This is a genomic window from Cyclobacterium plantarum, from assembly GCF_011290685.1.
Taxonomy (GTDB): domain Bacteria; phylum Bacteroidota; class Bacteroidia; order Cytophagales; family Cyclobacteriaceae; genus Cyclobacterium; species Cyclobacterium plantarum.
On sequence record NZ_JAANYN010000006.1, the window covers coordinates 1 to 57,671 of the forward strand.

The 57,671-nt window shown below is 45.0% G+C and carries 40 protein-coding genes (1 of these 40 running past the window's edge); 5 read left to right on the top strand and 35 right to left on the bottom strand.

Annotated features, from left to right (window positions below):
- Nucleotides 1-460 precede the first annotated feature (460 nt).
- Nucleotides 461-1,072 carry a Uma2 family endonuclease gene (locus G9Q97_RS14660; protein ID WP_166148118.1) on the top strand — a complete coding sequence of 204 codons (612 nt, stop codon included), beginning with the start codon at nucleotides 461-463 and terminating at the stop codon, nucleotides 1,070-1,072.
- Nucleotides 1,073-1,258: 186 nt separating this feature from the next.
- On the opposite strand, the gene G9Q97_RS14665 is transcribed toward G9Q97_RS14660, so the two are convergent.
- The 8 genes from G9Q97_RS14665 to G9Q97_RS14700 form a co-directional block, all read right to left on the bottom strand.
- Nucleotides 1,259-1,447 (bottom strand): Uma2 family endonuclease, encoded by a 189-nt coding sequence (locus tag G9Q97_RS14665; RefSeq protein WP_317168766.1) that lies wholly within the window; start codon nucleotides 1,445-1,447, stop codon nucleotides 1,259-1,261.
- Nucleotides 1,448-1,461: 14 nt separating this feature from the next.
- Complete coding sequence (locus G9Q97_RS14670; protein ID WP_394352997.1) at nucleotides 1,462-1,986, bottom strand: sulfatase/phosphatase domain-containing protein; 525 nt, start codon at nucleotides 1,984-1,986, stop codon at nucleotides 1,462-1,464.
- 172 nt (nucleotides 1,987-2,158) lie between these two features.
- Nucleotides 2,159-2,830: a DUF502 domain-containing protein gene (locus tag G9Q97_RS14675; RefSeq protein WP_166148122.1), complete on the bottom strand. Its 672-nt coding sequence runs from the start codon at nucleotides 2,828-2,830 to the stop codon at nucleotides 2,159-2,161.
- Nucleotides 2,831-3,257: 427 nt separating this feature from the next.
- Nucleotides 3,258-4,571 (bottom strand): peptidoglycan DD-metalloendopeptidase family protein, encoded by a 1,314-nt coding sequence (locus G9Q97_RS14680; RefSeq protein ID WP_166148124.1) that lies wholly within the window; start codon nucleotides 4,569-4,571, stop codon nucleotides 3,258-3,260.
- 73 nt (nucleotides 4,572-4,644) lie between these two features.
- On the bottom strand, nucleotides 4,645-5,205 hold the full coding sequence (locus G9Q97_RS14685) for a type 1 glutamine amidotransferase domain-containing protein (protein WP_166148125.1): 561 nt from the start codon (nucleotides 5,203-5,205) through the stop codon (nucleotides 4,645-4,647).
- A 229-nt stretch (nucleotides 5,206-5,434) separates the two neighbouring features.
- Nucleotides 5,435-8,644 carry an error-prone DNA polymerase gene (locus tag G9Q97_RS14690; protein WP_166148127.1) on the bottom strand — a complete coding sequence of 1,070 codons (3,210 nt, stop codon included), beginning with the start codon at nucleotides 8,642-8,644 and terminating at the stop codon, nucleotides 5,435-5,437.
- Nucleotides 8,645-8,683: 39 nt separating this feature from the next.
- Complete coding sequence (locus G9Q97_RS14695) at nucleotides 8,684-10,174, bottom strand: Y-family DNA polymerase (RefSeq protein ID WP_166148129.1); 1,491 nt, start codon at nucleotides 10,172-10,174, stop codon at nucleotides 8,684-8,686.
- Entirely contained in the window at nucleotides 10,167-10,913 is a 747-nt protein-coding gene (locus G9Q97_RS14700; protein ID WP_166148131.1) for an ImuA family protein, read from the bottom strand. The genes G9Q97_RS14695 and G9Q97_RS14700 overlap by 8 nt, the downstream gene beginning before the upstream one ends.
- Before the next feature lie 70 nt (nucleotides 10,914-10,983).
- Between G9Q97_RS14700 and G9Q97_RS14705 the strand changes: the two genes are divergently transcribed.
- Nucleotides 10,984-11,796, top strand: coding sequence for an XRE family transcriptional regulator (locus tag G9Q97_RS14705; RefSeq protein ID WP_166148133.1), 813 nt, complete (start codon nucleotides 10,984-10,986; stop codon nucleotides 11,794-11,796).
- Between the two features lie 447 nt (nucleotides 11,797-12,243).
- Nucleotides 12,244-12,450 (top strand): hypothetical protein, encoded by a 207-nt coding sequence (locus G9Q97_RS14710; protein ID WP_166148113.1) that lies wholly within the window; start codon nucleotides 12,244-12,246, stop codon nucleotides 12,448-12,450.
- Between the two features lie 644 nt (nucleotides 12,451-13,094).
- Here the strand turns inward: G9Q97_RS14710 and G9Q97_RS14715 are convergent.
- From G9Q97_RS14715 to G9Q97_RS14730, 4 genes are read right to left on the bottom strand one after another with little or no spacing between them, the layout of a single operon-like run.
- Nucleotides 13,095-14,678 (bottom strand): family 16 glycoside hydrolase, encoded by a 1,584-nt coding sequence (locus G9Q97_RS14715; RefSeq protein WP_166148134.1) that lies wholly within the window; start codon nucleotides 14,676-14,678, stop codon nucleotides 13,095-13,097.
- Between the two features lie 44 nt (nucleotides 14,679-14,722).
- Nucleotides 14,723-16,915, bottom strand: a complete 2,193-nt coding sequence (locus tag G9Q97_RS14720; protein WP_166148136.1) for an outer membrane protein assembly factor BamB family protein — start codon at nucleotides 16,913-16,915, stop codon at nucleotides 14,723-14,725.
- Between the two features lie 20 nt (nucleotides 16,916-16,935).
- On the bottom strand, nucleotides 16,936-17,544 hold the full coding sequence (locus G9Q97_RS14725) for a Uma2 family endonuclease (protein ID WP_166148138.1): 609 nt from the start codon (nucleotides 17,542-17,544) through the stop codon (nucleotides 16,936-16,938).
- Nucleotides 17,545-17,569: 25 nt separating this feature from the next.
- Nucleotides 17,570-18,001, bottom strand: coding sequence for a hypothetical protein (locus G9Q97_RS14730; protein WP_166148139.1), 432 nt, complete (start codon nucleotides 17,999-18,001; stop codon nucleotides 17,570-17,572).
- A gap of 497 nt (nucleotides 18,002-18,498) precedes the next feature.
- On the opposite strand from G9Q97_RS14730, the gene G9Q97_RS14740 reads away from it, so the two are divergent.
- A complete protein-coding gene (locus tag G9Q97_RS14740; RefSeq protein ID WP_166148141.1) occupies nucleotides 18,499-19,089 on the top strand; it encodes a hypothetical protein in 591 nt (196 codons plus the stop codon).
- A 215-nt stretch (nucleotides 19,090-19,304) separates the two neighbouring features.
- Here the strand turns inward: G9Q97_RS14740 and G9Q97_RS14745 are convergent, their stop codons facing one another.
- The 20 genes from G9Q97_RS14745 to G9Q97_RS14840 all read right to left on the bottom strand — a co-directional run bounded on the left by G9Q97_RS14745 (nucleotide 19,305) and on the right by G9Q97_RS14840 (nucleotide 53,793).
- The gene (locus G9Q97_RS14745; RefSeq protein WP_166148142.1) at nucleotides 19,305-19,538 is read right to left on the bottom strand and encodes an antitoxin; all 234 of its coding nucleotides are present in this window, start codon (nucleotides 19,536-19,538) and stop codon (nucleotides 19,305-19,307) included.
- Between the two features lie 152 nt (nucleotides 19,539-19,690).
- A complete protein-coding gene (locus tag G9Q97_RS14750; RefSeq protein WP_166148143.1) occupies nucleotides 19,691-20,299 on the bottom strand; it encodes a Uma2 family endonuclease in 609 nt (202 codons plus the stop codon).
- Nucleotides 20,300-20,337: 38 nt separating this feature from the next.
- Complete coding sequence (locus G9Q97_RS14755) at nucleotides 20,338-22,263, bottom strand: sulfatase family protein (RefSeq protein ID WP_166148144.1); 1,926 nt, start codon at nucleotides 22,261-22,263, stop codon at nucleotides 20,338-20,340.
- Nucleotides 22,260-23,894: a sulfatase family protein gene (locus G9Q97_RS14760; protein ID WP_166148145.1), complete on the bottom strand. Its 1,635-nt coding sequence runs from the start codon at nucleotides 23,892-23,894 to the stop codon at nucleotides 22,260-22,262. The genes G9Q97_RS14755 and G9Q97_RS14760 overlap by 4 nt, the downstream gene beginning before the upstream one ends.
- 100 nt (nucleotides 23,895-23,994) lie before the next feature.
- Entirely contained in the window at nucleotides 23,995-25,704 is a 1,710-nt protein-coding gene (locus G9Q97_RS14765; protein WP_166148146.1) for a RagB/SusD family nutrient uptake outer membrane protein, read from the bottom strand.
- 16 nt (nucleotides 25,705-25,720) lie between these two features.
- A complete protein-coding gene (locus tag G9Q97_RS14770; protein ID WP_246255697.1) occupies nucleotides 25,721-29,035 on the bottom strand; it encodes a SusC/RagA family TonB-linked outer membrane protein in 3,315 nt (1,104 codons plus the stop codon).
- A 147-nt stretch (nucleotides 29,036-29,182) separates the two neighbouring features.
- Nucleotides 29,183-30,217, bottom strand: coding sequence for a FecR family protein (locus G9Q97_RS14775; RefSeq protein ID WP_166148147.1), 1,035 nt, complete (start codon nucleotides 30,215-30,217; stop codon nucleotides 29,183-29,185).
- Between the two features lie 36 nt (nucleotides 30,218-30,253).
- Nucleotides 30,254-30,889, bottom strand: a complete 636-nt coding sequence (locus G9Q97_RS14780) for an RNA polymerase sigma factor (protein WP_166148148.1) — start codon at nucleotides 30,887-30,889, stop codon at nucleotides 30,254-30,256.
- 289 nt (nucleotides 30,890-31,178) lie between these two features.
- Complete coding sequence (locus G9Q97_RS14785; RefSeq protein ID WP_262889477.1) at nucleotides 31,179-31,751, bottom strand: sulfatase-like hydrolase/transferase; 573 nt, start codon at nucleotides 31,749-31,751, stop codon at nucleotides 31,179-31,181.
- A gap of 133 nt (nucleotides 31,752-31,884) precedes the next feature.
- Entirely contained in the window at nucleotides 31,885-33,519 is a 1,635-nt protein-coding gene (locus tag G9Q97_RS14790) for a sulfatase family protein (RefSeq protein WP_166148149.1), read from the bottom strand.
- A 133-nt stretch (nucleotides 33,520-33,652) separates the two neighbouring features.
- Complete coding sequence (locus G9Q97_RS14795) at nucleotides 33,653-35,098, bottom strand: RagB/SusD family nutrient uptake outer membrane protein (protein ID WP_166148150.1); 1,446 nt, start codon at nucleotides 35,096-35,098, stop codon at nucleotides 33,653-33,655.
- A gap of 4 nt (nucleotides 35,099-35,102) precedes the next feature.
- Nucleotides 35,103-38,222 carry a SusC/RagA family TonB-linked outer membrane protein gene (locus G9Q97_RS14800; protein WP_166148152.1) on the bottom strand — a complete coding sequence of 1,040 codons (3,120 nt, stop codon included), beginning with the start codon at nucleotides 38,220-38,222 and terminating at the stop codon, nucleotides 35,103-35,105.
- Nucleotides 38,223-38,844: 622 nt separating this feature from the next.
- Nucleotides 38,845-40,200 carry a Gfo/Idh/MocA family protein gene (locus G9Q97_RS14805; RefSeq protein ID WP_166148154.1) on the bottom strand — a complete coding sequence of 452 codons (1,356 nt, stop codon included), beginning with the start codon at nucleotides 40,198-40,200 and terminating at the stop codon, nucleotides 38,845-38,847.
- Between the two features lie 639 nt (nucleotides 40,201-40,839).
- Nucleotides 40,840-42,252 (bottom strand): sulfatase, encoded by a 1,413-nt coding sequence (locus G9Q97_RS14810; RefSeq protein ID WP_166148156.1) that lies wholly within the window; start codon nucleotides 42,250-42,252, stop codon nucleotides 40,840-40,842.
- A gap of 52 nt (nucleotides 42,253-42,304) precedes the next feature.
- Nucleotides 42,305-44,953, bottom strand: coding sequence for a DUF4962 domain-containing protein (locus G9Q97_RS14815; RefSeq protein WP_166148157.1), 2,649 nt, complete (start codon nucleotides 44,951-44,953; stop codon nucleotides 42,305-42,307).
- On the bottom strand, nucleotides 44,950-45,672 hold the full coding sequence (locus G9Q97_RS14820) for a DUF1961 family protein (protein WP_166148159.1): 723 nt from the start codon (nucleotides 45,670-45,672) through the stop codon (nucleotides 44,950-44,952). The genes G9Q97_RS14815 and G9Q97_RS14820 overlap by 4 nt, the downstream gene beginning before the upstream one ends.
- 263 nt (nucleotides 45,673-45,935) lie before the next feature.
- A complete protein-coding gene (locus G9Q97_RS14825; RefSeq protein ID WP_166148161.1) occupies nucleotides 45,936-47,738 on the bottom strand; it encodes a RagB/SusD family nutrient uptake outer membrane protein in 1,803 nt (600 codons plus the stop codon).
- Between the two features lie 32 nt (nucleotides 47,739-47,770).
- Entirely contained in the window at nucleotides 47,771-51,061 is a 3,291-nt protein-coding gene (locus G9Q97_RS14830) for a SusC/RagA family TonB-linked outer membrane protein (RefSeq protein WP_166148163.1), read from the bottom strand.
- A gap of 179 nt (nucleotides 51,062-51,240) precedes the next feature.
- The gene (locus G9Q97_RS14835; protein ID WP_166148165.1) at nucleotides 51,241-52,335 is read right to left on the bottom strand and encodes a FecR family protein; all 1,095 of its coding nucleotides are present in this window, start codon (nucleotides 52,333-52,335) and stop codon (nucleotides 51,241-51,243) included.
- Between the two features lie 858 nt (nucleotides 52,336-53,193).
- Entirely contained in the window at nucleotides 53,194-53,793 is a 600-nt protein-coding gene (locus G9Q97_RS14840; RefSeq protein WP_166148167.1) for an RNA polymerase sigma factor, read from the bottom strand.
- Nucleotides 53,794-54,180: 387 nt separating this feature from the next.
- On the opposite strand from G9Q97_RS14840, the gene G9Q97_RS14845 reads away from it, so the two are divergent.
- Entirely contained in the window at nucleotides 54,181-55,335 is a 1,155-nt protein-coding gene (locus G9Q97_RS14845; protein WP_166148169.1) for an amidohydrolase family protein, read from the top strand.
- 92 nt (nucleotides 55,336-55,427) lie between these two features.
- Here the strand turns inward: G9Q97_RS14845 and G9Q97_RS14850 are convergent, their stop codons facing one another.
- The 3 genes from G9Q97_RS14850 to parS all read right to left on the bottom strand — a co-directional run.
- Nucleotides 55,428-56,474, bottom strand: coding sequence for a ThuA domain-containing protein (locus G9Q97_RS14850; protein ID WP_166148171.1), 1,047 nt, complete (start codon nucleotides 56,472-56,474; stop codon nucleotides 55,428-55,430).
- Nucleotides 56,475-56,859: 385 nt separating this feature from the next.
- Entirely contained in the window at nucleotides 56,860-57,303 is a 444-nt protein-coding gene (locus G9Q97_RS14855; protein WP_166148172.1) for an RES family NAD+ phosphorylase, read from the bottom strand.
- 3 nt (nucleotides 57,304-57,306) lie between these two features.
- Nucleotides 57,307-57,671, bottom strand: partial view of a type II RES/Xre toxin-antitoxin system antitoxin gene (gene parS / locus G9Q97_RS14860; RefSeq protein ID WP_166148174.1) — the 3' portion only. The gene runs 19 nt beyond the window's last position; only the last 365 of its 384 coding nucleotides appear in the window; its start codon lies beyond the right edge, outside the window — the gene reads right to left on this strand; its stop codon occupies nucleotides 57,307-57,309.

Consider the following 57,671-nt stretch of genomic DNA (forward strand, 5'->3'; position numbering starts at 1 on the left):
ACCGCTTTTCCATAACTTTCTGCTTACGCTGTCAATATACCTGCTTTTTAGTTATTGAAAAAGTGCCTTGTTCAATAGAATTAAATACCGTTTCATATCATTTTCATTCTTCATCATAAAGAAAGTATCTTTCCAACCTTATTCCCCACAGTAAAAACAGGGCAATCTTCCCCCTAATAAAAAAGGTCTTGAAATGGCCCTTGATAAAAGCTCAATCGAAGCCAATAAAGCAGGATATAATCTTCACCAATAAGGGAAATACAGCATGCTTGCATGTTTGCATGCTTTCCTGCTTCCCCTCATTTGAACAGATTTCATACAATTCATGGACAGTTTATGGTCCATCCGATTGCGGAAATTAAAAATACAAATAATTATTTAAAACATTTAGACCTGCAAATGTAGGCGGGAATTTTTTGATCAAAGGAAAAAAATTCCTTCCAAATTGTTAAATTCAGGTATGGAAAAAGAAAAGGCCAAACCTTCCGTAAAAGAACCCGATTTAAGTTATGGGCGGTACACTTATGCGGATTACCTGTCCTGGGATATAGAAGAGATGGTCGAACTGATCAAGGGCAAAGTTTTCAAAAAAGCTGCCGCAGCTCCAAACAGGATTCATCAACGACTAGCGGGAGACCTTCTTACTGAGCTCAACATGTTCCTGAAAGGCAAAACATGCCAGGCCTATATTGCCCCTTTTGATGTACGGCTTCCTGTCCAATCCAAAAAAGACGATAAAATATTTACTGTCGTACAACCGGATATCTGCGTGGTCTGTGACCTCGACAAATTGGACGACAGGGGCTGCATCGGAGCACCTGATCTGGTGGTGGAGGTACTCTCCCCGGGCAACAAACAACTTGAACTCCAGCATAAATACGAGGTGTACGAAGAATCCGGGGTAAAAGAATACTGGCTGATGGATGCAGCCGGACAGACACTATTGATTTACACCCTGGTGCAAGGCAAGTACAAGAGTTCCCGCCTGATGACTTCCGGGGATAGGGCAAGGTCTTCAGCTGTTCTGGGATTTGAACTGGACCTGGAAGCATTTTTTGCGGAAATCAAATAAGATGCATTGGCCAATATCGTGGCTTCCGGATAAAACCTCAGCAATGAAAGAACAGGTTTTACAAATCGTATTCAAAGAAACTTTTCTAAAGTTATTCGATTATTATAATTTTTCCCGATGGTCAGGAACCAACTTTGGAAAAGTTACTGATCCTAATGTAACAAGATAAGGAATTGAATATTTCTATTATTCAATAACTCCAAAAAACCCCTCCAAATCCAGGGTCAACCCTTCGATCACATTTGACTCCACTACATTTCTGGAGATAAATAGCGGTGTGGGAACGTATTTCCCATTTTTAAGACTATAGACAAGCAAATCCCGGGTTCCATCATGAATGATCCAATATTCCCGAACTCCAATGGACGCATACACCTCAAACTTGTGCTTTAATTTTTTTGGTTCAAATACCGATCTGTAAATTGCTGGTTAAGTTTATCGGAGTCACCATACAGGATACGCAGGGCTTCTAGCCGATCGTGCAACTCATTTAGTACCTCTTGGTAGGCAGGATCATCATAGAGATTTTTCATCCCATTGGGGTCTTCCTGCAGATCGTATAATTCCCATTCGTCGATGTTATAGTAAAAATGCATCAATTTGTAGCGGTCTGTCGCCACCCCATAGTGGCGCTTCACCATGTGCACGGAAGGGTGCTCATAATAAGTATAATAAACAGCATCCCGCCAATCTTTACGTTCACCATTCAGCAAGCCCCTAAAGGACTCCCATTGCATGTCCTCCGGAACCGCCACCCCCGTATAGTCTAGAAAGGTAGGCGCAAAATCCAGGTTCTTAACCAGGGCATCTATGACCGTTCCAGGCTCAATTTCCGGTGGATAACGCACCATCAGCGGCATGCGTAGGGACTCTTCGTACATTAAGCGCTTGTCAAACCAGCCGTGTTCACCCAGATAAAAACGCTAAAATGAAAAAAGGCAAAAAAGTAGAAGAAATTCAAAAAAATACCTGTAAACCAAGCGCCTAAAAAATACCCAAGGCCAAGGCATCTACAATTTATGAAGAGAAAAAAAGTCTTTAGATAATTTGCCCTTGATTTAAAATAGCTTTCGAAAAATTAAAATCTTAATCCACAGATGCATCTTGCTTAAGTCCGTCTTTTGTAACAAACAATATGGAAGAACCTGTGCCCATACCAACAATTGAACGCATTGCTTTTTCAGGTTCTATGTCTAAAAATTTTAATTGACAGGCCGGTACATGGTAAATATTTCCATTCATTGGATTTGGTGCAGTAGGTACAAAAATGGTGTACATATCATCTGAGACGGCTTCCGTGACAAAGCCCGTCAGCAGTACCCCTGTGTTGAAGGCATCTACCAACACGACCTGGCTAAATGGCATTTTTTTGAGACCTGTAAACTGGGCAATGGTTTCCTGTATGGTAGAATACAAAGGTATTTGTAATAAATACCTGTATTCAAAAACCTTAAAAATTCGTTTACTTCTGCCGTTGGTGAGTATTAAACCAATTACGAAAATAATTCCAATGAGAATAAGTAATGCAAGCACATTGACAAATAGGGCAGGTGATTCGGAATTATTGTCCAATAATGCACTAATTGGCGAAACCAAATTAAATACGAACTTAAAAATTATGGACAGTAAAAATAAAATAATGATCATGGGTAAAATCAGGAATAAACCATTCAACAAAGTTTTAATAAAGAATGATTTAGTCCAGAAACTTTCTTTAGGAAACTTTTCCCTGCCTGGCAATGGTGCTGAGTTTTTCATTAATCACTAGGGTTTAAATATCAATCGAGTTAGACTACCAAAAAAAATCCAAATTTCACCTTACATCACTTCATCAAAATTTCAATCAGATTCTTAATCTTTTAGAATGGTGGTCCTGCGATTGAAGTATCATCATTCTCAATTGGCAATATTCATGCCTTTTCATTATCCTTAGCCTAATTATTTACACCTAATTTCTTAAAATTAATCAAAACAAATTTTAACTCAGTGTAAGTAAAAGGCGTAATATAGAAACTGAATGAAAGCCTATCTGCTTCGAAGGAATACTGTTCCATTATAAAACGGTGCTTTTTCCCCAGTTAAAAAAACCTATTCCCTTTGTTACACAGGGTGCATGGGCGTTAAAGTCATAAGAAAAATTTCTGTAAAAAACAGGAAAATCTCTTTATCTCAAAAACATAACCTGTCAGACAGGGCTGTCCTGTTTTTTAACCCAAAGGTGGATACCATTTGCCGCAGCCACCAGATCAAACTGCCCAAAGCTACCCAACACTTCTGCCTTCCCGGAAAAGGATGAGTGCTGAAATACAGGAGACCACCAGTTTACCTTTAAAAAATCCGAAGGTTGAATGGTCCTTTGTTCCAGGGGAGTTTCAACAAGCTCTACAAGGTTTTCTGCCAGAAAACCTTGTCTCTCGTCTGGCAATCTGATTCTCAACCAGCCCTGGGTTTTTCCCATTATTCTAAAAACTGCCTGCTTTTCCAATTTGTCCAAAATCATACTACGGGTGCTGGGACCCTGCCGCAAATTAACCAGGGCAGGCTTTACTCTTGCCCAATTGCTGAACAATACCGAATCAGCCATGGAAGATCCTGGTAGTTCCGGTGCCTTCTGAAAGAAACCAAGCGGATCTACGCTTTTCCAACCCGTTGCATAAATTCCAAAATGCAGGTGAGGTGCCGTGGTGCGTGCGTTGCCGGTATTGCCCACCGTACCCAGGGTATCACCAGGTTTTACCTTAGTGCCTACAGCCACCAGCTGGCTATCAAGGTGGGCATAATAAAAGAAATACCTTCCTGATGAAATCCTTACGATCTTTCCCCCCAGGCGATTATTGCCTACACGAGAAACCCTTCCCTCTCTGACCGCCAGTACTGGTGTGCCTCTTGCAGCGAATATATCCACGCCCTCATGTTGCCTCCTTCCGCCTGCTCTTGGATCCCCGAAAAAACTGGCAATATTCAAATAACTCTTTTCCAGTAGGGGAAAACTCAGGGAAGGGGTATAGCTAATGGACAATTCCACCAAACCTCCTCTGAGCAATTCTGGTTGAAGTCGAAGCAAAAATTTATCTCCTGACTTCACTGGGTACTTGCTGGTATATTTTTCCCCTTCTATTTTCAATTCTTCCAGCTCCCCACCTTCTTTTACTTCAAAAAGGTCTATAAACCAGGTTGCACTTGTATCCGAAAGCAGTTTTAAATCAACGGTAATTTTCTGCCCTTCACTGGCCGAAAATAAAAATGAGGCGGCTTCCGGCTCTGCCGGGTCAAACCGGGTCAGCTCCTTATAAGGCAATTCCACCTGATTGCTATCAGCCAGAACCCTTTTTCCAGCCTCTTCCCACTCCCTGACCATGGAATAGTTTTTTAGGTCAGAAGCCTTAAGCCCCTGCAAGTATCTGCCATAGGGACTTGAAGGACGAAGCAATTGCTCTATTTTTGTTCCCTGACAGGACAGGCACAAAATTACCAGCACATATAGGGATATATTTTTCATATTTCATTTAAAAAGCAAAGAGCCTGCCGTTTTAATAGGACAGGCTCTCAGAATTTAAAAATCCAATTGATAACTACAGGGTTTTCTGCTCTTCGTGTACCCCCTCCCGAATTTCTTCGATGAGTTTCTTATTAAAAGCAGGAAGGTCATCGGGTTTACGGGCAGTCACCAGGGCTGAATCGCAAACACACTCGCTGTCGGTCCATGCTACTCCGGCATTGATCAGGTCAGTTTTAATCGAAGGCCAGGAAGTCATTTCCCTGCCTTCCAGAGCACCTGTTTCGATCAATACTTGCGGACCATGACAGATGGCCGCCACCGGTTTACCTTTGGCAAAGAAAGCTTTGATAAATTCAATGGCTTCTTTACTGGTTCTCAATTTATCGGGGTTGATCACACCACCCGGGAGTACCAAGGCGTTGTAATCATCAGGGTTGGCATCACTCAATGGTTGGTCTATTTTGACCTCTCCGGACCAGTTGCCATCTTTCCAGCCTTTGATCGAACTGGCGGGAGAAATGACATGAACAGTTGCTCCCGCCTCCTCCAGGGCCTGCTTGGGGCTTTTCAATTCACTTTCTTCAAATCCTGTTTCAGTTAAAATAGCTACCGTTTTATCTTTTAGCGTTGGCATGTTAGAAAATAGTTTGGTTTAACAATCTTTTCTATCCCCAACCTGATTGACCAAGCCAAACAGGCAGGGCTTTCATAGATTCAACTTCCATGCCATTAACCAGCTTTATCAAAAAAAACATAACAGAACCAATTTTTAAAATGACAAAAACAATTCAATATTAATACTATTTCCTTTTTATTGGATTTTTTTCAATTTAGTTGTTTAAAACGAATAAATCAGTCTGTACTTATTTGAAATCCCGGGAGGGAAACAATTCCCCCTGTTGCCCCTTTTCTACAGTAGAGGTCTGGGGAATTTTTCTCTCTTCGCCTCTTTTTCTGTCCGAGAGGTGGCTTTGTTCCCGAGGATTGGATTGTAGCAGCTTGTTCAGGTTATGACAGGACCGCACCACCACATGGATTACCTCCCCTTCTACCTGCAGTTTCCCGGAAACCATCAGCAGTTTGGACTGCAGGATGACGGATCGGTATTTCTCAAAGGTCTTGGCCCATACCACCAGATTGGCAAAACCGGTCTCGTCTTCAATGGTAATGAAAAGCACCCCCTTGGCCGTACCCGGACGTTGCCTGACCGTAATCAGGCCACAAACCTTGACGAAAGCCCCGTCTTTCATTTTTCCCAAATGGGCTGTGGGGCTTACCCGCAATTGATCCAGCTGATCGCGCAAATGGCTCAGGGGATGGGATTTCAGGGAAAGGGTGGTGGCAGCATAATCCCGGAGTACCTGCTCCATGGGAGGAATGGCTGGCAGGGACACCTCCTTTTCACGGGGCGTCTCCTGCACCTGCCCTGTAAACACACCGATGGGCCTGCCCTGAAGGGCCAATACTTCCCAAAGGGCTTGCCTTCGGTCCAGGCCCAGGGATCGAAAGGCATCCGCATCGGCCAGGCGCTCCAGGGCAGACTTGGGTACCCCGGCATTGATCAGGTCGGTGATATGGACATAGGGTTTTTTCCGCTGCTCCACCAGCAGCTGCATGTCCGACTGATTCAATCCCTTCACCTGCCGGAACCCCAGCCGAATCGATAGGTACTGACCGGATTTTTCCTCAAACACATGGTCCCAGAAGGAGCGGTTTATATCCACCGGCCTTACTTCTACCCCGTGCTTACGGGCATCGCTGACGATCTGTGCCGGTCGGTAAAAACCCATGGGCTGGCTATTGAGCAGGGCCGTAGCAAAAACATCCGGATAGTGGTACTTCAGCCAACAGGAAACGTAGACCAGCAAGGCAAAACTGGCTGCATGGCTTTCGGGAAAACCGTAGCTGCCAAATCCCTCCAGCTGTCGGAACACCCGTTTTGCAAAGTCTTCCTTGTAACCCCGGGCCACCATTCCCCCTACCAACTTTTTCTCGTACTGACTCACCAGCCCATGCGCCTTGAAGGTCGCCATGCTTCGCCGCAGTCCATCTGCTTCCGCCGGGGTAAATCCTGCCGCCACGATGGCAATCTCCATGGCCTGCTCCTGAAACAGGGGCACCCCCAGGGTGCGGCCAAGGATCTCTTCCAGTTCCCGGGAGGGGTATTCCACCGGCTCTTCTCCCCTGCGCCGTTTGAGGTAGGGATGCACCATGTCTCCCTGTATCGGTCCGGGTCGGACAATCGCCACCTCGATCACCAGGTCGTAAAAGGTCCTGGGCTTCAGACGGGGCAACATGGACATTTGGGCGCGGCTTTCTATCTGAAATACTCCCAAGGTGTCTGCATGGCTGATCATCTCGTAGACCCGGGGGTCGTCCTGTGGAATATTGGCCAGGGTAAGCTGCGGGCCGTAATGGGACCGGACCAGGTCAAACGCCTTTCGTATACAGGTCAGCATGCCCAAGGCCAGCACGTCTACTTTCAGAAAACCCAGCGCATCGATATCGTCTTTGTCCCATTCGATGCAGGTCCGGTTTTCCATCCGCGCATGCAGTACCGGACAGAGGTTGGAGAGCTGGTCCCGGGTAATCACAAAGCCCCCGGTATGCTGGCCCAACTGCCGGGGAAACCCCATATACTGCCAGGTAAGCAGCAATGTCTTTCGCAAATGGGAATCCCGGGGATCAAATCCCTGAGAAGACACTTTCTCTCCTCGCAGCCATTCTTTGGTCAGTTCGTGTCCTGACTTGGCAAGCCGGTCCACCGCATCCAATGACAAGCCCATGGCTTTGCCCACGTCCCGTACCGCTCCCTTCCAATGCAGCCGGGTGACAGTGGCCACAATGCCCGCCCGGTCCCGTCCGTACTTTTCGTAAATGTACTGCATCACTTCCTCCCTGCGCTCGTGCTCAAAATCCACGTCGATATCCGGGGGCTCGTTGCGGGCATCGGACATAAAGCGGGCAAACAGCAGCTTGAACTTGGAGGGGTCCACGGAGGTAATGCCCAGGCAATAGCAAACCACCGAATTGGCCGCCGAACCCCGCCCCTGACAGAGAATGCCCCGCTTCCGGGCAAAGCGAACCAAATCGTAAACCGTCAAAAAATAGGATGCATATTCTTTTCGAGCAATGAATTCCAGCTCGAGCTGTATCGTATCCCGAATTCCTTGAGGAGGTTCCCCGCCAAAGCTTTCCCTGGCCCCTTTCCAGGTCAACAACTCCAGCTCCTCCTGCGGACTGCGACCCTCGGTAGTGATTTCCTCCGGGTATTGATAGGTCAACTGGTCCAGGGAAAACCGACAGGATTCGGCGAGTTCCCCTGCACTGCGAAGGGCAGCAGGGTACTCCCGAAACAGGCGGTACATTTCTTCACGGGATTTCAGGTACCGCTCGGCATTGGGATGCAGGCGAAACCCGGCATTTTGAATGGTACATTTTTCCCGGATGCAGGTCAATACGTCCTGCAGGGCCCTTCTTCCCGACGCGTGGTAATGCACATCATTGACCGCCACCAGGGGAATTCCCAGGCTTTGCTCCAGCTGCGCCATCCGAAACAGCCGCTTCTGATCGCTGCCATTGTAGGTAAAAGCGACGGCCAGGTAAAGGCTGTCGCCCAGGGCCTCCCGGTATTCTTCCAGGGAGGAATAAAAGTCCGGCTCAAAATCCAGGTGGGCATTCAGGCTAGTTGGAGGGACTGCGATAAATACGCTACCCCGGGCATGGGCGTATACATCCGCTTTGTACAGGTGACAGATCCCCTTCTCGGCCCGAAGATTGCCCAGGGTAAGCAGGGAAGATAGCCGCCCGTACGCATCCCGGTCTTTGGGATAGGCCAACAGGCTGGGACCATCCAGCAAATCCAGACGGCAGGCCGGAATAAAGCGAAGGCCGGATTCCCTGGCTGCCGCATGTGCCCGGACAATTCCCGCCAGGGTATTTCGGTCGGTCAGGGCCAGGGCTTCGTAGCCCAGCTGAATGGCTCGCTGCACCAATTCTTCCGGGTGCGAACCTCCCCGCAGAAAGGAGAAGTTGGAGGTCACTTGCAATTCGCTATAGGGGGTTGCTTGCATGATTTGTCTGTATAAATAGGTTCAATAAATACCCCTGGGTCAGGAAAAATAGCCGTGCAAAAACCATTGGGGTTCCCCTTTTCCGTATAGTCCCAGCCGGAAAAGCCAGTACCTGCCCCCCTCCGTATCTTCCACACAGTAATAATCCCGGGGCGGCCCGGTTTGCAGCCACCATTCCTGCTCGATGCGCTCCGGTCCATCGGCACGTGCCACCCGAACCAGCTTTCCCTTATGTTTAAAATGTACCGGAGGGTAATCGGGCAGGGGTACCATGACCGTAATGGGTTCCGGTACAGGCAGCAGGTGCAGGGGACGCACCGAATCGGGCCAATCCGTATCGGGCTTTTCGTCCAAGGAGCGTGAAGGCCGCACCGAATGTTCCGGCCAATGTCGCTCCTGAGGCAGGAAACGGTGCATACGGCCCGAACCCAGTTTGGCCCCTATCCGGTCCAGCAGTTCGGCCACCGCAGCCGGATCCCCGGATCGGTGCCAGAGTTGCTCCTGTGGCAGTTGTACCTTTTCCACCAGCAATCCTTCCAGGCTAAATAACTCTATTCCCAAGGCTGGCTCCAGCAAGGGTATTTTCAGGGCAAAGAGCCGGAAAAGGTGCGCCGGATTGTGGGAAGCGCGGCCGGTGCCAATGGTGATTTCCACCGTTTTTCCGTCTACCCGCAGGCCTTTGAATACCGCCTTGCGCAGCCCCTTACCTTCCCTGCTCAGGCGCTGACAGAGGGCGTCCAGCAACTTTTGGAGAGCGATTTCGATGCCTTTGGCCGTGCGAATGGGCTCCAGGCAGGGCAACTGCTCTTCGTAAGGAACCCGGGGCTGTACCGGTTGAAAGGCTTCCTCTTCCCTACCCAGGGCCTGCCCCAACCGAAGCAGCAACCCCTCCCCAAATCGCCTGCGCAAGGTAGCCGCCGGCAGGTCGATAAACTGCTGGATTTGCCGGAAACCCAGTTTTTCCAGCCCCTCCAGCGTCCGCGATTCCAGGCGAAGCGCAGCCGGAGGCATGGGCAGCAAGGCTTCCTGCTGCCCTCCCACTCCGGCGATGCTGCCCTGTTCCCCGTACCGGGCCAGTGCCCAGGCTGCCCCAATGGTATCGGCGATGGCCGCCCGTACCCGGTAGCCTTTGCCTTCCAGGGCAGATACCAGGTCCTTCATGTAGGCCGATTCACCTCCCCAAAGATGTGGACAACCCGAAATATCCAGCATCAGTCCGGAAGGAGGATCGGCAGCGGAGACTGGGGTGTACCGCAGGCACCACTCGGCCAGCCGGCAGAGGAGCCGCTTTCCCCAACCGGGCCTGTCGGGAAAGATCAGTAAATCCGGAAAAATGGCCCTGGCATCTGCCACGGCCCTTCCCGGACGAATGCCCCTTGCAAAAGCCTCCCGGCTGCTAGCCTGCACAATGGCCCGACCCCGTTCGTTGCCGGCCAATACGAAGGGCTTTCCCCGGAGTTCCGGCTGTCGAATGGCCATCCGGTCCGTGGTCAGGTGACAAAACCAGAGGGATAGAAAACGCTTAGGCATAATTCCTCCTGTTTTGGGTAATTGCCTGCCTCTTCTCCTCTCGGAAAACTTCCTGAAAACCCTGTCCGTCCCATTGCAGCTGCCAGTCGCCCGGTCTTCCATTTCGGACCTTAATCAAGCCTACCCTCCAGACAGGAAAGCCCAGTCCCGGCATGCACGTCGACATGGGTGTCGGACCTGGGGCCACCTTCCAGCGGGTAGCACAGGCCAGGGCATGCAGGCTACGGGGCTGATGGCGGTGCACGAAGCCGGTGACACGGCTCCGCTCTACTGCCAATTGCAGGCGCTGGGATTCGGAGAAACCCAACTCCCTGATTTCCCCGACCACCGCTACCAGGGCTTCGCAACTGAGGGCCTGCTCCAGTGACCACAGCAGGTCTTTTTCCCTGGGTACGTTCACAAACACCACCCGTTCTGGTGCTACTCCGAAACGCTTCAAGGCAGGAGGAAATACCTGGGGCCGGACCCCCAACCAAAGGCAAAATCCGCCTTTTTGCAGCAGCATGCCCAGAAGCACGGCCAAAAAGCCCTGGGTGGAAGCCGCCTCGGATGGGGTATGGCTGATAAATTCGTGGTTGGCGGCCAGGGGAAATGCCCCGCCCGAGAAGGCCGCATGCAAGGGACCCAGCTGCAGCCTGGAATCCGGTTGCTGCCCTTTTTGGGGAAGGTATCCTTCCAGGGCCATGATTTCCTGCTTTAACTGCCGCAGCCGGTCCATTTTATCACTATTTCCTTTCATCGTTTTCACAGAATGCCTATATTTGACACGATTCGTATCAAATCGTTGACTCTAATACTACCAAACTTCGATGAAAAAGTCAAAAAACTTTTTTCCAGGTAATCTGAAATTTCTCCGGGAGCGGAAGGGCTTGACCCAGCAAGGACTGGCGGCCGACCTGGAACTAACCCGGTCCAAACTCAATGCCCTGGAATCCGGGCAGACCAAGGCGCCCTCCCCGGAGGATTTTCTGGGCATCTCCAGTTATTTCGGGATCAGCATTGACAGCCTGATACGGGTAGACCTGCGTACGCTGGGGGAGTTGAAATTGCGGGATCTGGAAGCTGGAAACGACGTGTACATGCGGGGCGGCAACCTGCGGGTTTTGGCCATCAGCGTGGACAAGGGCAACCAGGAAAACGTGGAATACGTGCCCATAAAAGCCAAAGCGGGCTACCTTTCGGGTTACAACGATCCCGAGTTTATCGCCTCCCTGCCCCGGTTTTCCCTACCCAACCTTCCCCGGCAGGGTACCTACCGGATATTCCCCACCGTGGGGGATTCCATGTTGCCCATTCCGGGGGGAAGCGACATCATCACGAGGTACCAGGACGACTGGACGGCCCTGAAGCCGGATAGCCCCTGCGTGGTGATACTGAGTGGGCAGCAGGATTTTGTATTTAAGTTGGTGACCGTACAGGCCGCAGGGCAGCTGCTGCTTCGCTCCCTGAACCCGATCTTTGAACCCTATACCGTGCCTGTAGGCGAGGTAGCGGAGATCTGGAAATTTCATGCCTACACGAGCAACGAAATCCCTGAACCCGAAACCGACCTGCAGCAACTGGTCCGGGCGGTTCGAGAAATGCAGCAGGAGATTAAGGGAATTCATGGAAAAGGAAATTAGCCTGGTGAATAAAGGTAAAACCAAGGGGATACACCGAAAAATGAACACCTTTCGGAGTGAGGAGTGAGTATGGATTGAAATTTTACATAAGAAAATCAATATATAATGCCTACAGCTGAAGCAGTAGGCAATTGATTATAAGGAGCCTGGTTCTAAATGAATATTTCCTCATTAGGAATGTGGCTTTAGACCATCCTTTGAAAAACTATACAAATGTTTGCAGACTTCTGGAATAATAATTCGGTTCAACTTAGAACCAACATTCAGTTTAGCGGGCCCATTTGTATGCAGAATTGGAGGTTGACTTCTTTGCGATTGGTTAGTAGATATAATATGTAATTGGACCTGGATGTTGCAACTAATCGATCAAAAGAATGAAAGATTCCTTCCAAATAATCCACACTTGGAAGGAAGCCCCGTGCAGCGTTTAGCTAGCCCACTTAAATCATGAATAACACACTCAAAAACGGAAAACTAAAAAATAGATTTATAATCGGGAGTGTTGGCATGGCCATTTTATTTATGGCATTTGGATCCTACGGGTCTTTTAATCCATTTGAGATCGGATTTTACACCTCCATAGGGGCTGGAATAGGATGGTTCTATATAAGCTATTATGGCTTTAAATGGTTGCTGGGGAATAATAAATCCTAAACAATTGGTTTATTTATATTGTATCTAATAAATTTTTATTAATAGCAGGTCCAAAAATTTGGACCTGCTATTTTTTTTTGGCTCTAAAACAAACAACCTGATGGTGTTTAACCAAAACTTTAGAATTTATTATTACCACAAAGTTAGTGCACAAGCCTGATTTAACTTTGCTGCCTTTTCCTGTTTACCAAAATAAACCAGTAAATCAAGGTACCTATAAAAACAAAGGCACTAAATAAAATTCCCCAACCGTACAGATAATGTTCAGAGAGGACTTTTAATGCAGCAAAAACAATAACTCCCAGCGCGGATAATCCCAAAGTACCTAATAACCTATTCATCATTTATTTGCTTATTTCTTAAATGGCACACCCTAATACAGCTCCAACTACACAAAAGGGACTTAATACCCAACACCCTATTCAAGGTAAAATGATCAAACCTTGATGTAGATCAACCAAAAAGCGATCGTGGCATGAAATAGTAGCTATGGCATTAGGCACCCTTCAGCGTTCGAATTTCATCCGCCAAAACAGGAATATTCTTATGAATCAACTTGACCATCTGATCAAAGATACATCAAAATTTCAATAATCCCTTGGCCTAAATTATAACATCCGTATACAGGCAATTTGTCCACCCATTCAATTTCCTCCAAAAAAATCCTTCCAGGCCTCCGCCTTTAGGGCCTTGTCTTCGGTGCCGGTATAGATCAGCAGGCGGTAGCGGATGGTTTCTGACTCACCGGCAGCCAGGCCCCAGTCACCCAGTATTTGCCGGGAAGGGCCCAGGCCCATTTGGCTGTCTACCCGCCAGGGGGTAGGGAAAGCCGCATTGTCCGGATGATCCAGAATGGCAATACGGGCAAAGTCATCCCGCCCGTCCAGCTGTATCCCGATATCGCTCCAGATGGCCCGCTGTCCCTCCAGCTCCATGCCCCGGTGTCCGGAGGCACTTACGATCTCTCCCACCGTCTCCGGTATCCAGGGCATGCGTACAAAAAGGCCTCCCACATAGAATTTTCCCATCACCACATCCTTTTTGGCCTCCCCCTGCCATTCCAGGTCCAGCACATAGCGGTCGGCATAAGCCTGAAGGGACCAGTTTTGGGTTTCTACCAAAATGACCTCGCCCTCTTCGTCCAGCATCTCGTACACGGTCTGCCAACGAACCCTTTCCCCATCGTCCTTAAGAACGTCTGCCGATACCCGTCGCCAATAATCCCGGTTCCAGTTCATAAAGAAATCACGTTCGTTTACCCGCTTTAAGCCCCAGTAGATCCCGGTTTGATGAGGATGATGGTCAGGGCGGTATTCGGTCAACTCTCCCCTGCCGTCCGGAGCCAGTATTGGATGCAGGTAGGGCCTTTCGTCCGGTTTTGCACTTTGGGTCAGGATGGGTGCTGTTTTGTCTCCCGCATGGACGACGATACGACCTGCTTGCCGATCCTGATCGATGCGAAGTGAAAGGGGGTTCACGGCCCGGGGAGCCTCGGAGGAAGGCAGCAAACTGACCACCGGCACCTGCTCTTCCATTGGGGTGAGCTCCAGACTTCCCTTTTGGATTCGGATATTGCGAAACCGGATGGAAAAACTTCCCTGCGGATCGTTTTCATTGTTGGCATGCAGCTGCAGACCGATAAAACCCTGGAGGTAGCGGTCGTCTTCCAGATGGGCAACGGGTACTCCGTTTACCCAGGTCCGGATCATCGGACCTACCGCTTCTATGCGGTAATGGTTCCATTGGTAACCGTCTTCATTATCCCGTTTGAAAGCTGCTTTTGCTTCCGGACCCATTTTTTCGGGTGGGTAGATCCAGCCCCGATCGGCTCCTTCTTCATAAATGGCGCCGCTCCACTGCTGAGGCTTGGGATCGACTTCCATCTGATAGCCGTGCACCCGGCCGTTTTTATATGCTGAGTAGCTTTGTGAACGAAATTGGATACCCGAATTGTTCATCAGCGTATCCACCGATACCTCCAGCTCCAGCACAAAATCACCAAATTGCTGTTCGGTACACAAAAATCCGTTGGGTTGACCCGGAACGGTGCTCCCAACGATCATCCCGTCCTTTACCTCCCATTTATGGGCTCCGTTCAATTCCTTCCAGCCGCTAAGATCCTTGCCGTTGAAAAGGGATTGCCAGGTCTGTTCCTGAGCCAGGAGAGAGAATGGAGCCAGGATGGTTGCGAACGAGAGCAGTAAGAAGAGTGGGTTGCGAGGTATCATGATCATTTTTTGGGTTCATTGTCGTTTTAAAAAAGATTGATTTATCATTCAGGCAGGGCAAAGGCAATGACCGAATCTCCGTGTGGGGTGCCGTTTTTCCCTCCCCCGCCGGCAGTAATGACCAGGAATTGTTTTCCATCTATCTGGTAAACGCTGGGGGTGGCGTAGCCGCCTGCCGGGAGTTGGTATTCCCACAGTACCTGCCCGGAAAAGGTATCAAAGGCCCGGATCTTTTCATCGGGAGTTCCTGCAATAAATACCAGGTTTCCGGCAGTTGCCACCGGACCACCGAAACTTTTGGCACCGGTGTTTCGAATGCCTTTGGCCACCAATTCGGGGTATTCACCCAGCGGGACCTTCCACAGGATTTCACCCTTATCCAGGTCTACGGCGTTAAGGGTTCCCCAGGGAGGTGCGATGGCAGGATAGCCATTCTGATCCACAAAGAAGGGGGCTACGTTGGCGTAGCGAGGTGCTTTGGTCGGGTTGGAACCGGAGTCAGCGGGCTTGTCTTCCTCCCGCTGCCCGGGGCTGCTTTCCAGGTAAACCAGCAAATCATCCAGCTGCCTATCTGTAAACTGGGCAAAAGCTGGCATCATGCCCCGGCCATAGCTCAGTACGGATTTGATGGAATCCCCGCTGATCTGCAGGTTTTGAAGGGGTGGGTACAGGGGAGGATTGCCCACTTTGTTGATCCCATGACAGGCGGTGCAGGCAGTGTTGTACAGTGCTTTTCCCCGTTGAAGCGGGGAGGCCGATGCGGTATCCAGATCTGCATCCACCGGCACCAGGCTATGGATAGTGGGTGCCTCGTTAATATTCACGTAAAGGACATTGGTGGCCGGATCAAAAGCCGCACCGCCCCATTCGGCACCGCCCTGATGCCCGGGCATGGTGATCACCCCTGCCCGGGATGCCGGGGTATACAAAGGGCCGGTTTCATGCTGTCGAAAGATATTTAAAACATATTCCCGGGTTTCAGGAGTTATGTTACTCAGGTCCGCTTCACGAAGGCTGGTGCGGTTGAGTGGGGGTGGTTTTAAGGGAAAGGGTTGGGTGGGCCAGGCTTCTTCTCCCGGCACCTTCGAGGGAGGAACGGGCAGATCAACTACCGGAAATACCGGTTCGCCAGTTTCCCTATCCAGAACAAAGGTAAATCCCTGTTTGGTCAGTTGCACCACGATATCCCGGGACGTACCGTCTGCCGTAACGGTGGCCAAGATGGGAGCCGGAGGCAAGTCGTAATCCCAGATGTCGTGACGCAGGGTTTGGTAATGCCAGATGCGCTTGCCGGTGCTGGCATCGAGTGCTATCACGCAATTGGCAAAGAGATTTTCTCCCTTGCGCATGCCGCCATAGATAAAATCCGGCGCGGGGGAACCGGTGGCCAGGAAAACCCAACCTCTTTCCTCGTCCACGGTCAATCCACCCCAGGGATTGGTACCGCCATAACTCACCCCTTCCTCAAATTCCCAGGTATCGTAGCCCAATTCCCCCGGTTGGGGAATGGTATTAAATATCCATCTAAATTCTCCGGTAAGGGCATCGTAACCCCGCACGTCTCCGGGGGTGGAAGGCGCTCCTTCGGGCGTTCTTCCCCCGATGATGAGCATGTCTTTATACACCATGCCCTGGGTGGTGGCCTCAAAGTCAACTTCTTCAGGATCCTGGGGCAGGTTTTTGCGTAAATCGATCCAGCCGTTTTCACCAAAGGTAGTGATCAGGGTACCGGTACGGGCATCTATGGCATAGACCCGGTCCTTTACGAAGTTCAGGATGCGTTTATTTTCTCCATTTTTATCTTCCCAGTAGGTAAGTCCGCGGTTTCTGCCCCGAAAGGGGCGTTCGTCGTTTCGGTAGCTATTCGGGCGAAACACCCACACTTCCTCCCCGGTGGTGGCATCCAGTGCGACGGCATTCACTTCCGGCGTGGTGAAATAAAGCAGACCGTCTATGATAATGGGATTGGCATACATGCCCGGTCCCACGGGATTGCCGTGCTGGTATTCCCAGACTTTTTCCAGTTGCTGCACATTTCCGGCATGGATTTGATCCAGCTCGGAATATTGGATACCAGAAGAGTGGCCCCGATAAATCCCCCAGTCCATATGGTTGTTGAGGCGGCTTTGGTAGGCTGGCTCCTGAGATTGATCCCTGGATTCGGGATTACAAGCGGAAAAAAGCACGGAGTAAAGTAGAAAAGGTAAGTAATGGCTTTTTGGGTTCGTTTTTCTCATTTAGGTCATTGATTTAAAAGCTATTCGATATCCCCAAAAAACTCCTCCAAATCCAGTTCAAACCCCTTGATCACCTTGGATTCGACCAAATGCCCTGAAGTAAACAAAATTGAAGGGAGATATTTTCCATCGATAAGGCTATAGATGAGCAAATCCTGCGTTTCGGAATGGATGATCCAGTATTCCCTGACTCCGTTGGACTCGTAGAGATTAAATTTATATTTCAGTTCGACTTTACTATTACCGGGAGATAGAATTTCCACGATCAGGTCTGGTGCTCCGATGCAACCTCGCTCATCCAATTTCTCCGGATTACAAATTACACAAATATCCGGCTGTACCACATCATGTATTTTCTTATCTTCTTTGGATGACGTTGGAAAGCGCACATCGAAGGGCGCAGAATAAACCTGGCATTTTTTTCCTCTCAGAAAATTGCCTAACCTTAAAAATAACTCCCCCGAAACTTTTTGGTGAATCCTTTTCGGAGCAGCCGCAGCTTTCTTAAAAATCTTCCCTTTGATCAGCTCGACCACTTCCTCCATCTGCCAGGTCAGGTAATCGGCGTAGGAATGGTTGGTGTATTCCAGATCCGGTTCTTTGACGGTATCGTCCTTTTTGGCATTCATGGAATAAATATAATAAATTCAGCCATTATTTGCCATCCTCAACCCACCTTTCGCCGCTTAGGAAATAGGGCAATGGCATCATCGATGATGCGCTGGGGATAGCCCAATCCAGCACCGGAATCAGTCCCACATCTCGGGTCTCCAAGATCCAGCGATCCAGTTCTTCAGACAGGCTTCTTACCCTGGCTTTGGAGGCTGGCTGTTCGACAAGGTTATCTACCTGCCAGGGGTCTGCTTCTGTATCAAAGAATTGTTCCAGGGGTTTGGGTTGGTAAAATTGGGATTGAATTTCATTGGTATTCCCAGCCTCATAAGCCGCTTCATAGGCCCGCCAATTGGCTTGCACCTGGTAGCTGTACCGGGAATCCCTGCCCCTGGGTCTGTGGGGCATAAAGTATCGGATATAATTGTACTTTCCATCGGTCACTGCCCTGGAGAAATCATAGCGTTCGGTCATTCTATCCCTGAAAAAATGAACGAAATCAGGGGATTCAGTGGATTCCTTCCCAAAAAGGACCGTCCCTGCATGATAGCAAAATTGTACAACCGGCCTAATAGCCTGTCTTCATTAATATTTGGGAATGCGATGCAGAATGACGTTCAAGACCGGAAAAAGCCTTTTTCCTGGAGCGTTCTATATCCCAATACTCCTCCGACTCCATTAAATATAGGATACTTTTTCACGTGGTAAACGACATGCCTTCATCACTGGTTCCGGTCAGACCCAGATCGGTGGCCCTACGATCACTTTCCCCTATGAAGATATCGCCATTGTTTGTGGTCACCATTAGGTCGAACTGATAGGATTTTTTGGCATAATATGGACTCCAGTCTACCCCCAAAACCCAATATTCCTGAATTTTCCATGTATTTTTGCAAAGAAGTTTTGTCCAAACAGATAATCGTTAAATAGCTGGATTATGTTATGACCCAGCCAATAAAACTATAACCGAAATGTCACGGTCAAAAAAGTGTATTCTCTTCGCTTTAATGGGCTTTTTGATGATTGCCCAGAATAAGTTGAGTGCTCAATCTGAGCCGGAGACCGAGGCCGATATTTTCACGGCGAAAAACTCCGTACATGCCGAATTACTGGGGAACTCTGGTGGCTATGCGCTTAATTATGGACGTATCCTTCACCAAAAAAACAGGATGAAACTTTGGGGAAGTGCGGGCTTTTCTTTGCGTCGTCGTGGAAGTAGTGAGCCCATATTTTCAGCCCATTGGATACCTTACTTTCCAGCAGAGATTACAGTTTTTTTGGGAAAGTCCAAGCATAATTTGGAATTAGGAGCCGGGTTCTATACCCTACGTAACAGATCCTATACCGTTGAAGAAAGTTTGCCGAATTTTATAAGAGAAGAAATACATTGGGACCAGTTTATTCTGGCCAGGATAGGTTACCGGTATCAAAAACCTGAAGGAGGCTTCTTTTTCAGGGCTGCCTACACTCCGGGGATTCAATTTTTCAATTCCGAAACTTGGGGGAAGGAAGTGTTCTATAGTCCATTCCTGATTGGAATCAGTTTAGGACATAGTTTTTAAAAGATGCCACTAGCCAAAAAAATATATTCTGCGCTCTCTTTTCTATCCTGAAAAGGTCTTGGCGGACAAACTATATGCCACCCCATAATACGGTTCGGCAATTGTGATTGTAGAAACCCTAAACATTGAAATGGGAAAGGACCTGAACTTCTTCAGACCGATTTCAGGCCGGTTCTTGATAAGGTAAATACAAATATTCGTATCCAAAAGGTATTTCAAAACGTTTCTCTTTGCTGGAGGGGAGGTTGGTTTCGTCCTTCTTCGAAATAATCATCCGAAAATGAGGTAAGACTCTGCGTTACCATTTCCCATGAACTGGCTTTAGGGCTGAAAAGTAGCGAGGATCCTATCCTGCGGATGTAGAATTGCTTTTCATCCGTATTGAATTCCTTTGGCAATCTGAGGGCCTGACTATTTCCACTCTTAAATACTTTAGCTGTCTTTTCCATAATCAATTCCGAAGGTTTTGTATATACGCATTAGTATACAAAGATATACTAAATGAAACGAATCCAGTTGTTTGTAAATCAACGATTTTCTTGAAAATTCTCAGCCGGTAAAAAATATTTTTTTCGGTAGGACACAGGTAATTTTCAGATCCCTACTCGATATCTTCAAAAAACTCCTCCAAATCAAGTGTAAACCCTTCGATCACTTTTGACTCCACCGCATCTCCTGAAGTAAAAAGCCTCGAGGGAACATATTTTCCATTGAAAAGGCTATAAATAAGCAAATCCTGCGTTTCTGCATGGATGATCCAATATTCCCTGACCCCGTTAGATTCATAAAGCTCAAACTTATGCTTCAATTCTGTTTTGCTATTGCTGGGGGAAAGAATCTCAACAATCAGGTCTGGGGCTCCGATGCAGCCCCGCTCATCCAATTTTTCGGTATCACAAATCACACAGATGTCGGGCTGTACTACGTCATGGATTTCATGATCTGCTTTGGATAATTTCGGGAACCGCACATCGAAAGGTGCCTCGTAGACCTGGCAGGGTTTGTCTTCCAGGAAGTTATAGAGCTTAGCAGCTAACTTTATTGAAATCCGCTGATGGATGCGTCTGGGAGCAGCAGCAGCTTTTTTAAAGATTTTCCCTTTGATCAGCTCTACCACTTCCTCCATCTGCCAGGTCAGGTAATCGGCATAGGAATGGTTGGTGTATTCCAGATCCGGTTCTTTGACGGTATCGTCCTTTTTGGAATTCATTTAATAAATATAGTGAATTCAGTCATTATTTGCCACCATCAATCCACCTTTCGCCGCTCAGGAAATAGGGCAATGGCATCATCGATGATTCGCTGGGGATAGCCCAATCCAGCTCCGGGATCATTGGCTACAAATTCCTTTTCCTTAAAGGTTTGCCAATCTTCCAGGCTTAGCCTGTCGTCCGTATGGCTGTATTGAAAGGCATTGAGGGCTTGTAGCAATACATAGCCATGGGGGGTTGCTAGTGCTTCCTTCATAATGGCCTCAAAGCCGGTATCCGCATCTCCACACAGGGAAAGCGCCTGGGCAGCCATGATTCTATTGGCTGCGGATTCATCCTCCCGGATCATGGCCCTTAAACTATTTTGAATCCTGTCGCTTTGATCCGGGTGAAGAAAAATCCCATAGGCTCCCCAATACCGGATGATCGGATTTTTATTCTTTAGGTACTTAAATAAATTATCAGCATTACCAGCCGTTGCGGCTTTGGCTACGTTCAGTATTTTCCGGATGGTGTAATCTTCGCTTTGTGCAAATTCATAAAGGGTGGCATGTTTTTTACCTGTTCCTGCCAGTTCATGAAACATGGGCTCCGGAATCAATCCCACATCCCTGATCTCCACCATCCAGCGATCCAGTTCTTTAGACAGGCTTCTTACCCTGGCTTTGGAGGCAGGCTGTTCGAAAAGGTTATCTACCTGCCAGGGGTCTGCTTCTGTATCAAAGAATTGTTCCTGGGGTTTGGGTTGGTAAAATTGAGATTGAATTTCATTGGTATTCCCTGCTTCATAAGCCGCTTCATAGGCGCGCCAATTGGCTTGTACCTGGTAGCCGTACCTTGAATCCCTGCCCCTGGGTCTGTGGGGCATAAAATTTCGGATATAATAGTATTTTCCATCCGTCACTGCCCTGGATAAATCGTAGCGTTCTGCCATTCTATCCCTGAAAAAATGGACATATTCAGGCGATTTTTCGGAATCCTTTCCCAGAAATGATTTTCCCTGCATGATGGCAGGAATTTCAGTTCCCGTGATGGAAAGTATAGTGGGTGCCAAATCCACGAAACTGACCAACGACTTGTCCACCTCTCCTGCTGACACGGATGACAAGTGTTTCCATTTGTCGGGAAGGTGTACCATCAAGGGCACCTGGGTGCCCACATTGTAGATATACCGCTTGGACCGGGACAATTGCCCGCCATGATCTGAATAGAAAAATACAATGGTATTTTCAGCAAGACCAGCATTCTCCAGTTCCTGTAACAATTCCCCTACCTGAGCATCCATCAAGGTGATCAGGTCATGGAAACGGGCCCAATCCTCCCTGACTTCGGGTAGATCAGGGTGGTAAGGGGGCAGTTCGATATCCGACGGATCAATGCGGGGTTCTCCCGGGATCAAACCATTTTCAACATAGTATTGTATCCTTTCCTCGCTAAGCTGACTTTCGTGGGTAACGGTAAGGTTGAACACAGCAAAAAAGGGCTGATCCTCTGCCCTGTTTTTATAATGCGCTTGATTGCTGGATTCGTCCCATAGATCGGGGTCATTGATAAAATTGGAATTGTAATCTTTCTTGCTATTATTGGTGCAATGATAGCCTGCCTCCCTTAATATTTTAGGGTAAGCAGGGATTTGCTCAGGCAACTGCACCAGGGTACGCATTTGATGGGTACCTGTGGTGGAAGCGTACATTCCAGACAGGATTGTGGCCCTTGCTACTGCACATACAGGGGCATTTGCATAAGCATTACTGAATTGGATAGCCCTTTTTGCCAGCTTATCCAAATTTGGTGTGTGCGCCTGTGCAAAGCCATAGCTTCCCAGGTATGGGCTGATGTCCTCACAGGTGATCCAAAGTACGTTGGGTCGGTCGGGGGACATTTCCCGGGCCAGAATCCTTCCGCTTAGCATTAAAAAGAACAGAACCAGTGACGCCCTTACCAGCAGGTGTAAATTTCTCATTTTAATGTACTTCCTTCGATGGGTTTTGGAAATTCCCTCATGGGGCTGTAGCGCAGGTAGGAATCAAAAACTTCCGGATCAGGGCCTACCACCCGCGGATCCCCTGTTTCCCGTAGCTCAGCCAGAAGGGCCTGGCGCAATTCTTCTTTGATTTCGGCATAATCAGGATCATCTGCCAGGTTATTCATGCAATCGGGATCCGATTGTATATCATAAAGTTGCACTTCCGGATTTTTTTCGAAAGCGGCTTCAAAAAATGGTCGGACGGCTTCATCATCCCGGTTTTCTACCAGATAGGATTTTGTAGGAGCCGCATCTACATCCGTAAAGGCCCAGTCGGAATGGTGCTCACCATCTTCACCCATTCCATAAAGGGGAAGTAGCTCGTCCTCGTTGTCAGGATTGATGCGTTGAGGGGCACCTGCCGGCCAGCGGTCGGGTTTGATGTTCCAGATCAGCAGGTGGTCCTGACTGCGGATCACCCGTTGGGGGTATCCCCAATTTTGGTAGCGCGACGAAGAATGGCGTTCGCGGCCGGAAAACACGTATTTCCTGGAGGGGTCTATGTCCCCATGCTCCTCTGATTCCAGTAAATGCCGGAGACTTTTTCCGGTGATGGGCAACATACCATCATCACTGGTTTCAGTCAGATCCAGAATAGTAGGCGCTAAATCGATAAAATTAACGGGATCATTTACCATTCTGTCTCCTGGAAATGCCTTGGGATACCTGACAGCTAAGGGGACATGGATACCGTAGTCATAACCATTGGCTTTTGCTCTCGGGAAAGCCATGCCATTATCTGAAGTGACGATAATAATGGTATTGTCCAGCTCTCCTGTTTCCTCCAGGTATTCCAGCATGTACTGCAAATGCTGGTCAAACCATTCGATTTCCACAGCATAATCGAGGAGATCCCCCCTTACAGTCGGGTGATCGGGTAGAAAGCCGGGAACTTCCGCATCCGAAAGTTTTTTATCGGTGCGTTTCCAGGAATCCTGCTCAAAGGCCCGGTGGGGTTCGGTGGCTCCATACCAAAAGAAGAAAGGATCATCGGCCTCCCTTACATTTTCCATGAAATATTTGAAATTTTCAAAATAATTCAGGGAATTGATTTGAGCGGCGGGCCGTTTATCGTCTTCCGTACCAGTTTCGTACCGGATATTGCTATGTGCTATGCCAGCGGCATCTGTCTCCCTCCAAAGGGAATCATTTTCATCCCGGGCATAGCGAAAGGGGGATACTCCCTTTCCGGTACGGCCCGTGATATAGCCATTCTGATCCAGCAAATCCACAAAAGGCACATGCTTCTTTAGCCAGGGAGCGGCATGTTGCCCCGATTGCTCGTTTTGCCAGTGATGACGGCCGGTAATGATGCTGCTTCTGGAAGGTGCGCACCCGGGTGAACCGGCGATACAATTGGTAAAGTAAACTCCTTCCCTGGCCACCCGGTCAAAGGCCGGGGTATTTACAAATTTACTTCCGGCAAAGCTGGTGTGATAATAGGACTGATCGTCACTGATCACAAATAGGATATTGGGAGATCGTTTCTCTGATTCCTCCACGCTGGTCGAACAGCCAAAAATCAAAAAAACAGCAAAAACGACAATTATTTTCAGCACATTTTTCATGTAACAGATGCTTGGTTTCGGATTTGAAATTTGTTAATCGGGCATAATATAATCAAAGATCGGGTTATTTCCTGATTTTAAAGAACAAAGAAGCCCTGACCTATTCGGTAGCATAACCTGGATTTTGCGCCAGTTGGCTGCCGGTATTTCGTTCGATCTCAGAGAAGGGAATGGGCCACAGGTTATGGTAAGGCTGTACATCCACACCGAAATTGGTTACATCGGGCCTGCCTTCGCAATACCGGTTTGTACGCTCGTAAAGGAGACCCAGCCGATTTAGGGTAAGGCGCCTTTTTTCTTCTACTCCGAGTTCGCGCATACGTTCATCCAGGATAAAATCGATATCCACCTCTCCCGGACTCACCGGCCTGGCATTGGCCCTATCCCTGACCACATTGATATCGGTGGCTGCTTCTGCGGGTTGATTGTTGCCTAAGTAGGCTTCAGCACGGAGAAGGTAAGTTTCGGCCAGGCGGATATGGTATTGATCGCTGTAGGTAGTTCCAGCAGTGGAAGAATTTAGCAATTTTAATTCTGCATCCACATAGAGCTCAGGCGGATGTTGGCCAGGGGTGGTAACTTTGGATTGGTAAGGATAGAAATACCTGATGGTATCATCCAGGGATTGCCTGAACAATGGCATGTGATCAGAAATGTTTTGTCCATACCATTCCGATTCCGGATTGTTAAAAGCCACATCGCGTATAAAATTATGCTCAGAATTCCGCATATCTTCCCAGTCGTAATGCCAAATCCCATAGTTAAAGTGGTTGGTACCCCTGAAACGACCAATACCCCTTCCTCCGGTATAATCCGAGACCCCCTGTGGCAGGAAAGGGGCAACACCAGAAGGATCTCGCACAATAAAACTCCAGGGCCTTGGCGCATGATCGCGTTCCAGTTGTGGACCTTCTTTACTTGAAGAGGAGATTACACCTCCCTGAATATCTACCTCGTATTGCCATACCCAGATTCCCTCGGTATTTCCCACTCCTCTGTTTTGATTGTATCTCCTGAACAGGTCCCAGTACACATCTCCCGGCTCACTGGCAAGTGAGCCAAAGCGTTCGGTCATCAAAGCCGTATTGGGGTCATCGATCACCATGCTGGCTGCTGTAATGGCATCCGTCCACCTTTCCAAGGACACATACACCTCTGCCAGGATATGATATGCGGCCAAATTATTGACTTCCCCATCCCGAACAGCTGTGATTTCGGGAAGATTGGCAGCGGCAAACTCCAAATCTTCGGCGGCCTGCAAGTAAACTTCCTCCCGGCTTGCGCGAACGTAATCGGTTTTGGGAGAACTCACTTCCTCCAGCTCCAGCGGTACCCCACCGTAGAGGTGAGCCAAATTCCGGTAAGCAAAACCCCTGAACAATTTTGCCTGGGCTTCAATTAATGTTTTTTCCTGTTCGCTCATGGCTGAATTCTCCATTCGGTTCAATATGATGTTTGCGCCGGAAATCACCCGGTAATATTGCCGCCAATGAAACTCTACCAGTCCACTCGTAGGCAATAGCGTAGCGAGGTAGGAGCCAAACCTCACGTTGAGTTGGTTGGCACCGTTGTATCCCAGATCAGTGCCATAGATATAATCCAGTGGCCTGTGCTCTCCGTCGGATAAGATGACTCTGGATTGGTCATAAAGTGCGTATACAGCCGCATTGAAATCAGAGAAAGTAATGTAGGAGTTTTCCGGGCTTGCAAAATCCAGGGGTACTTCTTCCAAAATTGAAGATTCGTCGCAAGCTGAGGTACCAATCGCCAGTAGACTTGCACACAATATGATATAGTTATATATTTTCATGATTCTTTTTTTTTAATTAAAAACTGACATCCAAACCAGCTGAAAAGCCTTTCATCACTGGCAATCCAGATGGATCAAAACCACTTCCTGTTTCAGGGTCCCAGCCTTCCCAATTGGTCCAGGTGGCCAGATTTTTTCCACTCACAAATAGCTTCAAACCCTGTATTCCAAATTTCTGAACGAGATCTTGATTAAACCTGTATGCCAGGGAAACGTCTTGAAGCCTTACGAAACTACGGCTATCGTAATACCGGTAATCAATACCCGCCACCTGATCCTGGGCCCTGTACTTGGCATCTGGATTGGAAGGCGTCCAGTAATCTACATCAACAAATAAGTTGGATCTTCGTGCATTGTCAGATTGTGCCAAATTTGGATTATTTGCTCCCAAATAACCATTCTTACCTCCCTGGATAGAATTGATAAAAACCCTGAAGGTGAAATTTCTATAGTTGAATTCATTCATCAGCCCGAATCTAAAGGCCGGTTCATTTCTGCCAATGATCACCCGGTCATTGGCATCCACTACACCATCGTTATTTTGATCAATGATCTCATGGGTGCCGACAAAAAACCCAGGAGGCGGTTCCTCACCCAATTGGATGATTCCTGCCGATTCATAATCATAAATGGAATTGATGGATTCACCGATAAACAAACCGCTTCCAATCAGGTCGTCCTCTACCCCATCACCATCAGCATCCAATCCAAGCAAGGAAACAATTCTGTTTCGGTTGGAGGCAATATTAAAATTGGCATTCCAGTTAAATACCCCTGAATTCATTACATCACCTTTCAAAATAAATTCCACTCCCCTGTTGGCAATCTCACCTACATTGGTGGAGATACTATTAAAACCCGTAATTTCAGGGATATTAATGCTATACAACAGATCGTTGGTAGTATTTTGATAATAGTCTAAGGTTCCACTAAGGCGGCTATCGAACAAGGAAAAGTCAAATCCAAAATTGTATCCTGTAGTGGTTTCCCAGGACAGATCAGCATTGGAAAGGGTGGTTACACGTTGTCCAAAAATGGTGGATCCGCCTTCCCCAAATACATAAGCGGGGTATAGGGAAACCCTTGCCAGAGAGGAATACCGGCTAGTCAGGTTGCCATTGGTTCCATAAGAGCCCCTGAATTTAAGGTGGCTAAACGGAGATTGTTCCATAAAACCTTCCTCACTGAGTACCCAACCTACACCCAAAGATGGAAAGATCCCGAACTTATTGTTTTCAGCAAATCCGGAAAAACCATCCCTCCGGACCGTGGCGGTAATCAGGTATTTTTCACTAAAATCATAATTGATTCTAGCTGTCTGGTACAAATAACTTTCGTCCCAGGCACTGGACTGGATCAACTGCAGCTGTCCCAGGCTGAGATCATTGTACCCCAAACCCAAATTGCTGTAATTGGTACCATTTGCCTGGGTACTCTCATTCTTCAATTCCCTTCTTCCTGCCACAAGGGTCAGGTTTATGTTATGGTCATTGTTTATTGTTCTTCGGTAAGTCAAAATATTGTCCAGCGTCCAGTCATAGGCATGATAATTACGCTTAAAAGCCAATCCAGCAGCCCCGGCACCATATTCATTGCTTCTGTAATGCCTCCTCCAGGTATAATTATTTCCGAAATTCACCCTGAAATTTAATCCTTCGATATATGGAATCTCAATATCCATATAGACATTTGCGAATAAATTGTTCCTTTTGTCAAAGTCATTGGACAACGGACTCAGGAAGGGGTTTGCCCGTATGGCACCGTCCGGGTTGAGGATGACATTGCCGGCTTCATCCCAGGGAACCACCAGGGGAGGCATGGAAGTAATGTTCCCCATTGCCGGAATTTCGCCGGAATTGTCCGCAAAAGAACCAAAAGTTTGCACACCAAAGCGAAAGCCCTCTAAAATTTGGTGATCCAGATTTATTCTTGCTGTGATTCGCTCGAATTGATCGTTCATGATAAAACCTTCCTGTTTGGTATAGCCAGTAGAGAGAAAATAAGAAGTGGATTCAGAGGCTCCCCGGACACTTAAATTATGATTGTTAATAAAGCCCCTTTGAGTAGCAGCATCCCACCAATCGAAATCAGTGCCATTTTGAAACCCTTCGAATTGTACAGGTTCAAAAAGTGCCGCCACATCATAATCGGGATTCGGTTGGATATAATCAGGTGGCAAATAGGCCTGCTGCCAGTCCTGATCCCTGATTTTTTGGAGAAATTGCTCCCTATCCATCAATTCAGGCCTGTTGGTGGGCGTTTGGGTGGTGTAGGTTCCGGTATAGTTGAATATGGGCTTCTGTTCGACTTTGCCACTTTTGGTCGTGATCATGATCACGCCGTTGGCCGCCTGTGCTCCAAATATGGCCATGCTGCTGGCATCTTTCAACACATCAATCGACTCAATGTCGTTTGGGTTCAAATCACTAAGGCTTCCGGTAAATATAATGCCATCCACTACTATCAACACACTCTGGTTTCCGCTCAGGGTAGTCCTACCCCTGACGGAAATAGATGGGTTCTGGCCGGCCCTGTTGACCTGTCCCACATTTAATCCCGGTACTGATCCCTGCAGGGATTGGGCGATATTGACATTTGGCGATTCCCTGAAAGCCTCAATATCAGCCCTTACCACCGATCCCGTAACATCTCTTTTCTTCTGAGTACCATACCCAATCACCACCACTTCCTCCAGTGAGGAAGCATCCTGTAACAGGGTGATGTTAATGGTCGTTTGAGACCCAATAGCTACTGTTTTCGATTCATACCCAATGTATGAAAAAACCAGGGTGGCATCATCCGGAACTGACATGGAATAGTGGCCATCAATATCTGTGACGGTACCCGTGGTAGTACCAAGCACTGTAATCGTAGCACCCGGTAAGGGTTCCCCGTTTTCATCGGTTACGGTTCCTGAAATATCAACGGGGAGATCGTCAACATCAATGGTAACTGAACTATTACCCCTTTCAGGGATCCCAACATGGATGTTGTCATTTACCTGGGTAAAACTTAGGGAAACCTGGCCCCCAATGGTACTGAGCACCTGATACAAGGAAACCCTGCGTTCATTGATATTGATTGGTTTGTTTAAATCTAACTGATCATGGTTATAGGTAAACCTAAAATCCGTTTTGGATTCAATATCGGCAAAGAAGCTGGATAAAGGGGCATTTTCCATCCTTATGGATACCTTGACCTCCTCAATATTTTTCCGCTGCGCATTTCCTGTATTGGCTAGTAGAACCGTACAAAAAAGCAACTGAATCAAGAAACCATGTAACATTCGCCTGGACAGCATAATAAGTTGTCTCCGTATATTTTTTTTCATAATATTGACTTGTTTAAGTGATTGTATACTTGAACACTTGCCTTTATTTTCTGAAAACTTGTGAAGGCAAGTTCAGGCAGGATTCCAAACTCCCCAGAATGGGTCCTGCCATTTTCTTAACCGGTATCCAACTTGTTCATCTCTATATTATTTTGGGTTGTATAATGTTATGTTTCTGTTAGCGATCTTGTATTGCCATCCAGAGGTGATACATATCCCTCTCAATACATTTTCCAGGTTTTCATCCTTATAAATGCCGGAATATTTCCAATTCTCAGACACATTACCTACCAACTTCAGGTCGACCCCATACCAATTTTCAATTTTGGCTTTAACCTCATTAAAGGAGGCTGACCTGAAAACCAAAATTTTATCTTTCCAACCGGTTACCTCCAGAGGATCAAAACCCGTTTTGGAAAATTTACCATCTTCTTCAATGGCCAGCATTTCAGCAGGATTCAACTGGACCTGATTGCCTTTTTGATCGTTTACCTGAACCTTCCCACTTAGTAGGGCAATGGATAAATTCGTATGTCCTTCTTTTACATTGAAAGAGGTGCCAAGAACCTTAATTTCGGTGCTTCTGGCAAAAACACTAAAGGGATATCCGTTCTTCCTGACTTCAAAAAAAGCTTCTCCCTTCAATCTGACCCATCTGTCCCCCTGACTGAATGCCTTTGGATATTCTATTTCACTACCGGAATTGAGGTAAACCCTGCTGCTGTCTGCCAAAGTGATAAGGGACCTTTTTCCAGGGGGAACACTTCTAAAAACAGTAATTTCCTCCGCTACCACTGGTTTTATCGGCTCAACGCCTTCAATCATGTGGTGATGGACCATCCAACCACAAAAACATAAAATAGCTATTGCTGCAATGTTTCTTAAAGGGAAAAAGGAAAACCAGGATCCCATTTTTGGTTCATCGCCTGTTTTTTTTTGTTTTCCGGCTTTAATAATGTTCTCAAAGCTTTCCACATACATCTCGTCTGAAACCTCAAAGGAGTGAGCATACTTTACGGACCTGATTATAGAAGCGGCCTCCAACACGGTCTCCCTCTTTTCAGGATGCTGCTGCATCCACTTTTCCCAGAAATGCCGGGTGTTTTTATCAGGCATTTTCACCCATTGGATAAAAAATTCATCCGAAAGAAAATCGATGGTATCGTAATCTTTGTACCTCATTTTGTTAATGCCAATCTAAATAATAGGTTTGATCCTTTAGGATTTTTTTAAAATGCCCTTTAATGTGGCCAGGCCCCGGTAAATAATTTTCCTTGCAGATTTCACTTCGCTGAATTCCATAACATTGGCAATTTCCTTGTAGCTCATTCCCTCTTCGTAAAGCAATAAAATGGCTTGCCTTTGCCTGGCAGTCAATGCTTTCAATGCCTTCCGGACTTCTTGTCTCATTTCTTCATCCTTTTCCCGCTGAATCAGGATTGACTCCTGCGACATGGTAATCGGAAAGTAGGTCTCTTTTTGATGCAGCCCGTCCCTGCCAAATTTTGTTTCCTTTTTAAGTTTGCGGATGATTTCCCGATGCAGGGATTTGAATAGATAGCCTTTAATATGGCTGACTGAACTCAGGCTACCCCTTTTGTCCCTTAATTGGATAAAAATATTTTGCACACAATCCTTTATCAACCCACTGTCACAAGTAATCTGAGACCCGTACCTAAACATGGCCTTCACATGAACCCTGTAGATGTAATTAAAAGCCAATTCATTCCCCTTGTCAAAGGCATTCCAAATCTCCTCATCCGTATTGCTTTCAAACTTCAGTAAGGATTCACTTTGGCTCAAAGGCAAAACCAAATGGCTGGCTGAGAGGATTTCCTTTTTTTCAGGTTTCATTGGGTTTAATTATTATTGGGCTTACTAATATGAAGAGGGAAGCCAGGATGTAAATGACCCCATTATATCGAAAAAAATTAAAAAAAATAAGAAACTAAAAATGTGTTTTTCAATACCAATAGAATATTCTGTTGGTTGATTTTTTCGGGGAATAATAAAAATTTTGGTTAAAAGTAGGGTTTTAATAGATCGAAAGCTTAAAGGTTTTGATGCTCCGCAACCCGGAGACAGGTGGTAATCCAGTGAATTTGGGCAGGAATAACCACTAATGCATTCCAAGAATATTTGCCTAAACGATTTCGCTAAAAAATTCCTCCAATGCCATCCTCTTTGAAGGATCACCTATCAAATTGACATGCTCCTTTGGGTCGGTCTGGTGGTCATAAAGCTCTTCATTGGCTCCTGAGGCATTTTCACCCCATCGGGTATATCGCCAGCGGTCAGTTCTAATGGTGGCAGCGCCACCTCCCGTAATCGTGTAGGCATAATCCCAGGAATCCGGATCATCCCCTCCGGGCTCACCTCTCTCTATGCCTACTGGCACCCCCATGTGAAAAATCTTGGAAATCCTGGCCGTATAATAACCACGTTTGCGAAATAATCCTGCCACAGATGGGTGGACGGCAAGGGCAGGAGTTTCTTTCCGGTAGCTTCCCGGCTGATCATTGTTTTCCAATACCCCATTGGTTTGGGGATACAATCCACTCATAAAGGAAGCCCTGGATGGCCCACAAAGTGGAAACTGGCTGTATGCACGGGAAAACCGAACCCCTTCGGCGGCAAGCCGGTCCAGATGAGGTGTGTGGTTTGTAATTCCCATAAAGGGTCCGATGTTGGTATTCAGATCATCGGATACGATCAATAGGACGTTGGGCTTCTATGCCTGCAGGTTTGGAGCTATCAAACTTACACCTACCAGCAAGAACAGGGCAAATGCACAATAATTCCCCTTAACACTGCACGGATGAACTACCGGAAATACCATTGGAGTGCACCTATTGCCTGTTGTTGCGCTCCATATGTTCCAAATAAGCATCCAGGTATTTTTGGTTCATTTCATCGGAATCTCCGTATTTGTCCCTGAGATCCTTAAGTTTTTGGTGCATTTCTTCCCTTACATCTGCGTATGAGGGATCGTCATAAATGTTGTTCATTTCGTTCGGATCCTCTTTCAGATCGTACATTTCCCATTCATCAATGTCATAATAAAAATGCATCAGTTTATACCTTTCTGTGGCAACGCCATAATGCCTTTTGACCATGTGAACGGATGGATACTCATAGTAAGTATAATATACTGCATCGCGCCATTCTTCCGTCTCCCCACTCACCAGGGTTCTGAAGGATTTTCCCTGCATTTCCGGGGCAGCTTCCACCCCGGCATAATCGAGCAGCGTGGGTGCAAAATCCAGGTTTTGGACCAATTTATCAATCTTTGTTCCCGGTTTAATTTCCTTAGGATACCGGACCAATAAAGGAGTGCGGAAAGACTGCTCGTACATAAAGCGCTTGTCAAACCAACCATGTTCTCCCAGGTAAAATCCCTGGTCAGAGGTATAGACCACAATGGTATTTTCTGCCAGGCCATTTTCTTCCAGGTAGTCCAGCACCTCTCCTACTCCATCATCCACGGACTTAATTGTCCTCAGGTAATCCTTGATATACCTGTTGAATTTCCAGACACCTATTTCTTTTTCTTTATCGTCAAATTCAACCCCTTCCGCCTGGGGATAAGCTTCCAAAAAAGCCTGGTTTTTTGGGTTATAAGCTTCCCTCCATTGGGCCTTTTGCTCATCTGTCAACCGATCCAATTCCCTGGTAAATCCAGTGCTGTCTCCTTTAGGGTCCACTTCAAACTTAAAATCATGTCCCCACATAGCGTGCCCATCGATTTCCATTTCCTGCTCTTTGGCGGCAGTGCCCCGTCCTTCATAATTCGTAAGGTCGTCGAAATAATTGGCAGGCGGGTCAAAGGTTTTGTCATCGTACAGTGTCAGGTATTTAGGAGCAGGTTTCCAATTGCGATGGGGGGCTTTTTGGTTGTAAATCAAAAGGAAAGGCTTATCCTTTTCCCGTCCTTCTTTTAGCCAATCCATGGCAAATTGGGTGGTAAGTTCAGTGACATATCCTTCAAAACGCTGCCTTTCCCCATTGACCAAAAAATCAGGATTATAGTAGTGCCCCTGTCCGGGCAAAACCATGGAATGGTCAAATCCCTGCGGTAAGCCATCCAGGTGAATCTTACCAACCATGGCCGTATTGTACCCGGCTTTCTGAAGCATTTTGGCAAAATTGTTCTGGTCCCAATTAAAGGGTTGAATATTGTCCACTTTACCATTTAGAAAACTATGTTTCCCAGTTAAAACTACCGCACGGCTGGGAGCACAAATGGAATTGGTGACGGTGGCTCTGGTAAAAAGTGCACCTTCCTCCGCCAGCCGGTCAATCTGTGGCGTCTCATTAAGGCCATGACCGTAGGCACTGATGGCCTGGTAAGCATGGTCATCGCTCATGATAAAGACGATGTTGGGTGGAGCATCCTCTTGTTTTTCCTGCGTATTGCAGGCAGCAGCAAGAACACTCATCAAAACGGTAAAAAATAGCAAGCTATTTCTGTAGGTTAATTTCATATCAGGTCTAAAGTTAAATCATACATCATGCAGCAGAATTAGTGCATTTCTCAAGTTCCCTGTTGGCAATTATCTATTACGGAATGCCAATAAACGAAAAGAAAGAAAACATGACAATTTAATAGAAGTAAATCTAATATCCTTCATTTTGAGTTAAATTCGGATTTCGTTCAATTTCAGTTTGTGGAATAGGGTACCTAACCTGATGGTCCATTGCAGGTTTACCACGCTCTTTTGCCATTTCTATAAATTTGCCATGGCGTATCAGATCTTGCCTTCTTAATGCCTCGGTATGGAATTCCCTACCTCTTTCGTCTAATATAAAATTCCTTAAATTTTCCTTGCCAGGAAAATCGTTTACGGTGAAAGTGGAAACCCCGGCAGCTTCCCTTATCCTATTCAACAAATCTACGGATTCCTGATTCGGACCATTGATTTCGTTCAAAGCCTCTGATCTGGAAAGCAGGATATCTGCATACCTTAGAAAAGGGAAATCATCAGACGAACGGCTTATCCCCTGACTCGGGTATTCAGGAAATTTCATACTTCGTGCATTATCATTTCCTAAAACAATTGTCTCTCCCTGCTCATTAACAAACTCAAATAAAAATGCATTTAACCTTTCGTCCTCAGGCTCAAAAAGTTCTAAAAAAGCTGACCATATTTTATACTCAGCAGCAAATATGACACGAGGAGGATATTGCCATTGATAACCTCTGGGAACCACATGGCTTAGCCAGCCATCTCCAGTATTATCATCCGGATTATCTGACATTACGGCCACAAATATGAACTCATTGTCTCTTTGATTATCGGGACTAAACAACTCAGTTCGACCACCCTGGGTAAACAAATCATATATCCCAAGATCCATCACCTCCTGTGCCGAAGATGCAGCATCTTGCCACCTTTTTGTCATCAAATAAAACTTGGTCAAGGCACCAAGCGCAGCTCCCTTGGTGGCACGCCCGTATTCGGAATTTCTTGGTTCCACAGGCAATGCCTCAGCTGCGGAGATGAGTTCATTTTCAATGAAAGAAACGATTTCTTCTTCGGTAGCTCTGGCTGGCCGATCCGTAACTGTTGTTTGGCTTTGGGTGATTAGGGGGACAGGTCCAAAAAGATCGTACAGCAAATAATAGTTAAATGCACGCAGAAACCTGGCTTCAGCAATTGTTTCTCTTTTTCTGGACTCGTTCATTTCAATACCTTCAGCATTGTCCAAAACTACGTTAGTTCTGAAAATCGTGCGGTAACGACGCTCCCACATACTCCTGATCCATTGGTGCGAACTTGTCCAGGTGAATTCTTCAATTGGTTCGTTGAAGGTAAATATCCCTCCGCCACGTTCCAATGCAATATCAGTATTTACTTCCTGCAGCGTTACCCCGTCTCGCTTAATATCGCTATACCTTAATTCACCATACACAGAATTAAGGACTACATCGAGATCATCGCCTGTGTTGAAAAAATCATTGGGGCTTAAGACGGTAAAGGTTTCTTCTTCCAATAAGTCTTCGCAAGAGATCAGCAGTGAACAAATCATTGCCAACCAAATAAGTGATTTTAGCTTTGTCATGTTTTCAAAAATTTACATTAATTCCGATTGCATAAGTTCTGGCAAGTGGATAGGCACTATAATCAATCCTTAAATTAGACGTTCCCAAAGAGTTAATATCGGGATTATAGCCGCTGTAATCGGTCCAGGTGAGCAGGTTCTGACCTGAGGCAAATAGAAGCAATGATCCAATACCCTTGATATTTAAGTTTGGAAAAGCGTATGCTATCCTGGCACTTCTTAATCTTATAAAAGAAGCATCTTCTACTACTCTGCTATTGAAATCATAGGTTCGGGAAGGGTTAACAAAGGATGGGTTCTCGTTCGTTGGATTATCAGGAGTCCATCTATCCAAAACATAGGTTTGTCTGTTTCTTAAATCATCGATTGGGTTTTCTGAATCAATTTTAGTGAAATTTGCCATTTCAAAACCAAATTTACCCTCCAGGAATACTTCTAGTGAAAAACCTTTGTAGGATAAGGTGTTATTTAGCCCTACAGTGAAATTAGGAAATGGATCGCCTATAATGGTTCTATCCTGATCGTTGATCACATTATCACCGTTCAAATCCTGGAATTTCCTACTGCCGACGGCACCGTTTGTCTGAGAGGGTGAATTGGCCAACTCCTCTGCAGTCTGAATAACTCCTTCGAACACATGACCATAATAAGCATTGACAGGCTGTCCCACTTCCAATATCGTATAATCTTGCATGAAACGGGTACCGCCTTGAAGAATCCTTGGGAGCAAGCCAAGATTAGTAACCTCGTTCTTCACTGTGGCCATATTGATATCTGTTATCCATGAAAAGTTTCCCACGAAGTTCCTTGACGATAATGAAAGTTCAAAACCACTATTTCTGGTATTCCCTACATTTTGCAAAGAATTACCAAAGCCTGTAGTGGTAGGAATGGGTAACAACAATAGTAAGTCCCTGGTATTGTTCTGGAAGTATTCCACTGAACCGGTAATTCTCCCGAAAAGCATGCCTAAATCAACTCCTAAATTAAAGGATTCTGTTGTTTCCCATTTTAGATCCGGATTTGCCAATTGAGTAGGAGCGATAGATTGGTATTCATCACCATTAAAAACTGCAATTGGTCCTGACCCCAAAAGAACAAGCGATCTCCCATTATCAATTTCCTGGTTTCCACTCACCCCATAGCTAGCCCTTAATTTGAAATCGGAAACAAGGCCTTCCTTCGGAAAAAAAGACTCATTGGCTATGTTCCAGGCAAGTGCTCCTGAGGGAAAGTAGGCAAATTTGTTATTGGCTCCAAATCTGGATGACCCATCCGCCCTGAATGATGCCGTCATCAAAAAACGTTCGTCAAAAGAATAGTTCGCCCTGCCAAAACCTGAAACAATATTGTTTTTTCCTTTAAATGACCCAACTTCATTTAGGAAAGGATCACCAGAACCCAAATTATTTGGCCCGAAAGATGTGGTGGGAAAACTCATTGCACTTGCATTAAACCCTGAATTCATGAATTCCTGGTAAGAATAACCACCAAGCAAATTCAACCTGTGCTGACCATTGATTATTTTGTTGTAATCCAATGTAAATTCAAAAACATAACTATTGCTTTCGCTCAATCCTTGCGAAGCCTGACCTTGACGCAAAAGACCAATTTGAGTCACCACATCATCAAAAGTATCGCTTCTTGCAATACTCTGATCTACACCCAAATTTACTTTTGCTTTCAAATCACTAATGAGCTCATATTCCAAAAATCCATTACCAAAAAGACGTGTTCTTCTTTCAAAACGATCCATGGTTCGAGCCTGGGCCACCGGATTGCTTAAATCCTGCAGGCTGGTTGAGTAGGTTCCATCGCTATTGAATACCGGTTCTGTAGGTGGTAATTGTAATGCCGCCGCAATGACACCAGCAGTGGCGTTAACTCCAAGGCCAAGCGGCACTTGATCCTCTTTTACATAGCTATTATTGAAATTGATCCCCACTTTTAACTTATCTCCCACAGAATGAGTAAGATTTATCCGGCCGGAAAACCTTTTAAAACCAGAACTAATTACGATGCCATCCTGATCAAAAGCATTTAAGGATAAGAAATACTGGGTATCCTCAGATCCACCCGAAAAAGATACACGATGTTCCTGAATGGGTGCGGAGCGGAAAATCTCACCTTGCCAATCTGTGCCTGCACCTATGGTGTTAAAGTCATTTTGACTGAAGATAGGTTCCCGACCTCTATCGAGATACAAATCATTGTAAAATGACATGTATTGTTGGGCATTCATCATGTCTAATGTTTTCGTGGCTGCTTGAATGCTGGTCGTTACATTATAATTGATAGTTAAAGGACTATTTTGCTTTCCGCTTTTGGTGGTTATCAATACCACTCCGTTTGATCCTCTTGCTCCATAAATTGAGGTGGCGGAGGCATCTTTTAAAACTTCTATGGATTTTATGTCGGACGGATTCAATGAATTTTCCGGGTTTGCTCCGGGAAGTCCGTCGATCACATATAGCGGCTCATTTCCTGCGGTTATGGAATTGGATCCTCTTATTCTTATGGAAAAATTTCCACCTGGCCGGGCACTTGCCTGGGTCACCTGAACACCCGGAAGCCTTCCCTGAATGATCTGTTCTACCGATGCCTGGGAATCCGTATTCAATTTATCCGCCTGTATGGAACTTACTGAGCCCGTAAGGTCACTTTTTCTTACTGTCCCATATCCCACCACCACCACTTCATCCAGAGATGACTGGTCTTCGCTCAAGGATACATTGATAATATTTTGCGTACCTACAACTACAGATTTGGATTCATAACCAATATAGGAGTAAACCAGAGTAGCATCCTCCGGAACTGTAAGGGAATATTTCCCGTCCAGATCTGTAGCAGTACCTATGCTGGATCCCGATACGGAAATAGTGGCCCCCGGCAACGGCTCCCCGTTTTCATCGGTTACCGTTCCGGAGATTTGAATGTCAACATGTAAGACCATAAGGTCCCTTTCAGGAAATGATCGGTTTATTAAATGTGGACTGATATTATTGGAACTGACCTTGGTTCCTCCAATGATTTCGCTTTTGTGTATGGGTAAACCAGCAGCGGCAAGTTGTCCTATAAAAAGCAGGGATAAAAAATATCCAAAAATCAACTTTCGAAAAGGCATCCCTTTTTGCCTAATTTTTCTCAGATAAAGACAAAAATTAAGATTATTACTGCTGCAATTATTTTTTATTTTCATTACAGTTGGGTTTAAATTAAAAATTAAATTTACCAGAATACGTCTGGTCAGGTATCCATTATTTTAGCCGTCATGTATAATATGTTAGCCATTATCATTTAATTTTTTTTGATAAAATCAGGGCAAACAAATATTTGCTCCTAATTTTGAATCCTAAAAATTACATTAAGGTTTTTCATTTGTAAGTTAAGATGGTTCCAAAAAGTAGTAATAATTTAAAATAAATCAAAGAATCAAAAAATGTTATTTTGAATTACAAAAAAATGTTCCGTTGCTTGATTTATTGGTATTGATAAAAAATATGGCCAAAAAGGAAGAATTCGAAAGATTAAAAAAATTGCATGTCCCTTCTTTTGCCGGAGGATCAAAATTTTCAAGATACTTTTATTATACCCTTCTCCAATTCAGCTAACATCAAACAACCCATTATCTGATAAATAAATCATCAAGGTATTTCCCAGGTTTCCACTGGCACCAAGTCAAAGAATTGTTATTTATTTGATTTCAACCCTTTCTCCAATATATTTTCAATATGCTGTGGTCTATTCTACCAAAGGTCTTCTCCGTAAGACCATCCTTCGCGAACAGGTTCCTTGATGTATGCATCTAACTCTGGACGACCAATGGCCTTCATGTTTTTTTCGTCGTATTTAATGGTTCCGCCAAAACGTTGCGCTAGTACACCTACAAGTCCCATCTCTGTTAAGTCAGCACCATAATCGAAGTTTGAGCCCGGTAAGGTATCGTTTTTAATGGCAGCCACCCATTCTTGTACCGGTTTTTCTTCTTCCACTCTTGGAATGGTTTCTGCTGGTTTATTCTTTTGAAAATCTATCCATTCTTCTTCTGGAACAAGTAAACGAGGATTGTTTGGACGACCACCATGGTAAAGTGTCTTCTTGGAACCAATCATGATCATCCCATTATCCGGCATTTCTTCAAGCCCGTACTCCTCCTTTAATTCGGGTTTGCCCATGCCTTCAATCCATTTCATAGTAACGGGTGGTTTATTCCCGCGAGCGCCAAATTGCCAGGTTATCGTTGATTCCTTTGCAATCATGCTATGATCAGGAACTTCGGGATTTGGTACGACTGCATCTACGGTATGTGGCATGCCAAGATCCAATGCCCAGAAAGGAGCATCTAAGGTATGACAACACCAGTCGGCCATTGCTCCGCTACCAAAATCGTAGAAAGTTCTCCATGATTTAGGTGCATATTCATTATTAAAAGGAAGATCAGCTGCGGGACCTTTCCATAAATCCCAATCTAAACCTTTAGGTACTTCATGTACTGGAAAAGGAAAGGCTTCAGGCTTCGAGAAATATCCATCCGGACTAAACGTTGTCGGGCCTCCCCATCTAATTACTTCTTTTACATCCCCAAGAACACCTGCGTCATACCACTCTTTTACCAATCTAATTCCATGGGTTGTATGTCCTTGATTTGCCATTTGTGATACGATACCATAATGCTTTGCTGCTTTTTTCATGGTGCGGCATTGCCAAATATTATGCACCAGTGGTTTTTCAACCAACACATGTTTTCCAAGTTGCATGGCAGCCATTGCCGCAGGGAAATGGGTGTGGTCAGGCGTAGCTATCATAACGGCATCAATTTCATTGGCCATCTCGTCGAACATTAGCCTGAAATCTTTGTACTTTTTAGCTTTGGGTACCGTTTTGTATGCTTCTTCAGTCATTCTGTCGTCAACATCGCACATGGCCACAATATCCTCAACGGCAACCTGGCTCCAACTAGCACGACCTCTGGCGCCTACACCAATCATTGCAAAACGCAATTTTGTACTTGGCGGACGTTCGATAAAATTAGGAATAAATAATACTCCTAAACCTGCTGTTGAAGCTGATTTTAAAAATGTTCTTCTATTTGTATTCATCATAATTTTATTAAATGACCTGATGCTTAATCGATTATCCTTTTATTTTTTAAGCCAAATATTATTTTCCTGAATTTAAAAACCAGGTAAATAAGGTTTTCCACTTACAGGATCATAAATATTAAGGTAAAATCAAAGTAAATAGGTTAGAATTTGTCAGATTAATGTTGTAAATTTTAAAAGTTCAAGTTTCCGAACTCACTTCACCGTTAGGAGCCGTCAAGTGATAATGCTCTCCTTGCTCTTATTTACCCTGGAAAGTGATTTAACAAATGAGAAACCAAAAAATGGCATTGGTTAAAACACAACGGCTTCAATAGCTGCTGGAGTGAAATCGTAAGAATAGGAAACACACAAAAAGTAATCACCAGATTGGGTACAAACACCTACGACAAAACAGTCGTTACCCGCTAGTGTACCGTGCCAAACAAATACCTGAACCTGATCTCCAAACCAAGCCCCAGCTTTTCAAAAACGAAAATCCCTAGTACACTAAACGGAAATCGAAAAAATTTAAAGAGCTAAAAATCTGCTACTAATGATCAGATAGCTGCAATGTGGGCTGAAGCTTCCACCTTCATTGGAAAAAAGCCCGGCCTGCTAACAAACAAAGAATTGATAAAGGTATCTCTCTGGATAACATTAGTAGGAAAACAATTTTTTGGCTAACTCCGGGTTTACTTCCTGCAGGTAAGCCACAAGCTTGTAATCCAATTCCTCCGCCTTAGCGGTTTGAGTAGCGTACAAATCACTCGTTTCGCCCAGATCAGTGGGCAGGTGGAACAATTCCAGCTTGCCTGTTTTCCAAAAACGAATAAGTTTAAACTCCCCCTGAATCAAGGCCGAGTGGGGATAGCCCTCGCTGTACCGGTGAAAAACCAGGAAATCGTTTTTTCTCAGTACCTCCCCTCTTCCTTCAGATTGTAAAATGCCGGCAAAACTACCTCCATCCAGGTACTCCGGAAGGAAGCCAGTATACCCAGCTAGTATGGCGATAGTTGGCAAAATGTCCCAACCTCCTACCGGTTCATGACTCAAGGTACCGGATTTTATTCCGGGACCTTTTACTATAAATGGAACCCGTATCCCCCCTTCGTAGAGCGTCCATTTGCCTGCCCGGAGCGGTGCATTGCGCAGGGGTTGATCGAATGTATCGGGGTGTTGTAATTTTTGCAGCGAAGGCAGGGGGGGCAACAATTCCACAGAACCGTTGTCCGCCATCAGTATAATGTAGGTGTTACCGGCAATACCCAGGGATGTTACCTTGTCAAGTACCTGGCCAATGGTATAATCCATATCTTCTAACATCCCCGCCCATGCCGGATTGTTGTGCCTGGCACCTTTTGGTTTGTTCCGGTATTTCTCCAGGCTGGCTTCACGGGTCTGCATGTCTACGTGTGTAGCATAATGCGATAGCTGCAGGTAAAAGGGATTGCCATGACTCACCTGCCTTTCCATAAAGTTGATTCCTCTTCGGGTAATGGAGGAGCTTCGCTTAGGGTCGTTAGTTAGAAACACTGCCTCCCATTTATTGTCTTTTGCTGTCATTAAATTACCGTGTGCATTACGGGTATCTCCGTCACTTTCGTCGAAACCCAGGTCTTCGGGAAAGATCTCCGCACGTAAGTCCCATTTGCCGAAATGTGCGGCTTTGTAACGGCTATCAATACCTTTCAACAAAACTGGTATGGTCAGCTGAGAGGAATTCGACCGGGGATGATGGGTATCGGGAAAGGTCTCGTCCCCGAGCCTGGCAGGAGTTTGTCCAAACAGGATGCTTCTTCGGGTGGGAGAGCAAATAGCAGCAGGAGCATAGGCATTGGTAAAGCGCATCCCTTCCCTTGCCAGCCGGTCGATGGAGGGCGTTTCAAAAAAATCACTTTTGGATGCGACAAACCGGTCGTCCATGCCGATGGAGGTGCTACTCCAACCCTGGTCATCGGTAAGGATAAAAATAAAATTGGGAGGGACAGTCCTTTCCTGGGCAAAAGAGCTGCTGCTACCTAATGTACACAGTAACCATAAAAAGGGCGAAATTAAACGGGTTTTTTTCATGATGGCTAAGGCTATTTTTGGTCTGGGGATAGTCTTCGGAAAGATTATAAATTTACTGGTTATTTTTTTGTTGATACTGCATTCGAGCTTGCATTTCGTAGGGTACCTGGTCCTTAACCTCTTTAAATAAAGGCGCACCACTTTCGTTAATTACCCCCAGTTTGCTACTCCCCGGATACTTTCCAGCATAGGATTGATTCTGCAGGCGAAGCATTTTTCCATGGGAAGAAAAAACCGTTTCTGAAACATGATTGTGAATAAAAAGGTCTGGTGCTGTATCTAAATTCAGGTTGGCACTGATTGTCCAGTTTCCCATTTTAATTTCTACTTTCCCATTTTCGCTCAATCCTTCAGACAATTCGGTGTCGTTCAGGTCCTCCCCTACCTGAATGATGGTGAAAAACCGCATTTTTAAAGATTTTTTAGAGGTACTTGCTTTTAAATGGTATTGGTTATTTTCGTAGGATTTTAATTTCCCATCTTCTCCAAGTGTCCCACGCCAATTTACAGCATCAATATCAAAGGTATCTTGCAGGTGAAAAGATAGTTTTTCTGAGGCCCATATTCGCCCCGCTCCCATAGCCGTTTTCTGTTGAACGGCAAAGGTTTGGTTTTCCCTGTTGATTTTCATTTTATCCAGGCTGTGGATAAGCCAGGACCATTCTACCGGATTACCTGCCTCCAGTTCATCATATACAAGAAGCAGGTTCGGTTTCAATAAAATCAGGTGCCGGTAGTTTTTCAGGACCGAATAGTCTTCTCCGGTTTCCTTACTCTTATAGGCCATAGATGCATCCCCCTTGGCATATGCCAATTCATCAGTATGCAAAAATCTGGCTATCCATCCAAAAGCCTCCGTACTGTATGGCTGGCCCATCCCATCTACCAATATCCCATTCTGGCTTTTGGTATGCTGGTACCAACCTGTTCTGTGGGGATCGCTCATGGCAACCTTATATCCAGTTCTGTAAAAAAGCTTTTTTCCTCCATACAGCACATTGAAAACATTCTGATCTGAGAGCATGTGCCCATATGAGCCAAAGGGACTTGAACGCATAGCTACCATCAGGTTTTCCTTTGTATTGCTGATGTCGCTATGCATGGATACCACACCAATGTCATGAAAGGACCTTCCGGTCGGTAAGTCTAAACTGGGTATAGGATCAGGGATGGATAAATCCCGGGTCTTTGTTAACCGTATCCACCTGAGAGTAGCATGACCTGAAAAATCAGATTTTTCGTATTCTAAACATTTATTAGCATACCAGGAAGCTTTGGAACTATTGGTAAGTTTGGCTAGTTCGAGAGCGAAAGCAACATACTCCGTACCTGGTGTATCCATTTCTTCTGAATTATCTGCAAAACCATCCGATGCAGATCCTGGAGGAATATGGTAGATCATCCAATCCACCTGGTTTACATACCAGGGGTGTGCATTGATAAAATCAAATCCTGTGAATTTTTTAATATACAATGGTATATCTAACATTGTTTCCATATTCATTCGAAAATAGGAAACCCCTTCTGCCCATCCCCCATCCATTCCGCCCAGGACTGGAGCTTTTGCCAGAAACAATTCATAGGCATATGCCAGCCACTTGGCGGCATCCGGTTCAGTGCCGTAAACCGCCATACCAGTTTGGAAAAAATAATGAAGGATATGTTGCCAAACATGTCCACTCAAAACCCTGGACTCAATATTATTGATCCAGGCGGAATAAAAATGAGCTGCCCTGGGCTTAATAGATTGCAATAAGCCGGCTTTTTGAATCTCACTGAGTCTGTCATAAAATGTGTCAAATACCAATGCCATGGATAACATACAACGTGCATCTCCAAAGTCATTGATACTTGAAACTCCTCTTGGTTCCCAGCTAGCTACTTCAAAGGCTATTTGAATGGCTTTTTCAGCATACTCCTCCTTACCGCTTAAAATATAGCCTTCAGATAAGGCCAGAATTAACTCGTAAACCTGGGTCCCCAGTTCCTTGCTGGCATCAAGTCGAAGCTTTCTATTCTGTTCCTCACCTTTACCTTTTCGTAAAGGTTGGCCTTCCCTTTCCTTAGGGATGCTGGTCTTAAGAGCTTTTTCCGCATTTAGTAAAATGGCCCGGGTATCGTTATTTGGGTCCAGGTGACGAATTTGAGCAAGATCGGCTTGGGTGACAAGTACTCTTGGATGCGATAAAGGTAATGCCTGCAAAAACTGCTCAGCAGTGGGGGACACTATTGACCTTACACTATCTGCCACCCTAAAATGTTGTGTCCCTGACCATTTTCCTCCGGATTTCCTAAATTGCCAGTACCAGCTCCCAGTTCCCAACTTCTGATGCGGGTTAAAGATCGCCCAGGGGCTGTCTTTTAATTCGAGTATCTTTTCCGGGTTAGAAAAAATACTATCCGACGATAACCTGGCTTCATACCTGATATTTTCACCTTTTTCAACTGGCCATTTTAAAACCGGTGGATTGGTGAGTGCTACCATGCCAGAAGAAGGTTTTGGATAGTCCAGGTACCTTGGATATACCACTTCCAATTGGTGGGGATCTTCAACAACACCACTCTTCTTGCTGGTTTTTCCCCGGCCAAAAAGAATAAAACCCATAATAACAAATATACCTATGGCAATAAGGATAAAACCTTTAAAACCCATTTTTGTTGTTCCAAAAAATCCGTTTGTATTTTCTTTATGATTTCTCATTTAGAGAGTTCCCAAACTTTAAAGTTTTTGTATCGGAAATGCGTCCATTTCATTTGTCGAAAGCCAATTTTACCTTCCTGCAAAACAGGTCCCAGGTCCTTTTCATCAACCCAATCAATGATTTTTCGATTGTCTATATACATCAAAATCCGGGAATCGTTTTTCACCAATTTGAGCTTATGGACTTTTTCAGAGCTTATTGGAATTCCAGGTTCCATTTGCTGAACCAGGTGAAACCCACTGTTTTTCCTTAGGTGTGAAATTTCCCTTCCCGGATTATCCGTTCCATTGGCATAATAGGAAATGTGGTAAGCACTTATATGTTCACTTTTGGTATATTGTGTAAAGGTACCATCCCTTTTAGGAAAAGAAGTATCGAAAATTCCGGCACCATTATTCCCTTTGGCGGAAAAGAATATTATACACAAACCGACTTCAATATTCAGGTTTTGGGCTTCCCACTCGGCAATAAAGCTCCCGGGAAAATCCACCGGACACCAAAATACATGGTGGAATTTTTCTTCCGGAGAATACATCTCCATCCAGCCATCCTTAAACCTGACCTGTCCGGGACCCTCCATTATCCATTCATTAACTGCTCCCTCCGAATCCATATTATTTTGATAGATAAGTTCGCCTTTTTGAATTCCCTGTATTTGGCAAAAGCATTCATAAAAGGACAATAGCACAGACAGAAAAAGAAAAACGACAGTTCTCATGTGCAAATCGGCTACATTTTTATTGCATTTTCAGGTAATTTAACCAAATAACTGACCCGGTTATCCACACCCTGAGGTCTCAGTAAATAGACCAAGAAATAATAACAAACCCTTGAATCCAGTTACGATTTTAACAGGAAAACATCAGGGTTCGGGTAGAGGTTGTTAATTATTTTTTTTATACCAAAGGATGAACCACGAATTAAAACGGGAAAACAGAAGTCTCCCGTTTTAATCCCGATTCACCCATTCAATTTCCCTGTTCAATACCCGGGGTTTTGCTGCAGGGGTGGCTGGGTCCTGTCAATTTCGTGTTGAGGAATAGGCCGTAGCAAATGCATTTCTGATAATGCACCATTGGATTTTGTCCAAAAATTATACTTTTGAGTTCTTTCAAGTAACTTATTAGTTCTTTTCAGATCAAACCACCTGTTGAATTCACCCATTAACTCTCTTGCACTTTCATCCAAAATCATATCAATGGAAATATTGGCAGCGGTGGCTCTGTAGGACTCTGTTTCCAATGAACTTAGCATTTCAGGAAATTTTGCCTTTTGCGGATCCACTCCCTGACCTACTGCCCGATCCAACACTTTATTGTAATAGACCTCAGCACCGCCCAAAGAGCCACCTGTAGCACCTTTCACAATAGCTTCAGCGGCTAAAAGATATGCCTCGGCCGATCTGAACAAGGCAAAATCAAAGGTTCCATGACCATCTCCATATGGGATGTTTGGTTCCCAAAATTTCCACATGGTAGGCCTGAATGCAGTAAGCCTTGAAATAGCCTCACCGCTAATGATCTGCTCATGATTCATAACAGCATAATTCTTGGTTCCCCCCTCGTCTATCCCTTTGTCAGCACCGAAAGCCGGCCTATTCCATGGAGTCCAATAAGCAACAGTATCTCCTACTTCATAGCTTACTGTCAAGCTTGGATCATCAAAACTATAGGCATAATCATTAACTGGCTGAAGCGCATAAATGACCCGCAGAAAATTATGGGAATAGCGGCTATCGACCTGCGGATCAAATAATCGATACAGAGCGGGTGTGGGTTCATTTTGGTTCAAGTGCCGGTTGTAATCACTGGTTCTACCCCTGCTACCCACCAACTCTGTGTTTCCCGGAAAAATGGAATGGTAATAATTGCCTGGTTCCCGGCCATTTCCTTCCATAGCATTGGTTAGCACATCATTATTGTATTGAATAGCAAAAACCACCTCACTGTTTTTCGGATCCTGTGATCCTGAATATTGCGTAAGCGGATTTTCAGAACGTATGGGAAAGAGCGTGTTGTACGATTCCACCAATGGATAGGCTTCTATCACTTTATCCGCATACTCCAGCGCTTTGTCGAAATCACCTGGATTGCCACCTAGAGAATTGTTGAAATTCCAGCCACGAGTCAAATATACCTTTGCCAAAAGAAACTGTGCCGCCCCCTTGGTAGCCCTGCCATACTCGGTGGCTACCTCAGGAAGGTCGGCCTCTGCTTCTGTCAGGTCTTGGATGATTTGAGAATAAATAGTTGCTGAGGCAACTCTTTCGACCGCTTTATTCGCCGTTATGGTTTCCTCAAGGGGCATGGGAACATCTCCCCAGGTCTGAACCAGGTAAAAATAAGTAAGAGCGCGCAGAAATTTGGCTTCTCCTACTCTTGCCGATTTGAGGGCCGGATTGGAATAAGTAATGTCTTCGGCCCTACTGATGGCTGCATTGGTCCTGCCAATCTCGCGGTAAAATATATCCCAGGGTCCGATAAATGTTTCTGATGTGATATTTACGTAGGTATCTAGGACAGGACCCTGCCCTACTGATTTTTCAGTCCAAAGGCCATTTTGGAAAAGGTCCGTCCCTGGTAAGGCTATGGGATACTGAAGAATAAAATCCCGCAATAGTGGGTAACATGATTTAATTAAATCCTCATACCCTGCTTCTGTGGTAACATAAGAATCAGTCGTGATATTTGAAATGGATTCTTCTTTAAGGAAATCCTGGCATCCTGTACCGCTCAACATGAGTAGCAAAAACAGGAGCACATTTTGAAAGTTATATTTTTTCATTTTGTAACTATTTTAAATATCAGGAAGAGAAATTAGAAAGATGCACTTACACCAAACTGGAAAATGGAATGGGGAACATCATCTTGATAGGTTCCGGAATTGAATTCAGGATCCATCCAAATATTTTTTTCCTTGGTAAAAACAAAAACATTATTGGCCTGACCATACAGTCTAAGATTACTGAATTTAATGGTATTAAGCAGGCCAGGTGGTAAGGTATACCCTAGCGTAATGTTAGATATTCTCCAAAAGCTGGCATCCTTATATTGAATGGCCTCCCGGAAAGGGTTATTTTGCCATACACCATAGTAATCATTGGTAGGATTATTTTCGGTCCAATAATTGAGGTTCAATCTATTGTAGCGATTACTACCGAGATCTCCCATGGTACCCTGCAGCAAGCTATTCCTGAACTGTACACCCTGCCGTGTGTACACAAAAATGGACAAATCCCAATCTTTATAGGTAAACATGTTGTTAATTCCAGCCATCCATTTGGGCAACTGATTTCCCAAAATAACCCGATCATCGATCCCCTCAGAAGAAGAAATCAATCCGTCATTATTCTGATCTACTACCTTTACCGATCCTGGAACCTGTCCATAAGATAAGGCTTCTTCTGCTTCATCCAACTGCCAGATTCCATCAAATTCATAGTAATAATTGGATCTTAGGGACTGTCCTACAAAAAGCCTGTTGGCAATATCTTCCTGGACGGTTCCACCGTATAATTCTAATATTTCATTGTGATTGGAAGAAAAATTAACTGTAGTATTCCACCTGAAATTTTGGGTTTGAACATTGACTGAATTTATGGTAATCTCAATTCCCCTATTGAGCAACTTCCCCACATTGGATGTTATCGCTCCAAAACCAAGGGAGGTAGGAATTGCCACATTTTGGATCAGATCATTTGTTTTTTTATTGTAAAGTTCAATTTCTGTATTAACCCGGTTTTCAAGAAATCCCATGTTGATTCCCAGGTTAAATTCTTCGCTATTTTCCCATCGCAATTCAGAATTTCCAATATTCCTTGGGGCATAACCATAAGCAGGGTTACCATCAAAATCATATGCTGTCCTGTTCAGATATGCCTGAGTACTATACGGTGCTACAACATCATTACCTACCCGGCCATAACTCAACCTGATTTTTAAATCTGAAAACAAATTTAAATTCTGAATGAAGGCTTCATCTCCGACCCTGTAAGCAATTGCTGCCGAAGGAAAAAATGCCCATTGGTTGCCTGCTGCTAAAACTGAGGAGCCATCATATCTTCCTGTAAGTGTTACCAGGTACTTTTCATTGAAAATATAATTGAACCTTCCCATATAGGACATGATAGACCTTTCTACCAAATCACTCCCTACACCATTGATCTGGGCGGCGGTATTTAGGGCATAAAAACTCGAGTTATATGCCAGGTTTTCTACCCTTATCATGGAACTTTCAAATCTTTCCTGAAGCGCACTCTGGACAGCTGTAAAATTCAGATCATGTAATCCAGTCTTAAATTTATAATTTAAAATATTATCCCAGGTATAGGAGCCATTAAATTGGAAGTCATTTCCTGCGCTGGGCAATCTGTTCAACCTGCTTTTAGAATCTGCTCCCCGGAATTCACCTCTTCTGCTGTTAAATACTGATGTTGACAAAGAAGATTTAAACGATAATCCCTCAAATGGAGTTAACTCCACATATGCATTGCCCAGGAAACTGGAAACCCGCGTTTCATCCTGGAAATTTTTGGCTGCTACCTCTGTTAAAGGATTATTGACCTGAGTATCCTTAATTCCCATCCAAAAAGCATATCCATCCACATTTTTGTCGTTGGTTTCAGTGGGATTACTTAAATCGTCATAATAGATGGTACCTGTTGGTCTTGCCCTATATGCATTTCTTAAGGTTTCAAAGGAACCAGTACTGAGAATACTATGGGTATAGTACGTATTAAAACCAACTTTTACTACATTATTCAATTTGCTGTCTGCACTTCCTTTCAGATTGAATCTTTCAAAACCAGTGTGCAAAACATTTCCTCTTTCATTCAGGTATCCCGCTGAAAAATAATGCGTGGTATTTTCGTTCCCCCCGGAAAGTGCGATCACGTGACTGGTTTGGAGGGATGGATCCGTAACTTCATCCACCCAATTAACAGATCTTCCATTTTGAACATTCTCTAATTGAGCAGTAGTCCAAATTACCTGAGCATTGGGATTTTCGGCAAGGACCACATCATTGTACGCACCGTAAAACTCCTGTGCATTCATAAGGTCAGGCAAAAAGGCAGGTGTTTTGACCCCCGCATAGCCCTCATAAGTCACTTTTGTTTTACCCTGCACCCCTTTTTTGGTGGTTATGATTATTACTCCATTGGCACCACGGGCACCATAAATGGCAGAGGAAGAAGCATCTTTCAGCACATCCATGGAAGCTATATCACTGGGGTTCAAAGTATTTAATTTTCCTCCCATTACTCCGTCAATTACAATCAAGGGTTCATTACTAAAACCTATAGATTGAAGTCCCCTGATATCAATGGTATAATCTGATCCGGGCCGGGAATTGATTTTGTTGACATTTACCCCAGCTACCTGACCTTGAAGTGCCCTGGCAGCCTGTACCGGGTTTTGCCTGATAATATCTTCTGAATCTATAGAACCGACTGCACCTGTCAAATCACTCTTTTTGATTTCTCCATATCCCACTACCACGACTTCCTCCAGCGCAGATGCATCAGGTTCCAAACTAATGTTTAAACTGGATTGGTTGCTAATCGTGACGTTTTGGGCAATGTATCCAATATAAGAAAATACCAAAGTGGCCCCCTCCTCGACCGTCAGGGAATAATTACCATCTAAATCAGTAACGGTACCTGAGGTGGTGCCAAGGACTGTCACCGTAGCCCCTGGTAAAGGCTCTCCGTTTTCATCCGTAACTTTACCCGAAATCGTGATTTCATCATATTCCACCAGCTCAACCAAACTTTTCTGGTCTGATTTCTTGACATGGATGGTCTCGTTGACTTGTTTGAACCTAAGGTTGGTTTGGGTCGCAATGGATACCAACAAATCATACAGGCTTTCTCCGTTGCTTGCTATGGTTACCAAGGGACTGTTCTGGATTTCCCTACCGGCAAAAACAAAATTGAAATCCGTTATCTTCTCCAGTTCTTTAAAGGCTGTTTCTACCTTTACCTCATTGAGTGAAAGGTTTACGTTTACTTCTTCTATACTTTTCACCTGTGCATTGCCGTTCCAGGCAAGCAGCAAACTCATGCTGAGGCATTGTAGGGTGAAAGCCAGGGTAAATAATTTGCTCATGTAAATTACATGCTTAAGTAGGCATTTTTTCATATCTTTACATTGTTTGTTTGTTAAATAAACATTTAACGGAACAGGGATGGCCGTCCCCGTTTCCGCTTCCATTGGGGCCATAGGTGTTGACGCACTTGTGGCCCTTTTTCCATTTTGTTCGTCAGGTTTTGTCCATAGGCTTGTTTTTATTTAAAATTTAAGGTTACCTGGTCTTTATCTATCCTAAAATCAAATCGGGCAGAATAACTCAGCCCTTCCAATACGTTCTCCAATGTTTGGTTGTGAAACCTCCCCGATAATTCCAAATCATTTCTGGGCAGGTTCGCAAAACTTATTTTAACCCCATACCAATTTTCCAAAACCCGTTTAATTTCGATCATAGGGGTATGTTCAAAGACAATGGTCTTTTTGGTCCAGGCCAGCACCTTTTGCGCATCAAAGGCTACTTGTTTTACTTCCTCTCTGTCCAGATTGATGTGCAGGCCCTGCCCCATATCAAGCCGTGTATTTTGAGAGGGCATCAATTCAAAATCCACTGCCACCAATCCCGTGAACAAGGAAATATCCAAAGGCTCATTTTCAAAGGCTTTGATATTAAAGGATGTACCCAGGGCGGTGGTGGTGACCGGACCGGTCTTCACCTTAAAGGGCCGCTTTTTGTCTTCCGCCACCTCAAAAAATGCTTCACCCTGCAACTCCAATACCCGCTGATGGGACTCGAAATTTTTGATGTACCGGAGTGAGCTTCCTGAATTAAGGATAACCTTAGAGCCATCCTGTAAGGTCAGATTGGATTTTACACCGGGAGATGCAATATGCTCTTCATAGATGACGGGCAGCTCTACCAGTTGGGGCAAAGGCTGGGGTAAAAACAAATTGACCATAAAGGAAAGGGAAAATGCAAGGACCAGGATGCCCACCAAACGGTAAAATTGCATGGACCTATTATAATCCCTGCCAGTCCCCTTTTCAAATCTCCGGAGTGTACCTGATGAGTCCAAGGGTATGACTTTCTTATCCTTTACTCCCACCTGAATTTTATCCAGGGCCTGGTCGATGGCCATCCAGGTATACTCTATGCGCTCCTGGCCAACCTTTCTACCCTTTCTGGACATGTTCAATACCAGCTTTCTGGCCTGAACCATATCTTTGTTCTTTCCGGGATTTTCAGCCACATAGGCTTCCCAATAGGTTTTGGTGGCGGTATCGGGATACAGCACCCATTTTTGGAATTCGGCATCCAAAACAAAATCTTCTACGGTATAATCTCGTTTACACATGGTATCGGTATTCATACAAAGGAGACAAGGAAGCGAAAAAGTTATCCTTCGAAAAGAAAAAATATTTTAAAATTTGGGGAATAATTAAAAATAGGAAGGGATTATTACGTACTATGGCCGGCTTCCTGCCCTACAATATTTTGATGGATGATAAAACCCAATTTTGGCATAAGTTTATCGAAAAAGGACATTTAGATCTACCGGCCTAGTACGTGTTCTTACAAACTGCCACGAATGCAAGCCCGGTCATTCGATATACTATTGTTTAAAGTTGGCACATTACCGATGACGTAATTTAACTTTTGTTTGATTTAGTAGTACTCCTGATGAATTTTGATAAAAAAAGGCATATTTTTTAAATACGCAAAGAGCGATGGGCCGACAAAAAACCGGGGGTGCGGCAGGTATGTGGGGGGAAGGATTTTTTTGTCTTGATTTCCTGCCCTCCGGGAGGCGGGTTTGGTACTTTTTCATCAAGGAAAAAGTACAATAAAAAATGCTAAAATGCCAAAAATAAGCTTTAACTCCCAATTATCCATTAAAAAATGAGACATCTATTTTCCCATATAGCTAATTTTAAATTCTGATACATTGAACAAATCAATATCCCCAAATATTGCAAACAACATATCGTCATCCCGATTTCTGATTTTTCTTAAAAAATTAGTTCTCGCAATGACGACAAAAATCGGATTTTTAAGACGGTCTTAGCTCGAATTCTCAGTTAACCGATAAGTATATAAGCCGAACCCCGGATACCTTCCCTTTATATCTTGCGGACTGGAAATTAAAATTTTTAAAAGACCCCAACTATTGTAAATAGATGGGTGATTAGTCCTGGCTAGAAAAAAGAATTTATTATAGAAAGATGAAAACTATTCCCAAAAGGGAAATAACATGCTTTTTCAGGCTTCCAATGGCTTTCCAGGCCAAAGTATACACCGAACGCAGGTTGATACCCATCATTTTAGACACTTCTTCGTAGGAAAACTGTTCAAAAAACAACAATTGGATGACCTGCTTTTGTCTAAGGGGCAATTTATCGATTCCGTTGGCCAACTTCCGCTGAATTACCTGTTCCCGCTGAATTCCAATAAGTGTACTTTCCATCGATTCAATGGAATAGGAGGTGGCACCCAAATCATCCAGGGCTTCCATTTTCCATTTGGCTTTCTTTTTACTCTCCCGGTAGATTTTATGGGATAGGGATTTAAACAGGTAAACTTTTACATTATCTGCCCTTTGCAGGCTCGGGTGATATTTCCAAAGGTCAATAAAAACTTCCTGAATGCAGTCTTGAATAAATGCTTCATCATTCACCAGGGCCAATCCATATTTAAAAAGTTCATGGGAAAAAAGTCTGTATATTCCCTCAAGGCCCTTTCTGTCACCTTTTCTTAAAAGCAACCAAAAGTCGTCCCAATTTTGAAAAAAAATAGGGTTTTCCTGGATTTTCACGATGGATATTTTGGGTAAATGTTTAATTCAATTCCTAATAATCGGTATAAATTTAAAAATTAGCAAATATTGTTGATAAAAACCTTTTTATTTGGCAACCTATTTACAATCAAAAGAAAGAATGGTCGTTTTACTATCAAAAAATCCTAATCACTTCCATTTTTTTTTGCAGAAAATCATTCCCACAGATACCTGTCCTGTTTTCTCCTTTTGTGATGGAAACAGCCTCCGCAGCGGCAGGACAGGTCCGAAATTCCTCTTTTACGGACTCAAATCCTTTTTTCAGACCAATAATTTGGCTTAGATTGTACAAAAATAATTGATCCACCAAGCCAGGTTAACCCCCAACAAATCAGAAAATCTCGTAACAAACTCCTTCCAAAAACCATGAATAAAAAGACCAGAATATCCAACTTGATTGTATTTCTCCTATGCCTTAAATCTCTTATTAGCTTCGGTCAAACGACCACTACACCGGATAATAATAACACATCGGCCGAAGATAACTACTATACGCTTGCGGATTTTGGTCGCATAGAAAAAATCGATGCCCATGTACACCTGCGAACGGATTTCGATACCGTTTTCATAGGTCAGGCGGCCCGGGATAACTTTAGATTGCTAAATGTAAGTGTGTATACCTCTCCAAGCCGGACGCCGGAAGCGCAGGAAAATTTTTCGTTGAAACTCATTGGCGAATTTCCGGAGATCGTTACCTATGGCACGACCTTTTCTCTGGAGGGATTTACCAGCAGCGATTGGGAAAGTGAAACCCTGGACTATCTTGAAAAATCCATTGCCAAAGGGGCCATAGCAGTAAAGGTGTGGAAGAACATTGGCATGGAGTTGAAAAATGAAAAGGACGAGTTGGTAATGATTACCGATCCTGCCTTTGATTCCATCTTGCAGTTGTTGGTGGAAAAAGACATTACCTTGCTAGGCCATCTTGGGGAACCCAAAAATACCTGGTTGCCGCTGGAGGAAATGACGGTGCAGGGGGATCGGGAATATTTTCGGGAAAACCCCCGATACCACATGTATCATTTCCCGGATTTACCTTCGTATGAGGAGCAGATTAGCGCACGTGATCAACTGCTAGCCAATAATCCCGATCTAAGATTTGTTGGGGCGCATTTGGGAAGCCTGGAATACGATGTAAACGAACTGGCAAAAAGACTGGATTCCTTTCCCAACATGGCGGTGGATATGGCAGAAAGAATCTCCCACCTGCAACACCAGGCCGTCACCAATTGGAAAGGAGTGCGCAACTTTATCATCCAGTACCAGGACCGACTCATCTATGGAACGGATTTGCGCTACGGAGCATCGGACATACAGGCGAAGGGATTGACGAAACCGGAAGAAATTTCGGAACATGCCCATCAGGTTTGGTTAAGGCATTGGCAATTTTTTACCGGGGACGAAGAGATGCAGGTACCAAAAGTCACCGGTAGCTTTAAAGGATTGAAATTGCCCAAGACGGTGGTGGATAAAATTTACCGAACCAATGCCGAAACCTGGTACCCGGGACTCCGCCGTTAGTTTCAGATGGCAATAAAGATTTCAATCCTTGCGAATGCCAATGGAGCAACGTAAGAAAGGCTTGATGCAATAGCTGCTGCTACCATTCGGTTTTATTGACCATCAATTTTTAGCTTAAAATCCCTACTGCTTGATTTTTCTGCAGTAGGGAAATCATCCGGTATGGGTAGGGTAACCTTTCCTGTGGCCGCCCATTCCGCTCCTCTTAAAAAAGAGGTGATAAAACCAACGCTTTCCATGGAGTAATCATCATGTCCTAGTGCAGTATGAAATATCCGGCCTTTACCGTAGTCAATCACCATCAGCATCGGTTCGTGCCGATCAGTAGGTGCTTTGCCCGAAACATCCTTACCAGTAGCCAATATGGTCAAATTTTCGGCCGGTCCGCGCAATTGAGAATAGCATTCATCCTTGGTGGTTAGCCATACTTCCGGCATTCCCCTGGTGATGGGATGATCTTTCTCACGTATTGTAATGGGAAAAATATGGCCAGGTCCATGGGCACCGCCTTTCCCCGGTGAAGGATCTCGTACCAGCTCGCCTTCATTGGTATAATACACATAAGGTCCATCTTTTTCAGTACGGTCACCCCAGCCTCCCAGGCCAATCATTTTATTGTATTCCAGCCAATCTGGAAAAGAATTGTTTGCAGCGTGAAAGGAGACAAAACCTCCGCCGGAGGACATGTATTCTTCGAATGCTTTTTGGGTGTCCTCCGGCCAATCCGCTGCCTTCCAGCCAAAGTTGGAAATCACCACGTCATAATTCTCGAATATGGGGGAGAAATTCGGATCATGTTGGGGGTTTTCCAGATCTATGGTTGCGCCTAGTCCCGCTAACGGCAAGTACTTCTTTTCCCTTTCTGCTCTCCAGGTAAACCTGGTTCTGTAAATAGCTACCTGAAAAAGCCCGGTTTCTTCCAGGTACTGCTTCATCATTAGGGTAGCTTTGGGCCATACCTCATGGTTGTTTTGGCCATCAACAATTAAGGCTTTTAATGGCGCATTTCGTTTCGGTCCATTATAGCCCCGCATTTCTTTGTTTGTGGCCAGTTCACTAATCCAAAGGGGTTTTGTTCCGGACTGTCCGCTTAAATTCATTGAAAGCAAGTAGATTACAAAATAAGGAAGGAATTTCATGCTATTATATTTTAAATACTATAATCTCTGGGTTTTCGTCAGATTAGAAACTTGCACTGATGTATTTATTTTTCTCGCCACTATCCATTAGTCTGCCGACTTCCTTGTTATCCACAGGAGGAAAACAGCTTTCAGGGCATCAGCACTTTTAGTACCTCTTTGTCCCCAATTTCATTGATCTAAAGATAGAGAATATCGTGAATTTTAAACAGATGTCTGGCTATTTTCCTTTGAATCTGAATAATTAAATGGTTATCATTTTCGAGTTTGATCATAATAAGCTGTTGCAATTAATATACCTACCTATTAAGATTTGCTAAGGAATTTTCCTCCCTTCACTCTAAAATCTCGTATTTGGGGGAATTAAATTATCCAGCAAATAGGATCAAAGCCTCTTGTCAAAATAAAAAGGCAGTACATCAATCAATTTTACCTGATAAAATTCCGGATGTAGGGTATTGATCACATAATTGGACTCATCAGGAATAACTGCAGAAGGAACCTTTAGCAGTAAGGATTCATTTTTCTGAAACCAGGGGGATCCAATTTCCTGGCAAGGTTTATAAAATGAGCTTTGGTTCCAGTCATTCGGTAGATCGGACAAATTTACCTGTCTGGCCGAAACTTGGTCGGGCACATAGATGACCATGGTTCTAAAGGTACTTTTAGATTGTCCAATGTTTTGGTGTACCATATTTTCTAAACAGGCCAATGAGCGGCTCCACGAAGTGTATATGACTTCTTCACCTGCCCTGTTCCACCTTCCAGGAAATCCAGGGGCAAAAATTGTTTGTGAAAATGTAGCTTTTGTAATCCTGAAAAGTTCCATTTATCAGACCACGTATCCATGCGCAATGCGCAATAATGCCTGCATTACCAGGTCAACTCCGGTATTTGATTTCAAGAAGTCCAATGGCTGTTTATTGTCAAATGCAAAAGCAGGCGAATGTAACCAATCTCTAAAAACCTTACTGCTTTCAAAAACCTCCGCTCCAAATTCAAACAACTCATTTAATTTCAAAAGCAGCTCTCCCTCTAAAGCTCCAAAACTCCTGCCTTTATTTCTGTAATTATCTATAGTCCTTGGGTCCAAACCCAATAAAGCGGACAATACCTGCTTTTGTAGTCCTGACTTTTTGAGCAATTCATCAAACAGGTCAATGTGAATCCCCTTATCTACTTGATACACCACCTGAA

Excerpts from the sequence above, each read along its gene's own strand:
- G9Q97_RS14660 (WP_166148118.1), top strand. The coding sequence starts at position 461 with ATGGAAAAAGAAAAGGCCAAACCTTCCGTAAAAGAACCCGATTTAAGT.
- G9Q97_RS14675 (WP_166148122.1), bottom strand. The coding sequence starts at position 2,830 with ATGAAAAACTCAGCACCATTGCCAGGCAGGGAAAAGTTTCCTAAAGAA.
- G9Q97_RS14680 (WP_166148124.1), bottom strand. The coding sequence starts at position 4,571 with ATGAAAAATATATCCCTATATGTGCTGGTAATTTTGTGCCTGTCCTGT.
- G9Q97_RS14685 (WP_166148125.1), bottom strand. The coding sequence starts at position 5,205 with ATGCCAACGCTAAAAGATAAAACGGTAGCTATTTTAACTGAAACAGGA.
- G9Q97_RS14690 (WP_166148127.1), bottom strand. The coding sequence starts at position 8,644 with ATGCAAGCAACCCCCTATAGCGAATTGCAAGTGACCTCCAACTTCTCC.
- G9Q97_RS14695 (WP_166148129.1), bottom strand. The coding sequence starts at position 10,174 with ATGCCTAAGCGTTTTCTATCCCTCTGGTTTTGTCACCTGACCACGGAC.
- G9Q97_RS14700 (WP_166148131.1), bottom strand. The coding sequence starts at position 10,913 with ATGAAAGGAAATAGTGATAAAATGGACCGGCTGCGGCAGTTAAAGCAG.
- G9Q97_RS14705 (WP_166148133.1), top strand. The coding sequence starts at position 10,984 with ATGAAAAAGTCAAAAAACTTTTTTCCAGGTAATCTGAAATTTCTCCGG.
- G9Q97_RS14710 (WP_166148113.1), top strand. The coding sequence starts at position 12,244 with ATGAATAACACACTCAAAAACGGAAAACTAAAAAATAGATTTATAATC.
- G9Q97_RS14715 (WP_166148134.1), bottom strand. The coding sequence starts at position 14,678 with ATGATACCTCGCAACCCACTCTTCTTACTGCTCTCGTTCGCAACCATC.
- G9Q97_RS14720 (WP_166148136.1), bottom strand. The coding sequence starts at position 16,915 with ATGAGAAAAACGAACCCAAAAAGCCATTACTTACCTTTTCTACTTTAC.
- G9Q97_RS14725 (WP_166148138.1), bottom strand. The coding sequence starts at position 17,544 with ATGAATGCCAAAAAGGACGATACCGTCAAAGAACCGGATCTGGAATAC.
- G9Q97_RS14730 (WP_166148139.1), bottom strand. The coding sequence starts at position 18,001 with ATGACCGAACGCTATGATTTCTCCAGGGCAGTGACCGATGGAAAGTAC.
- G9Q97_RS14740 (WP_166148141.1), top strand. The coding sequence starts at position 18,499 with ATGTCACGGTCAAAAAAGTGTATTCTCTTCGCTTTAATGGGCTTTTTG.
- G9Q97_RS14745 (WP_166148142.1), bottom strand. The coding sequence starts at position 19,538 with ATGGAAAAGACAGCTAAAGTATTTAAGAGTGGAAATAGTCAGGCCCTC.
- G9Q97_RS14750 (WP_166148143.1), bottom strand. The coding sequence starts at position 20,299 with ATGAATTCCAAAAAGGACGATACCGTCAAAGAACCGGATCTGGAATAC.
- G9Q97_RS14755 (WP_166148144.1), bottom strand. The coding sequence starts at position 22,263 with ATGAGAAATTTACACCTGCTGGTAAGGGCGTCACTGGTTCTGTTCTTT.
- G9Q97_RS14760 (WP_166148145.1), bottom strand. The coding sequence starts at position 23,894 with ATGAAAAATGTGCTGAAAATAATTGTCGTTTTTGCTGTTTTTTTGATT.
- G9Q97_RS14765 (WP_166148146.1), bottom strand. The coding sequence starts at position 25,704 with ATGAAAATATATAACTATATCATATTGTGTGCAAGTCTACTGGCGATT.
- G9Q97_RS14770 (WP_246255697.1), bottom strand. The coding sequence starts at position 29,035 with ATGAAAAAAAATATACGGAGACAACTTATTATGCTGTCCAGGCGAATG.
- G9Q97_RS14775 (WP_166148147.1), bottom strand. The coding sequence starts at position 30,217 with ATGAGGTACAAAGATTACGATACCATCGATTTTCTTTCGGATGAATTT.
- G9Q97_RS14780 (WP_166148148.1), bottom strand. The coding sequence starts at position 30,889 with ATGAAACCTGAAAAAAAGGAAATCCTCTCAGCCAGCCATTTGGTTTTG.
- G9Q97_RS14790 (WP_166148149.1), bottom strand. The coding sequence starts at position 33,519 with ATGAAATTAACCTACAGAAATAGCTTGCTATTTTTTACCGTTTTGATG.
- G9Q97_RS14795 (WP_166148150.1), bottom strand. The coding sequence starts at position 35,098 with ATGACAAAGCTAAAATCACTTATTTGGTTGGCAATGATTTGTTCACTG.
- G9Q97_RS14800 (WP_166148152.1), bottom strand. The coding sequence starts at position 38,222 with ATGCCTTTTCGAAAGTTGATTTTTGGATATTTTTTATCCCTGCTTTTT.
- G9Q97_RS14805 (WP_166148154.1), bottom strand. The coding sequence starts at position 40,200 with ATGATGAATACAAATAGAAGAACATTTTTAAAATCAGCTTCAACAGCA.
- G9Q97_RS14810 (WP_166148156.1), bottom strand. The coding sequence starts at position 42,252 with ATGAAAAAAACCCGTTTAATTTCGCCCTTTTTATGGTTACTGTGTACA.
- G9Q97_RS14815 (WP_166148157.1), bottom strand. The coding sequence starts at position 44,953 with ATGAGAAATCATAAAGAAAATACAAACGGATTTTTTGGAACAACAAAA.
- G9Q97_RS14820 (WP_166148159.1), bottom strand. The coding sequence starts at position 45,672 with ATGAGAACTGTCGTTTTTCTTTTTCTGTCTGTGCTATTGTCCTTTTAT.
- G9Q97_RS14825 (WP_166148161.1), bottom strand. The coding sequence starts at position 47,738 with ATGAAAAAATATAACTTTCAAAATGTGCTCCTGTTTTTGCTACTCATG.
- G9Q97_RS14830 (WP_166148163.1), bottom strand. The coding sequence starts at position 51,061 with ATGAGCAAATTATTTACCCTGGCTTTCACCCTACAATGCCTCAGCATG.
- G9Q97_RS14835 (WP_166148165.1), bottom strand. The coding sequence starts at position 52,335 with ATGTGTAAACGAGATTATACCGTAGAAGATTTTGTTTTGGATGCCGAA.
- G9Q97_RS14845 (WP_166148169.1), top strand. The coding sequence starts at position 54,181 with ATGAATAAAAAGACCAGAATATCCAACTTGATTGTATTTCTCCTATGC.
- G9Q97_RS14850 (WP_166148171.1), bottom strand. The coding sequence starts at position 56,474 with ATGAAATTCCTTCCTTATTTTGTAATCTACTTGCTTTCAATGAATTTA.
- G9Q97_RS14855 (WP_166148172.1), bottom strand. The coding sequence starts at position 57,303 with ATGGAACTTTTCAGGATTACAAAAGCTACATTTTCACAAACAATTTTT.